General features: G+C 64.5%; 40 protein-coding genes and 1 pseudogene. 19 read left to right on the plus strand and 22 right to left on the minus strand.

All coding sequences use genetic code 11. From position 1 onward, the window contains the following. The coding region (locus tag H8A95_RS17835) for a PfkB family carbohydrate kinase (protein WP_229184299.1) at nucleotides 1-881 on the minus strand (881 nt) is incomplete at its 3' end. Between the two features lie 18 nt (nucleotides 882-899). Continuing rightward, complete coding sequence (rfaD, locus tag H8A95_RS17840; RefSeq protein WP_229184300.1) at nucleotides 900-1,880, minus strand: ADP-glyceromanno-heptose 6-epimerase; 981 nt, start codon at nucleotides 1,878-1,880, stop codon at nucleotides 900-902. A gap of 135 nt (nucleotides 1,881-2,015) precedes the next feature. On the opposite strand from rfaD, the gene waaF reads away from it, so the two are divergent. Next, on the plus strand, nucleotides 2,016-3,080 hold the full coding sequence (gene waaF / locus H8A95_RS17845) for a lipopolysaccharide heptosyltransferase II (protein ID WP_229184301.1): 1,065 nt from the start codon (nucleotides 2,016-2,018) through the stop codon (nucleotides 3,078-3,080). Here the strand turns inward: waaF and H8A95_RS17850 are convergent. Next, entirely contained in the window at nucleotides 3,062-4,102 is a 1,041-nt protein-coding gene (locus H8A95_RS17850) for a glycosyltransferase family 4 protein (RefSeq protein ID WP_229184335.1), read from the minus strand. The genes waaF and H8A95_RS17850 overlap by 19 nt on opposite strands. A gap of 137 nt (nucleotides 4,103-4,239) precedes the next feature. On the opposite strand from H8A95_RS17850, the gene galE reads away from it, so the two are divergent. After that, nucleotides 4,240-5,253, plus strand: a complete 1,014-nt coding sequence (galE, locus tag H8A95_RS17855) for a UDP-glucose 4-epimerase GalE (RefSeq protein WP_229184302.1) — start codon at nucleotides 4,240-4,242, stop codon at nucleotides 5,251-5,253. 108 nt (nucleotides 5,254-5,361) lie between these two features. Continuing rightward, nucleotides 5,362-7,173 (plus strand): ABC transporter ATP-binding protein, encoded by a 1,812-nt coding sequence (locus H8A95_RS17860; protein ID WP_229184303.1) that lies wholly within the window; start codon nucleotides 5,362-5,364, stop codon nucleotides 7,171-7,173. A 6-nt stretch (nucleotides 7,174-7,179) separates the two neighbouring features. Here H8A95_RS17860 and H8A95_RS17865 read toward each other — a convergent pair whose 3' ends face one another. Continuing rightward, on the minus strand, nucleotides 7,180-8,373 hold the full coding sequence (locus tag H8A95_RS17865; protein ID WP_229184304.1) for a dipeptidase: 1,194 nt from the start codon (nucleotides 8,371-8,373) through the stop codon (nucleotides 7,180-7,182). A 147-nt stretch (nucleotides 8,374-8,520) separates the two neighbouring features. Here H8A95_RS17865 and H8A95_RS17870 point away from each other — a divergent pair, with 147 nt between their 5' ends. Beyond that, a complete protein-coding gene (locus tag H8A95_RS17870) occupies nucleotides 8,521-9,222 on the plus strand; it encodes a fumarylacetoacetate hydrolase family protein (RefSeq protein WP_229184305.1) in 702 nt (233 codons plus the stop codon). Nucleotides 9,223-9,284: 62 nt separating this feature from the next. Here the strand turns inward: H8A95_RS17870 and H8A95_RS17875 are convergent, their stop codons facing one another. Beyond that, nucleotides 9,285-9,551, minus strand: a complete 267-nt coding sequence (locus tag H8A95_RS17875) for a hypothetical protein (RefSeq protein WP_229184306.1) — start codon at nucleotides 9,549-9,551, stop codon at nucleotides 9,285-9,287. Nucleotides 9,552-9,632: 81 nt separating this feature from the next. Between H8A95_RS17875 and H8A95_RS17880 the strand changes: the two genes are divergently transcribed. Next, nucleotides 9,633-9,857, plus strand: a complete 225-nt coding sequence (locus H8A95_RS17880; protein ID WP_229184307.1) for a hypothetical protein — start codon at nucleotides 9,633-9,635, stop codon at nucleotides 9,855-9,857. 306 nt (nucleotides 9,858-10,163) lie between these two features. Next, nucleotides 10,164-10,448, plus strand: a complete 285-nt coding sequence (locus H8A95_RS17885) for a hypothetical protein (protein WP_229184308.1) — start codon at nucleotides 10,164-10,166, stop codon at nucleotides 10,446-10,448. Between the two features lie 23 nt (nucleotides 10,449-10,471). Here H8A95_RS17885 and H8A95_RS17890 read toward each other — a convergent pair whose 3' ends face one another. The 3 genes from H8A95_RS17890 to pdxR all read right to left on the minus strand — a co-directional run bounded on the left by H8A95_RS17890 (nucleotide 10,472) and on the right by pdxR (nucleotide 13,798). Beyond that, nucleotides 10,472-10,852, minus strand: a complete 381-nt coding sequence (locus H8A95_RS17890; protein WP_229184309.1) for an SPW repeat protein — start codon at nucleotides 10,850-10,852, stop codon at nucleotides 10,472-10,474. A 25-nt stretch (nucleotides 10,853-10,877) separates the two neighbouring features. Continuing rightward, nucleotides 10,878-12,236 (minus strand): MFS transporter, encoded by a 1,359-nt coding sequence (locus H8A95_RS17895; protein ID WP_229184310.1) that lies wholly within the window; start codon nucleotides 12,234-12,236, stop codon nucleotides 10,878-10,880. Nucleotides 12,237-12,349: 113 nt separating this feature from the next. Continuing rightward, nucleotides 12,350-13,798 carry a MocR-like pyridoxine biosynthesis transcription factor PdxR gene (gene pdxR, locus H8A95_RS17900; protein WP_229184311.1) on the minus strand — a complete coding sequence of 483 codons (1,449 nt, stop codon included), beginning with the start codon at nucleotides 13,796-13,798 and terminating at the stop codon, nucleotides 12,350-12,352. A gap of 87 nt (nucleotides 13,799-13,885) precedes the next feature. On the opposite strand from pdxR, the gene H8A95_RS17905 reads away from it, so the two are divergent. Further along, on the plus strand, nucleotides 13,886-14,344 hold the full coding sequence (locus tag H8A95_RS17905) for a cupin domain-containing protein (protein ID WP_229184312.1): 459 nt from the start codon (nucleotides 13,886-13,888) through the stop codon (nucleotides 14,342-14,344). A gap of 64 nt (nucleotides 14,345-14,408) precedes the next feature. Here H8A95_RS17905 and H8A95_RS17910 read toward each other — a convergent pair whose 3' ends face one another. Next, nucleotides 14,409-16,112, minus strand: a complete 1,704-nt coding sequence (locus tag H8A95_RS17910) for an NAD-dependent malic enzyme (protein WP_229184313.1) — start codon at nucleotides 16,110-16,112, stop codon at nucleotides 14,409-14,411. 438 nt (nucleotides 16,113-16,550) lie between these two features. Here H8A95_RS17910 and H8A95_RS17915 point away from each other — a divergent pair, with 438 nt between their 5' ends. Continuing rightward, nucleotides 16,551-16,706, plus strand: coding sequence for a hypothetical protein (locus H8A95_RS17915; RefSeq protein WP_229184314.1), 156 nt, complete (start codon nucleotides 16,551-16,553; stop codon nucleotides 16,704-16,706). Between the two features lie 86 nt (nucleotides 16,707-16,792). Here the strand turns inward: H8A95_RS17915 and H8A95_RS17920 are convergent, their stop codons facing one another. Further along, on the minus strand, nucleotides 16,793-17,722 hold the full coding sequence (locus H8A95_RS17920; RefSeq protein ID WP_229184315.1) for an aspartyl/asparaginyl beta-hydroxylase domain-containing protein: 930 nt from the start codon (nucleotides 17,720-17,722) through the stop codon (nucleotides 16,793-16,795). Nucleotides 17,723-18,057: 335 nt separating this feature from the next. Here H8A95_RS17920 and H8A95_RS17925 point away from each other — a divergent pair, with 335 nt between their 5' ends. From H8A95_RS17925 to H8A95_RS17960, 8 genes are all read left to right on the plus strand, one after another. After that, nucleotides 18,058-19,257, plus strand: a complete 1,200-nt coding sequence (locus tag H8A95_RS17925) for an ABC transporter substrate-binding protein (protein WP_229184316.1) — start codon at nucleotides 18,058-18,060, stop codon at nucleotides 19,255-19,257. 10 nt (nucleotides 19,258-19,267) lie between these two features. Further along, nucleotides 19,268-20,986: an FAD-dependent oxidoreductase gene (locus H8A95_RS17930; protein ID WP_229184317.1), complete on the plus strand. Its 1,719-nt coding sequence runs from the start codon at nucleotides 19,268-19,270 to the stop codon at nucleotides 20,984-20,986. Beyond that, complete coding sequence (locus H8A95_RS17935) at nucleotides 20,983-21,747, plus strand: SDR family NAD(P)-dependent oxidoreductase (RefSeq protein WP_229184318.1); 765 nt, start codon at nucleotides 20,983-20,985, stop codon at nucleotides 21,745-21,747. The genes H8A95_RS17930 and H8A95_RS17935 overlap by 4 nt, the downstream gene beginning before the upstream one ends. 41 nt (nucleotides 21,748-21,788) lie before the next feature. Beyond that, a complete protein-coding gene (locus H8A95_RS17940; RefSeq protein ID WP_229184319.1) occupies nucleotides 21,789-22,589 on the plus strand; it encodes an IclR family transcriptional regulator in 801 nt (266 codons plus the stop codon). A gap of 40 nt (nucleotides 22,590-22,629) precedes the next feature. Further along, the gene (locus H8A95_RS17945; protein WP_229184320.1) at nucleotides 22,630-23,256 is read left to right on the plus strand and encodes a hypothetical protein; all 627 of its coding nucleotides are present in this window, start codon (nucleotides 22,630-22,632) and stop codon (nucleotides 23,254-23,256) included. A 407-nt stretch (nucleotides 23,257-23,663) separates the two neighbouring features. Continuing rightward, nucleotides 23,664-24,518 (plus strand): hypothetical protein, encoded by an 855-nt coding sequence (locus tag H8A95_RS17950; protein ID WP_229184321.1) that lies wholly within the window; start codon nucleotides 23,664-23,666, stop codon nucleotides 24,516-24,518. 384 nt (nucleotides 24,519-24,902) lie between these two features. Continuing rightward, nucleotides 24,903-27,005: a type I secretion system permease/ATPase gene (locus H8A95_RS17955; RefSeq protein ID WP_420839414.1), complete on the plus strand. Its 2,103-nt coding sequence runs from the start codon at nucleotides 24,903-24,905 to the stop codon at nucleotides 27,003-27,005. A gap of 5 nt (nucleotides 27,006-27,010) precedes the next feature. After that, nucleotides 27,011-28,480, plus strand: coding sequence for an HlyD family type I secretion periplasmic adaptor subunit (locus H8A95_RS17960; RefSeq protein WP_229184323.1), 1,470 nt, complete (start codon nucleotides 27,011-27,013; stop codon nucleotides 28,478-28,480). A gap of 78 nt (nucleotides 28,481-28,558) precedes the next feature. Here H8A95_RS17960 and ahcY read toward each other — a convergent pair whose 3' ends face one another. From ahcY to H8A95_RS17975, 3 genes are all read right to left on the minus strand, one after another. Further along, entirely contained in the window at nucleotides 28,559-29,986 is a 1,428-nt protein-coding gene (ahcY, locus tag H8A95_RS17965) for an adenosylhomocysteinase (RefSeq protein WP_229184324.1), read from the minus strand. Nucleotides 29,987-30,113: 127 nt separating this feature from the next. Next, nucleotides 30,114-31,310 carry a methionine adenosyltransferase gene (gene metK / locus H8A95_RS17970; RefSeq protein WP_229184325.1) on the minus strand — a complete coding sequence of 399 codons (1,197 nt, stop codon included), beginning with the start codon at nucleotides 31,308-31,310 and terminating at the stop codon, nucleotides 30,114-30,116. Nucleotides 31,311-31,370: 60 nt separating this feature from the next. Beyond that, nucleotides 31,371-32,726 (minus strand): hypothetical protein, encoded by a 1,356-nt coding sequence (locus tag H8A95_RS17975; RefSeq protein WP_229184326.1) that lies wholly within the window; start codon nucleotides 32,724-32,726, stop codon nucleotides 31,371-31,373. A 173-nt stretch (nucleotides 32,727-32,899) separates the two neighbouring features. Here H8A95_RS17975 and H8A95_RS17980 point away from each other — a divergent pair, with 173 nt between their 5' ends. After that, complete coding sequence (locus H8A95_RS17980) at nucleotides 32,900-34,630, plus strand: caspase family protein (protein ID WP_229184327.1); 1,731 nt, start codon at nucleotides 32,900-32,902, stop codon at nucleotides 34,628-34,630. Nucleotides 34,631-34,742: 112 nt separating this feature from the next. Here H8A95_RS17980 and H8A95_RS17985 read toward each other — a convergent pair. From H8A95_RS17985 to H8A95_RS18010, 6 genes and pseudogenes are all read right to left on the minus strand, one after another. After that, nucleotides 34,743-35,860, minus strand: a pseudogene (locus tag H8A95_RS17985) (cobalamin-independent methionine synthase II family protein). Between the two features lie 19 nt (nucleotides 35,861-35,879). Beyond that, nucleotides 35,880-36,596: an ABC transporter ATP-binding protein gene (locus tag H8A95_RS17990; RefSeq protein ID WP_229184328.1), complete on the minus strand. Its 717-nt coding sequence runs from the start codon at nucleotides 36,594-36,596 to the stop codon at nucleotides 35,880-35,882. After that, a complete protein-coding gene (locus H8A95_RS17995) occupies nucleotides 36,589-37,341 on the minus strand; it encodes an ABC transporter ATP-binding protein (RefSeq protein ID WP_229184329.1) in 753 nt (250 codons plus the stop codon). The genes H8A95_RS17990 and H8A95_RS17995 overlap by 8 nt, the downstream gene beginning before the upstream one ends. Beyond that, nucleotides 37,338-38,369, minus strand: a complete 1,032-nt coding sequence (locus H8A95_RS18000) for a branched-chain amino acid ABC transporter permease (RefSeq protein WP_229184330.1) — start codon at nucleotides 38,367-38,369, stop codon at nucleotides 37,338-37,340. The genes H8A95_RS17995 and H8A95_RS18000 overlap by 4 nt, the downstream gene beginning before the upstream one ends. A gap of 7 nt (nucleotides 38,370-38,376) precedes the next feature. Beyond that, a complete protein-coding gene (locus H8A95_RS18005; RefSeq protein ID WP_050630194.1) occupies nucleotides 38,377-39,246 on the minus strand; it encodes a branched-chain amino acid ABC transporter permease in 870 nt (289 codons plus the stop codon). Nucleotides 39,247-39,441: 195 nt separating this feature from the next. Next, nucleotides 39,442-40,623, minus strand: a complete 1,182-nt coding sequence (locus tag H8A95_RS18010; RefSeq protein ID WP_229184331.1) for an ABC transporter substrate-binding protein — start codon at nucleotides 40,621-40,623, stop codon at nucleotides 39,442-39,444. Between the two features lie 238 nt (nucleotides 40,624-40,861). Here H8A95_RS18010 and H8A95_RS18015 point away from each other — a divergent pair, with 238 nt between their 5' ends. Next, nucleotides 40,862-41,284: a hypothetical protein gene (locus tag H8A95_RS18015; RefSeq protein ID WP_420839413.1), complete on the plus strand. Its 423-nt coding sequence runs from the start codon at nucleotides 40,862-40,864 to the stop codon at nucleotides 41,282-41,284. Between the two features lie 4 nt (nucleotides 41,285-41,288). Here H8A95_RS18015 and H8A95_RS18020 read toward each other — a convergent pair whose 3' ends face one another. Then, entirely contained in the window at nucleotides 41,289-42,005 is a 717-nt protein-coding gene (locus H8A95_RS18020; RefSeq protein ID WP_229184337.1) for a metallophosphoesterase, read from the minus strand. 124 nt (nucleotides 42,006-42,129) lie between these two features. After that, the gene (purU, locus tag H8A95_RS18025; RefSeq protein ID WP_229184332.1) at nucleotides 42,130-42,993 is read right to left on the minus strand and encodes a formyltetrahydrofolate deformylase; all 864 of its coding nucleotides are present in this window, start codon (nucleotides 42,991-42,993) and stop codon (nucleotides 42,130-42,132) included. A 135-nt stretch (nucleotides 42,994-43,128) separates the two neighbouring features. Here purU and H8A95_RS18030 point away from each other — a divergent pair, with 135 nt between their 5' ends. Further along, a complete protein-coding gene (locus H8A95_RS18030; RefSeq protein ID WP_229184333.1) occupies nucleotides 43,129-43,971 on the plus strand; it encodes a uroporphyrinogen-III synthase in 843 nt (280 codons plus the stop codon). Nucleotides 43,972-44,114: 143 nt separating this feature from the next. Here H8A95_RS18030 and H8A95_RS18035 read toward each other — a convergent pair. Beyond that, nucleotides 44,115-45,003, minus strand: an 889-nt coding sequence (locus H8A95_RS18035) for a GDP-L-fucose synthase family protein (protein ID WP_229184334.1), incomplete at its 5' end; no start/stop codon positions are given.

Raw genomic sequence — 45,003 nt, forward strand, 5'->3', positions numbered from 1 at the left:
GCGCCTTCCCAGTCGGCACCGCCGGCCAGCGCCAGCGCCAGCGCCGCGGCAACGGTATCGCCGGCACCGGAGACGTCGCGCACCTTGACCGGCAGCGCCGGCACATGGATCGAGCCGCCGTCCCGCGTCACCAGCGTCATGCCGCGCTCGCCCTGCGTCACCAGCATCGCCTCGCAATCCGCGAGATACATCGCATCGGGTGCGGCCTGCGCAATGCTGTCCTGACTGTCGGCGCGGCTGCGGGTCGCTTCGGCGAATTCCTTGCGGTTCGGCGTCAACACGGTCGCGCCGCGATAGATCGCGAGATTGGCGCTCTTGGGATCGACGATCACGCGCTTGCCTGCCTGGCGCGCGGCGTCGATCACGTTGCGGATCACCCGCGCGGTGAGCACGCCCTTGGCGTAGTCCGACAACAGCACGATGTCGGCGTGCGCAAGACGCGGCAGAATGGCATCGATCAGCTGCTGCTCGACGGCGGCCGCAGCCGGCGCGGCAAGCTCCCAATCGGAGCGCAGCATGTGGGTCGAGAACTGTTCGGAGACGAAGCGCACCTTGCGCGTGGTCGGACGCGCGGCGTCGCGCACCAGCACGGTCTCGATGCCGGCCTCTTTCGCCAGCGCCTCGGTCAAAACAGTGCCGGCAGCATCCTCGCCGATCAAGCCGACGAAGATGCAGCGTCCGCCGAGCGAGGCGATATTGCGCGCGACGTTGCCGGCGCCGCCGATATTGATCTCGCTGCGCCTGACCGCGATCACCGGCGCCGGCGCCTCCGGCGAGATTCGCGACACTTCGCCATACACGAACTCGTCGAGCATGAGATCGCCGACGCAGAGCACGGTCTGGCCGGACATTGCACGCGAGATCGCTTCAAAATCGAACATCAGTCACCGTCATCCGCTCTAGCGATAGCGATCCGCGCGATCGAGGAAGCCCTTCACATAGGCCTCGACCGCGTCTTCCAGGCGGGTAAAGCCGCCATTGTATCCGGCGCGCGCGAGACGATCGACAACGCTCTCGGTGAAGTACTGGTAACTGCCGCGAATCTGCTCGGGCATGTCGACATACCGGATGTTCGGCTCCCGGCCGAGCGCACCATAAGCCGAGACGATCAGGTCCTTGAAGCTGCGCGCCTTGCCGGTGCCGACATTGAAGAGGCCGGATACCCGCGGCGTCGCGATCAGCCACATCATCACCCGCACGACGTCGTCGACATAGATGAAGTCGCGGCGCTGATCGCCATCGGCGATGCCCTCGCGATGCGACTTGAACAGCTGCACGACGCGGCCCGCTTTGATGTCGTCGAAGCGGCGCGCCAGCACGCTCATCATCGAGCCCTTGTGATATTCATTCGGGCCGAACACGTTGAAGAATTTCAGTCCCGCCCATTGCGGCGGCAGCCGCTCACCCCTCGCCGCACGCTCGGCGACCGCGAGATCGAACAGGTTCTTGCTCCAGCCATACAGGTTCATCGGCCGCAGGCGCTTCAACGCCTCCACCGAACCATCGTCGTCGAAGCCTTGATCGCCGTCGCCATAGGTCGCGGCCGACGAAGCATAGATGAACGGCGTGGCGTTCGCGGTGCACCAGTCGAGCAGCCGCATCGAGAGACGGAAATTGGTCTCGATCACCAGATCGCCGTCGGTCGCGGTGGTCTCGGAGATCGCGCCGAGATGGACGATAGCGTCCAGCCGTCGCCCCTTCAGCCAGTCGCCGAGCTCGGCCGGGGGAACCACGTCGGCAAGCTGGCGCTTGGTCAGGTTCCGCCACTTGCCGTCCTGCCCAAGGCTATCGCAGACCACAACGTCGCTGCGCCCGGCGTCATTCAACGCGGCCACGACGTTCGATCCGATAAAACCGGCGCCCCCGGTTACCAGAAACATGATGAAATCCCGCCAGATTCCTTTGCAGCCGCCAGCTTTGCCCCAGTCCAGCGCCACAGGCAACGACGGCTTTACCTCTTATCGCGAACCGGTTACCGACTTGGCGCGCCCGACCCGGCCTTGGCCTATTTAGAAATGAATATTGATTCAATACCTGATATCGAAACGCAGGGTACCGAGGATACCAGACCTATCCTCGTCGTGCCCTATGTTTGGATCGGCGATTTCGTGCGCGGCCACACCGTGGTCCGGGTGCTGCGCAAGCGCTGGCCCAACCGGCCGGTCGACCTTCTGACCACCCGCCAATGCGCCCCTCTGGTCGACTACATGCCCGGGGTCCGGGCCGGAATCGTGTCCGACCTGCCGCGCAGCCGGCTGGCACTCAGCCGGCAGCGCGCGCTCGCGGCGGAGCTTCGGGCGAGGGCCTACGCCACCGCGCTGGTACTGCCGCGCACCTGGAAGGCGGCCCTTGCGCCGGCGCTGGCAGGCATCCCCGAGCGGGTCGGCTTCTTCGGCGAAGCGCGGTTCGGCCTGATCAACGCGATGCGATGGGGTGAAAAACAGCAGCCGCGCTTCATCGACAAGAACGCCATCCTGGCGCTGCCTGACGGCGCCGCCCGCCCGCCGGAATGGCCGGTGCCGCAGCTTCGGGTTCCGGCAGACGAGATCGCGCGCTGGCGGCAGGCCAACGGCCTCGGCACAGGTCCTGCCATCGCGCTCGGCCCCGGCTCGGTCGGTGCCTCCAAACGCTGGACCTATTATCCGGAAGCCGCGCGATTGTTCGCCGAACGCGGATTCGACGTCTGGGTGGTCGGCGGCCCCGGCGAGAAGGCGCTAGCGCAGGAGATCACAGCAATCGGCGGCGCCCAGGTCCGTGATCTCACCGGCACCGATTTGCGCAACGGCGCGCTGGCGATGGCCGCGGCCAGCATCGCCATTACCAACGACTCCGGGCTAATGCATATCGCAGCCGCGATCGGTACCCCGACCATGGGCATCTTCGGCCCGACCGATCCCTATCTCTGGGCGCCCCTCAACGGCCTCGCCGCGACGGTGCGACAGACCAAGAGCAAGCTGTCGTGCCAGCCGTGCCAACGCACGGTCTGCACCATGAACGACCATCGCTGCATGCGCGACATCGCCCCCGAAGAGGTCGTGGAGATCGCGCAGCGCGTGCTGGCTCAGATCAACGCGCGATAGACCGCCGCGATCGCGTTGGCCTCGGCATCGAGGCTGAACTTATCCACAACTCGTTGCCGCGCCCGCGCCCCCATCAAGGAGGCCGATGCCGGATCGCGCATCAGCGGCTCGAGCGCGGCCGCCAGCGCGTCGGCGTCGCCGGGCGGCGTCAGCACGCCGGTGACACCGTCCTCGACGACGAACTCGGCCGCACCCGCGCGGGCCGCCACCAGCGCCGCGCCTGCCGACATCGCCTCGATCAGGGTCAGGCCAAAACCTTCGTTGCGCGAGGTGAAGGCATAGATCGTCAGCCGCTGGTACCAGCGCACGACATCCTCGATCGGCAATTCACCGGTGATGACAACGCGCGATTGCAGCCCGGCGGCCTCGATCTTCCGTTTCAGCTCGTTGGCAAAGGCCAGTTGCTCCGGCACCACGGCGCCGACAATGACGGCCGTGAAATCTGGATAGCGCGGCAACAACCTGCACATCGCCTCAACGAAGACGTCGCTGCCCTTCTGCGCACGCACCCGACCGAAGCAGCCGATCGCATAACGCCCCGGCAATCCGCTCCCGGCGAAGGCCGCGGCGCGGTCGGCCGGCGGCGCATAACGATCGGTGTCGACGCCATGCATCACGACCGTTGCCTCGCGCTTCAGATACGAGGCCGACAGCGGACTTGTCGCGATGATCGCATCCATGTTGCTGATCAGCCAGCGGGTCAGCCAGGTGTGATGGCGCTGCGCGGCTGAGGTGAAGAGCAGTTTCAACGGCCAGCCGAGCGCGCGCAGCAGAAGGCCCGCGATCATCTCGTCATTGCGACGCGCGTGCCAGATCACAGGCCGCGCGCGCCGCCACAGACGCATGAGGTCGGCAAATCCAAGCGCATCGATGCCGTCGGGCCGATGAGAGCCGAGCCAGCCTGCGCGAAACATTTTGGCAAGCTTCGGCGCGACCATGCGATTGGTCGCTGTGACACCCGAATAGCGTCGGTGCAGATTGGGCACGATGAGCTCAAGCTCACCGGCAGGTGTGTTCTCGATCGGCACGCAAGTCTCCGTTTCGCGCCAGTTCCTATACGCAACATTAAGCATAGTGGCCAGTTCGGCCGCGGCGAAACCCCCTCTTCACCGCACTCCCGCTAGCATCGCCAGTTAAAGATATCGGGAGAGCTCTCACCATGACCGTGCTCGTGACCGGCGGTGCCGGCTATATCGGAAGTCACATGGTTCATGCGCTGGTCGACGCCGGCGAGAGCGTCGTCGTGATCGATAATCTCTCCACCGGCTTCTCCGCGTTCCTGCCCGAAGGTGTTCCGCTGTTCATCGGCGATGCCGGCGACGAGAACCTCGTCGAGGGCGTGATCGCACAGCACGGTATCGACAGCATCATCCATTTCGCAGGTTCTGTCGTGGTGCCGGACTCGATGCGCGATCCGCTTGGCTACTACCGCAACAACACCATGACGACGCGCAGCCTGCTCAATGCTGCCGTGAAGGGCGGCATCAGCCGCTTCATCTTCTCCTCGACCGCGGCCGTCTACGGCAATCCGGACCAGGTGCCCGTGCCGGAGATCGCGCCGACGCGTCCGCTGTCGCCCTACGGCTCGTCGAAGCTGATGACCGAGATCATGCTGCACGACGTCGCCTCCGCTCATGGCATGAGCTACGTCGTGCTGCGCTACTTCAACGTCGCCGGCGCCGACCCGAAAGGCCGTGTCGGCCTTTCCACTATCGGCGCCACCCATCTGCTCAAGATCGCGGTCGAGGCCGCGACCGGCCAGCGCGCCAAGATCGACGTGTTCGGCACCGACTATCCGACCCAGGACGGCAGCTGCGTGCGCGACTTCATCCATGTCAGCGACCTGGTCGAGGCGCATCGCGCGGCGCTGTCCTATCTGCGTGCCGGCGGGCAATCGGTGACGATGAACTGCGGTTACGGCCGCGGCTATTCCGTGCTCGAGACGATCGAGGCAGTGCGCCGGGTCTCGATGCGCAATTTCGCAGTCGCCTACGCCGCGCGCCGGCCCGGCGACATCATGACCATGGTGGCCGATACCAGGCGGATCCGCTCGCTGCTCGACTGGACCCCGCGTTACGATGATCTCGAGACCATCGCGAGCCACGCGCTGGCCTGGGAGGAGAAGCTGTTCCGGGAGCGCGAGACTCCGGCGCGACAGGCAGAATCGGCCTAAAAATCAAGCCGTTATCACGCTGTTATTATACTTGAAAAAGCCCCGCCAAGCGGGCAAGGAGGTCCGCAACCCTGATGGCCGGCGCTGCCCGCCGTCAATGGAACGCGGATGGCTCAGTTTCCAAAGAAAATTACCGACGATCCCTATGGCGCGGCGATCCTGATTCGCCGCCTGGTCACGGAACAAGGGATCACCTATTGGCGGCGCTATCTGACGGCGTTCGCCCTGATGGCCGTTGCGGCCGGCTCGACGGCCGGCGCCACCTACGTGCTCGGCCAGGTGATCAACCAGGCCTATGTCGACAAGAACATCCCCGGCATCGCGGTGTTCGCCGGGATCACGGTCCTGCTGCTGTTCATCAAGGGCGTGGCGACCTACGGCCACATGGTGATCCTGTCGAAGATCAGCAACGCCATCCTGGCGCGGAACCAGCGGCAATTGTTCGCCAAGTTGATGAGCGAAAGCATCGGCTTCTTCTCGCAGCGGCACTCATCGGAATTCCTGGCGCGACTCACGGCCGGCGCCAAGTCGATCACCGACGTGCTCAATATGCTGGTCAACGCGATCGGCCGCGACTTCCTGATGCTGATCAGCATGGTCGCCGTGATGGTATGGCAGGACCCGCTGATGTCGTTCATCGGGCTCGTGGCGGTGCCGCCGGCGATGCTGGTGCTGCGCAAGCTGGTGAAGCGGATCAAGGGCCTCGCCTATAACCAGTTCACCGGCACCGCCGACATCATGGAGACGATGCAGGAATCGTTGCAGGGCATCCGCACCGTGAAGGCGTTCACGCTGGAAGACGCCATGCAGCAGCGGATCGACGAGAACATCGCGACCGTCGAGCGCAATGCCAACAAGATGGCGCATGTCGCCAACCGCTCCAACCCGCTGATGGAGATGCTCGGCGGCTTCGCGGTCGCCGGCTGCCTGCTCTATGGCGGCTACAGCGTGGTGGCGCTCGGTTCCACGCCGGGCCAGTTCTTCACGTTCCTGACCGCCTTCCTGATGGCGACCGAGCCGGCCAAGCGCCTGGCGCGGCTCAACATCGACCTCAACAGCCAGCTGGTCGGCGCGCGGATGCTGCTCGAGGTCGTCGACAGCCCGGCGAGCGAACAGGCCGACGACGACAAGCCGGCACTCAAGCTCTCCGACGCGCGGATCGAACTGCGCGACGTCAGCTTCGGCTATCGGCCCGGCGAGCCGGTGCTGGACCGCATGAGCTTCGTCGCCGAACCCGGCAAGGTGACCGCGCTGGTCGGCCCCTCCGGCGGCGGCAAGTCGACGGTGCTCGCCCTGCTGCTGCGCTTCTACGAAACGCGCGTGGGCGATATCCTGATCGACGGCCAGTCGATCCTGTCGGTTTCGCGCAAATCGCTGCGCCGGCAGACCGCCTATGTCGGCCAGGACGTCTATCTGTTCCGCGACACCATCCGCGCCAACATCGCCTTCGGCAAGCAAGGTGCCACCGAGGCCGAGATCATCGACGCCGCCAAGGCCGCCTGCGCGCACGACTTCATCATGAGCTTCCCGCTCGGCTATGACACGCCGGTCGGCGAGCACGGCACGCAACTGTCCGGCGGGCAGCGCCAGCGCATCGCGGTCGCCCGCGCGTTGATCAAGAACGCGCCGATCATCCTGCTCGACGAGGCCACTGCCGCGCTCGACTCGGAGTCCGAGAAGCAGGTGCAGGAAGCGATCGAGCATCTCTGCCAGGGCCGCACCACGATCGTGATCGCGCACCGCCTGCACACCATCATGCATGCCGATGCGATCCTGGTGGTCGAGGGCGGCGCCATCGTCGAGCGCGGGCGTCACGAGGAGCTGCTGCGCCGCGGCGGCCGCTATGCCTCGTTCTTCCGCCTGCAGCACCACCACGACCCGTCGCCGCTGGCGCTGGCGCCGATCAGCGCCACCGGCTGAGGCTCATCATCCCTTCTCGTCCTTGGCGGCAATGCCTGCGCGCAGCACGCGCAGGACGTTGCCGCCCATGACCTTGCGGATGTCGTCCTCGGAGAACCCGCTCGACATCAGCGCCTGGGTCACGGCGACGACGTCGCTCGCGTCGAAGCCCGTGGTGGTCGAGCCGTCGAAATCCGAGCCGAGGCCGACATGGTCGATCCCGACCAGGTCGCGGACATGCGCGATCGCCCGCGCGACATTGTTCGGATCGAGCGAGCAGACGGCGCCTTGCCAGAAACCGATGCCGACCACGCCGCCGGTCCGTGCGACACCCCTGACCTCGTCGTCGGTCAGGTTGCGGTTGACCTTGCAGGTCGCCTGAACGCCACCATGGCTCGAGACCACCGGACGCGTCGCCATCGCCAGCACGTCGGCGACCGCCGCGTGGCTCGCATGAGCAAGGTCGACGATGATCCCCATCGCTTCCGTCCGCTGCACGACCTGCCGGCCGAGCGGCGTCAGTCCGCCCTTTGCCACACCGTGCATCGAGCCTGCGATGTCGTTGTCGAAGAAGTGCGCGAGACCGGCCATTCTGAATCCGGCGGCATAGAGCACGTCGAGATTACCGATGTCGCCCTCGAGATCGTGCAGGCCCTCGATCGAAAGCATTCCGCCAACCACGGTGACGCCGTTCTTGCGATCGGCGAGCAGCCGATCGATGTCGGCCGGCGTCGTGATGACGCGAAGCCGTCCGGCGGACTTGTCGGCGAAGCTGCGCAATTTCTCGGCATGCCATAGCGAGCGCTGCAGCAACGAGAACCACGTCCGCATCGGCTGCAGATCGATGATGGCGAGGTTCGTGATCGTGTCGGTGTCGCCGGCATTGGCATCATAGTTCTGGCCCTCGGGCGACTTGGTGACCGAAGAAAACACCTGCAACGCGTAGCGGCCCTCGATCAGCCGCGGCAGGTCGATATGGCCGCGATCGGATCGCGCGATCAGGTCGCGCTTCCACAACAGGCTGTCCGCGTGCATGTCCGCCACATCGAGCGTCGCCTGCAGGGCCTGCGCGGCGGGCGTGCTATCGAGGGGCACGCGCTGCACCTTGTTCTGCCCCCGGTCGATCCGTTCCGGCGTGACCACGAAAAAGCGAACAGCGGAGGCGAACGAGACCGCGGCAATCAGCGCAATGCCGATCGAAAGCCATTTCCGCATCGGCATCACCGCTCTCGCAGGCCAAAGGCGGCTGCGCTCGGCGGAAAGCTGGCCTCACCTCTGCGCCGGGTGCAGCCGCAGCCCCTAGCCGCCAGCGCCGTAACCGCGTAAACACGGCCCGCGCTCCCTCCTTCAACCCTCCGGGACCCGTTCATGAACGCCGCCTCCACCGTCATTCCGCTTCCCCCGCAGCCCTCGCTTCCCGTCGTCGGCGAATTCGGCGCCTATCCGGTCCGCCGCATCTGGTGCGTCGGCCGCAACTATCTCGAGCATATCAGGGAGATGGGCAATGACGAGCGTGCGCCGCCGTTCTTCTTCGGCAAGCATGCCGACATGCTGGTGCCGGACGGAGCGACGATCCCCTATCCGCCGCTGACCAAGGACCTGCATCACGAGGTCGAGCTGGTGGTGGCGATGAAGAGCGGCGGGCTGAACATTCAGGCCGACAAGGCGCTGGAACATGTCTACGGCTATGCCGTCGGCATCGACCTGACCCGCCGCGACCTGCAGATCGCCTCGCGCAAGAAGGAGCGGCCCTGGGAGGTCGGCAAGTCGTTCGACTATTCCGCGCCCTGCTCCGCGATCCAGCCGGCCTCGAAGATCGGTCACCCGACCGCAGGCAAGATCTGGCTCACCGTCAACGGCAAGGAAGCGCAGAAGGGCGACCTCACCGAGCTGATCTGGAACGTGCCTGAAATCATCTGGCAGCTGTCGCAGCAGGTGAAGCTCGCCGCCGGCGACATCATCATGACCGGCACGCCCGCCGGCGTCTCGCAGCTGCAGCCCGGCGACAAGATCGAATGCGGTGTCGACGGCGTCGGCAAGCTCGCCGTCACGATCGGCAAGCCGGAATAGCCTCCGGATCCGATCCAGCAGCAGACCGCGGCCCCGAACCTGGTTCGGGGCCGTTTGCTTTTTCAGAATTGCTCGTGGCCGGGATGATTGGAATCGCCAAAATACCCGCCACCGCCGCTGCCACCGGCACTGTCGCCGCTGTAACCGCTTCCGAGGCCGGGCGACGGATCGACCGGCTGGCGATGCGGGCCGCCCGAACCGCCCGGGAGCAGTTTCGCGCCGACATTCTTCGGCGGCGCCATGTGAAGTCCGCCCGCCTGTGCGGAGCCCAGTGCAGTAACGCCGAACGCGACAACGGCAGCGAAAGCAACAAGCGATTTGCGTGTCATGCGACGTCTCCTTGAGCTCGGGCCGGGCACCATGCGCCGGCTCCGACGCCGCAGTCCTCGCACGATCACGCCGGCCTGCCTGTGACGCGGGTCACGCTCAATTCCGATCGCATCCCGACGACCCACATGCCCGGGAAACCCCGGACCCAAGATCCGGGGCTTTCCGCAGTGTGTGGTCAGCGCATCGTGCCGGGCATGCAGGGCGGTTCGGTGAATGGTGCGGTTGCGAACGATCCGACGTTCGGCGCGCGCACGCAATCGGTCGTCTTACTGCTGACCGGTGTCGTCGTCGTCATCGAAGCATGAGCGCGCCGCGCCGCAGCGTTGCTGCCGGCGGCAGACGCCTGAGCCGAATACGCAGCTGCAGCAACCAGCGCGAGCGCAGCGAAGGTCAATTTGGTCATAGGATTTCTCCGCACGATGGGCGAAGCCGACCAATTTCGGCTCCTGTGATCAAGGAGCGTCAACGCTGCAAAATTATTTCATCACGCACGATCACCGAACCGCGAGCGCTTCATCACATCAGGCGGATCGGGGAATACCGGGACGACCGAGGCACTCCATTTCATCAAGGCCGCGCGCAAACGCGGCGATGACGGCATGGAGATTCTCATGATCGATCTTCGACGAATGGGCCGACGACTCGGCAAAGGACTGAGCCTGGCTGCAATCCTGTCGGCGGCAATGGCGAGCTCTTGCTTCGCACAGCCGACAGTCCAGGAGCCCAACGCCTACGCATCGAACGAAACCGCGACGCGGCCGTGGTTGGCGCCGGTCGGCCATCGCCAACCGCGCGCCGCCGACATTCCGGCAGCGGCGGCGTCATCGCAGCAGATCATCGATCAGGAGGACGCGATCGTCGACCGCAAGATCAGGGGCATCTGCCGCGGCTGCTAGCATCCCCTCGCGGTCGGCAGGTCCTAATGCCTTTCGGCTGCCTGCGATGCAGCCAGCCCAAAATGCGCCTTCTCGTACTCGAGCCACAGCTCGAGCAGCGCCATGAATGCGACCACCGCACCCGCGGCGATGCTAAAATGCATCGCGCGGGTGTGCGTGAAGCCAAGCAGCCATGGTGAGGCGATCAGCCAGCATCCGACGAGCAGATTGATCCATTCCTCCCAGATCGAAAACGCAACGATTGCTGCGAGCGACATGATTGCGATCGCGGCACCGCTGATCCTCAGATCGATCGCCGCCGCCGCCGGGTTGGCATGCGCGAACAGCCACGGCGCGGCAAGCAGGAAGATCGCTGCGACGAGGTTGTAGAGATCCAGCGCGGATTCCTTCCGCCATTTCACCATCATCTCCTCCCTTGTTGTCTCAGACTCATCGCTGATGCGCGGCCGCGGCATTGATGTCCTTGCCGGTGTAGTCGGTCATCAGCGCAGTTGCGACCAGCGTGATGACGGCGCAGAGCGCGATGTAGATCGCGATCGCGGTCGACGAATGATAGGTCCCGAACAGCCACGCTGCGATCAGCGGTGCGGGACCGCCGGCGATGACAGATGCGAGCTGGTAGCCGAGCGAGGCCCCGCTGTAGCGCAGCCGTCCGGTGAAGCTCTCGGCAATCAGGGCGGCCTGCGGCCCGTACTGCATGTCGTGCGGAATCAGCGACAGGAAGATCGCGAGGAAGATGATCGCTTCCGATCCGGTGTTGAGCATCGCGAAGTAGATGAAGCCGAACACGCCGGTCACGGCAGCGCCGATCATGTACATGTTCTTGCGTCCGATCTGATCGGAGATATGCCCGCACAGCGGGATCGAGACGAACGACAGCACCGAGGCCGCGAGCACCGCGGTCAACAGGAAGTCGCGCGACATCTGCAGCGTACCGACGCCGTAGGAGAACACGAAGGCGGTGAAGATGTAGAACGGCGCCTGCTCGGACATCCGCGCGAAGGCGGACAGCAGGATCTCCTTCGGATGGTCGCGGATCACGGTCAGCATCGGCGTGGGATCGAGCCGACGTTCGGCCATCAGCCTGGTGAACACGGGCGTCTCCAGAATGCCGAGCCGGATGTAGAGGCCGACGCCGACCAGGATGATGCTGAGCGCGAACGGGACGCGCCAGCCCCATGCCAGGAACTGGTCGCCCGACATCTGGCTGAAAGCCAGCACCGCAAAATTGGCGAGGAACAGCCCGCAGGGCACGCCGAATTGCGGCCATGACGCGATCAACCCGCGCGAGCGATCGTTGCGGGCCCATTCCATCGACATCAGCACCGAGCCGCCCCATTCGCCGCCGACGCCGACACCCTGGATGAAGCGCAGCACGGTGAGGATCACCGCGCCCCAGATGCCGATGCTGGAATAGGTCGGCACCAATGCAACCGCCGCGGTCGCCAGGCCCATCAGAAGCAGGGTCGCGATCAGCGTCGACTTGCGACCGATGCGGTCGCCATAGTGGCCGAAGATCGCAGCGCCGATCGGCCGCGCGATGAAGCCGACCGCATAGATGGCGAAGGCTTCCAGCGTGCCGACCCAGGGGTCGGAATGCGGGAAGAACAGTTTTGCGAAAACCAGGCCCGTGACGGTGCTGTACAGGAAGAAGTCATACCATTCGATCGCGGTCCCGACCGTAGAGGCGACGACTGCGCGGCGCAGCTGGAGCTGATGCTCGGCTGGGGTGAGTTGGTTGGCGTCGAGGCCGGAGGCTGGACCAAGCGTTGGGCCGAGTGTCGTCATGGGAGCGTCTCCCTTGAAGCCCCCGGATGGATATTGACTGTTCGGGTCGTTTGAGTACGAACAACATCGCGGCGCCGAAGGTTCCAACAGAATGGAACGCGGAGCCTAGAACTTTAGTCGGTCCGCGCTCGCCGCTCGGTCACGGGCTCGATTGCACGCCTGAGCCGCTTCGCGATCGCAGGCGCATCGGCCTCGGCCACATTGGTAAAGCCGACCAGCAGGCCCTGCCCGCAGTCGTGCTGAACGCTGCGGTTGGACAGCGGCTCGGCGCCAAACCCATCGGCCCGGGCGAGCTGCGCGAGCCTTGCATCCTGCGTGCGGCCCGCGCATCGAAGCAGCAGGTGCATGCCGCCGGGCTGCAGCTCGATCCTGACGCGCTCGCCAAATTCGGTCTTCAGCGCACCAGCCAGCGCGGCACGGCGAGCGGCATAAAGCTTCCGCATCCGCTTCAGATGTCGCGCGAAGTGCCCTTCCGCCATGAAGCCCGCTACGACCCGCTGCGCGAAGGGATTGAGGCCGCTGCTATGGCCGGCGGTGACCTCGGTGAAGGTGTCGAGCAGGCGATCCGGCAGGACGAGATAGCCGAGCCGCAACCCCGGAAAAAGCGTCTTGCTGAACGTACCCGAATAGATCACGCGCTGGCCGCGATCGAGGCTCTTCAGCGCCGGCAGCGGTCGACCCACGAACCGGAACTCGCTGTCATAGTCGTCCTCGATGACATAGGCGTTCGCCAGGTTGGCCCATCGAAGAAGCTCCATTCGTCGCGGCAGCGAAAGCGATACGCCCAATGGGCTCTGATGCGAGGGCGTTACGACTGCGAGCCGTGCCCGCCGCGCTTGCCTGATCCCTTCGCCGACCCGCATTCCCTCGGAGTCGATGGGCACGGCGACCAGTTCGGCACGAGCCAGTTCGAGCGCTGCTCGCACCGGCGGAAAGCAAGGATCTTCGATCCACGCACGATCGCCGCGCCGAAGCAAGATACGGAGCGACAGGTCGAGGCCGCCCTGAAACCCATTGGTCACGAGCACCTGGCGCCAGTCGCAAGCGATGCCGCGGGAGGACGCGAGATAGGCCGCTATCGCCTGCCGCAACGGTCCGAAGCCGGCCGGATCCGGATACATCATGTCTGATGCGGGGCTGCGGCGCGCCTCTCTCGCGATCAAATGCGACCAAAGCTTGCGCGGGAAGAGATCGACGGCAGGCAGCCCCATCTGCAGGAGCAGAGGTTCGGCGCGCCCGCTCGGCCGGCCGGTGGACCGGGCACGAAGTGTCGCGACGTCCTCGAGCGCCTCAGCGTTGCGCAACTCCGGCGAAACGATGGTCCCCGCCTGTCCACGCGTAACGACGTAGCCCTCCCCGGCCAACATGCCATAGGCGGCATCGACCGTGCCCCGTGCCATTGCGAGCTCCTCGGCGAGACCGCGGATGGAAGGCAGCCGGTCGCCTGGCCGAAGCTGCCCGGTCGCGATCGCACTCCTGAAGCGCTCGTAAAGCTGGCGCGAGAGCGGAGTGCCGCCGCTTCGGACCAACCTTGCCGCTGGCTTATTCCGGCGTCGTGTCATGGCCCAGTCAATATGCAGGTTCTTGGCTCTTTTGAATAGGCCATACGATCGCTAGATCGGTGCCTCGAACAACCTCAGGAGTTCCACATGAAAGCCACCATCCTTCGACGGGATTTCAATCGGGCCGCGATCGCGGCGCTGTTCGCGGCCATTGCCGCTGCGCGGGGTACCGACGCCAGCGCGCAGCCGCAGCAAACTGCAGCGGGCGCAAAGCAGTCCGCCAGACGCGACGTGATCAGGCAGAGCCTGCCCGGCGATCCTGCGCGCGACATCACGCTCGTGGAGGTCACGTATCCTCCGGGAACGGGATCGCCCGTGCACGCCCATGCCAACGGAGTGATGGCCTACGTCGTTTCGGGAATGGTGGCCTCGCAGGTCGGCGACGGTCCCGAACGCACCTACAGCGCCGGCGAAGCCTGGTGGGAGCCGGTCGGCGCCGTTCATCGCGTTTCGCGCAACCCGAGCTCGACCGAGCCGGCGACCCTGCTCGCGATCTATATCGCGCCGCGCGAGGCGACCTCGGCGGATCTGATGAAGCCGCTGTAACGGCCGCCGGCACGTCAGGACGACGCGTCCGGTACCGGCCGCGGCGTCGCTTCGCAAGGCTCGATTAGGCGCGATCGCTGCGCCGATACGGCACGTAGCGCGGGGTCCAGATCTTGGCCTGGATGCGCGCCTCGACCTGGTCGATCGGAATATCCTTTGCCAGTCCTTCCTTGTGCGCCTGGAGCGCCACCGCCAGCGCAACCGTCAGCGCGACCTCGCGCAGCGCGCTGACCGGCGGCAGCAGATTGTGCTTCGGGTTGTTGCGCGCCGGCGAGACGCTGGCCAGCGCCTTGGCGGCGGCCATGAACATCCCGTCGCTGACGCGGCTCGCCCCCACCGCGAGCGCGCCGACGCCGACGCCGACGCCCGGGAAGATGTAGGAGTTGTTGGTCTGGTCCACCTTGAAGCGCGCGCCGTCGCGCGTGATCGGCGGAAACGGGCTGCCGACGCCGATCAGCGCCCGCCCTTCGGTCCACGCCTCGATATCGACCGGCGTCGCTTCCTCGCGCGAGGTCGGGTTGGACAGCGGGAAGATCACCGGCCGCTTGTTGCACTCGGCCATCGCGCGGACGATCGGCTCGGAGAATGCGCCGGCCTGACCGGAGACGCCGATCAGCACGGTCGGCTTGGCGTTGCGCACGACGTCGAGCAGCGCGATCTTGTCGGGATGGTTGAGCTGCCAGCCCGCGATTGCCTGCTTGCTCTGCACGAACGGAAGCTGGAACGGGGCGAGCCCGCTCATGCCCTCGAGCAGCAGCCCGTCGCGGTCGACCATGTAGAAGCGTTTCGCCGCCTCGCTCTCCGACACGCCGGCATCGACCATCGCAGCGCGGATCAGGCTCGCGATGCCGCAGCCGGCGGAGCCTGCCCCGAACACGGCGACGCGCTGTTCGGTCAGCGGCACGCCGGTGACGTTGATGGCCGAGAGCAAGGCGCCGGTTGCGACCGCCGCGGTGCCCTGAATGTCGTCGTTGAAGGTCAGGAGCCGGTCGCGATAGCGCTCGAGCATGCGCGTCGCGTTGCTCTTGGCGAAATCCTCCCATTGCAGCAGGACGCGCGGCCAGCGCTTCACCACCGCCGAGACGAAAGCCTCGATGAAGTCGTCATAGGCCTGGCCGCGGACGCGCTCGTTGCGCCAGCCGATATAGAGCGGATCGGCCAGGCAGTCCGGATTGTCGGTGCCAACGTCGAGCAGGATCGGCAGCGTCGTCGCCGGATGCAGGCCGCCGCAGCCGGTGTAGAGCGCGAGCTTGCCGATCGGGATGCCCATGCCGCCGGCGCCCTGGTCGCCAAGACCGAGGATGCGCTCGCCGTCGGTCACCACGATCGCCTCGACATGATCGAAGCGCGGATGGGCGAAAATGCGGTCGATCCGGTGCTGGTGCGGAATGCTGAGGAACAGCCCGCGCGGCTTGCGAAACAGCCGACTGAATTTCTGGCAGCCCTCGCCGACGGTCGGCGTGTAGACGATCGGCAACAGCTCTTCCAGGTTGCCGACCAGGAGCGCGTAGAACAGGGTCTCGTTGGTGTCCTGCAGTTCGCGCAGGAAGGCATAGCGCTCAATGTCGGTCTCGTAGCCGCGCAACGCCTCGAGGCGGCGCGAAACCTGCTCGTCCAGCGTCAAGATATTGGGCGGCAGCAGGCCATGCAGGTCGAACGCCTCGCGCTCGGCCTCGGAGAACGCCGTGCCCTTGTTCAACTGCGGATCAGCCAACAGCTCGTAACCGCTGAGCGCAGTCGTCGCAAAAGCTCCAGTAGTCTCCGACATGGCAAGATCCCCTTCAATGCGAAACGCCTGATCCGACTCTATCACGCCAGTGTAACGGATCGGAGCGCGAAGGCACCGCGCCGCGCAAAGTTGAACGGCACCGGCGTGGCGTGCATCAGCCCGGTGGAGTTTCGGCCAGGCGGCCATCAGCGCTCATCCGGACTGAGGCAACGCGCTCCCGCTGCGCCTCCGGACAGACATCAACATACCTTGGTATGGCCTCTCTGATTCCTTGTGATGCCCTGTACCTACGCTCGTACAGTTGAGCGATGGCGGGCGATTTTTATACTCGCGGCCACTCCAACGGGCGACCAACGACTGCGGGCGCAAAAAGTGTTCCGAAATCTGTGATCGGGATCACTGCACCGAGGCGTGAAGCGCAGGATTATCGCGAGTAGCAGGTGTCGACTGGAACGCGGGTTCTCGAGGAACACTCAAATGATCGTCAACATTCAGAAGCTGGATGGCCTGTGGCACCTCATCGTCGGGTCCTGCAAGATCCGAACTCCGTTCCTGGAGAGCCAGAACCGGGAGTGGGTCGTCGCGTACGCCAGGCGAGTCTATCCCGGCGCTAGGGTTTTCGAACGCGACTGACGCCGTTGCGCTTCACAGCTCACACCCAGCAAAAAGCCCCGGTTTGCTCCGGGGCTTTTGCGTTCAACGCGGCGCGGCCGCTGCCTTCACCGCAGCGCCGACACCACGATCAGGCCAAGGATCAGCGCGGTCACGGAATACTTCAGCGTGTAATACACGTTCCGATTCCACTCCTTGACCTTGCGGCTGGCGAGATGGACCTCGTAGAGCTTGCCGAACACCTTGTTCAGCGCGCCGACATGCTCGCCGTCGACGTTCTGGGTCGCCGACGCCTTGACGATGTTGTGGCTGACCCAGCGGTTCATCGCCGTCATGAAGCCGTACTTCATCGGGCGCTCGACATCGCAGAACAGGATGATGCGGTTGACGTCGGTCTTGTTCTCGGCGCTGTGGATGAAGGTCTCGTCGAACATGAAGGCCTCACCGTCGCGCCAGACGCATTCGACGCCGTCGACGAGAATGCGGCACTCATTCGAATTCGGCGTCACGAGGCCGAGGTGATAGCGCAGCGAGCCGGCAAAAGGATCGCGATGCGCCCCCAACTTGCCGCCGGGCGGCAGCATCGCGAACATCGCGCCATGCACGTTGGGAATCGAATTCAACAGCTCGACCGTCTTCGGGCACAGCGTGCGCGCCGACGGCAGGAAGTCGTCGTACCATTTCAGATAGAAGCGCTTCCAGCCGCTCTTGAAGAACGAATAGAAGCCCCAGTCATTGTTCTTGGCCGCGGCGCGGATGAAGCCTTCGTCGAACAGCCGCGTGGCCTCGTCGCGGATCGTCTCCCAATTGTCGGAAAGCTTCTTCAGCTCGGGGAATTGCTCGACCGGGATCACCGGCGTGTTTGATACCGCGGAGCCCGCATACATCAGCACATTGTAAGGCGCGAGATAGGTCGAGTGATCGCCGAGCTGGCGGGCGAAGCGCAGCCGCTGCTTGCCGCGGAAGTGCACGTAAAGTGTAGAAGCCACCAGCACGTAGAGAATGACGAGCTGCGGCGCGAAGAGCTGTCTCAACATGATCCGTCTATGATCGCAGCCCGCCGACGCTCTTGATGCACCGCCCCGCAGGAGCCAATACCCGAGACGGGTGGCTCAGCCCGGGCGGCGAAGTGCGTCGCCGTCCGCGAAAACTCCCCTGTTTCATAGCAATCTGGCGCTGCGGCGAGATCGCCGCGGTGCCGTCCCGGATGAGCCATGTAAGCGCTTACTCACCAAATGTGAAGCAGTGGGCCATTCGATGGCCAGCTTTGTGACATCATTCACACATCTAATTCGCGATTGACAAACTGATTAGATAATTACTAATCACGAGATAACCCGCCGAAGAACGCGGACATCCAGGAGGAGGAACGATGAGACATTTCTTGTCGGCAGCCATTCTCGCGGCAATGACGACGGCCGCGCACGCCCAGATTTCCGATGACGTCGTGCGCATCGGGGTGCTGACAGACCTGTCGAGCTGGGGGCGCGACAATTCCGGCCCAGGCTCGGTCGAGGCGGCCAAGATGGCGGTGGAGGAATTTGGTCCGACCGTGCTCGGCAAGCCGATCGAGATCATTTCGGCCGACCACCAGATGAAGACCGATGTCGGCGTGCAGATCGTGCGCGGCTGGTTCGACAACAACAAGGTCGACGCCGTCGTCGACATTCCCAACTCCGGCATCGCGATCGCCGTGCACAATATGGTGCGCGAGCGCAACAAGATCGCGCTGCTGTCCGGCCCCGGCGCAAGCTCGCTGACCGACGAGTTGTGCAGCCCCAACACCGTGCACTTCACCTACGACACCTACGCGCTGTCGAAGGTCACGGCGTCGGCGGTGATCGCGGAAGGCGGCAAGTCCTGGTACTTCATCACCGCGGATTACGCCTTCGGCCAGCAGCTCGAGAAGGACGCGACGCGCTTCATCAACGAGATGGGCGGCAAGGTGCTCGGCGGCGTCAAGCATCCGACCAACACCGCCGACTTCTCGTCCTTTGCGCTGCAGGCGCAGAGCTCGAAGGCCGACGTGGTGGCGTTCGCCAATGCCGGCCAGGACACCGACAATTCGATCAAGCAATCCGGCGAGTTCGGCCTCGTGCAGGGCGGCCAGAAGCTGGTCGGCCTGTTGATGTTCGACACCGACGTGCATGCGATCGGCCTCAATGCCGCGCAGGGCACCTATATGACGACGGCGTCGTACTGGAACATGGACGACAAGACGCGCGCCTGGTCGAAGAAGTTCTTCGCCCGCACCAACGTGATGCCGACCATGATCCAGACCGGCGTCTACGGCTCGGTGTTGCATTATCTGAAGGCGATCAAGGCCGCCGGCACCGACGATCCCAAGGCGGTGATGGCCAAGATGCGCGAGCTGCCGATCGAGGACACCTTCGTGCATGGCGGAAAACTGCGCGAGGACGGCCGCGTCATTCGCGACATGTATCTGGCGAAGGTGAAGAAGCCCTCGGAATCCAAGGAGCCGTGGGACTATCTCGACATCATCAAGACGGTGAAGGGCGAGGACGCCTATCGTCCGGTCTCCGAGTCGAAGTGCCCGCTGCTCAAGAAATAGGATCGATCGCGTGGCCAACCAAGAAACGTATGAATGCGATGCGCTGGTCGTCGGCTCCGGCTGCGCCGGGCTGTCGGCAGCGGTCACCGCCGGCCATCACGGCCTGAAGGTCCTGGTGGTCGAGAAGGAGCCGCGCTTCGGCGGCACCACCGCGCGCTCCGGCGGCTGGCTGTGGATTCCCGGTACCTCGCTGGCCAAGGCCTGGGGCATCGAGGAGAGCCCCGATCAGGCAAGAACCTATCTGCGCCATGAAGCCGGCAACAGCTTCGACGCGGCGCGCGTCGATGCGTTCCTGACCGAAGGGCCAAAGGCGGTCGACTTCTTCACGACCAGCACTGCGGTGCGCTTTGACATGCCGCTGACCTTTCCGGACTACCACGCGGAAGCGCCCGGCGGCGCGCAAGGCGGCCGTTCGATGGTGACGCGGCCGTTCGACGCCCATGAGCTCGGCGATGCCCTCAAGGATCTCGGCAGCCCCCTGCCCGAGCTCACGGTGTTCGGAATGATGCTCGGCTCCGGCAAGGAGATCGTGCATTTCATGCGCGCGACGCGGTCGCTGGCGTCGGCGGCCTATGTCGCCAAGCGGCTGTCGAAACACGCGCTAGACGTGATGCGCAACGGCCGCGGCATGACGCTGACCAACGGCAATGCGCTGGCGGGACGGCTGGCGAAATCCGCCTTCGACCTCAAGATCCCGCTCTGGCTCAATTCGCCGGTGCGCGAATTGATCGTCGAGAACGGCGTGGTGCGCGGCGCGGTCGTCGAGCACGAGGGACGTACCATCCGCGTCAACGCCAAACGCGGCGTGGTGCTCGCCTGCGGTGGCTTTCCGCATGACGTCGCGCGGCGGCAGAAGATGTTTCCGCATGCGCCCACTGGAAAAGAGCATTACTCGCCGGGCCCGACGGGCAACACCGGTGACGGCCTGCGGCTTGCGGAATCCGCCGGCGGCCGCGTCGACGACTCGCTGCCGAATGCGGCGGCCTGGGTGCCGGTCTCGGTCACCACGCGCAAGGACGGCTCAAAGGGCGTGATGCCGCATTTCATCGATCGCGCCAAACCCGGCGTGATCGCTGTCATGCGCGACGGCAAGCGCTTTGCCAATGAAGGCAATTCCTACCACGACTTCGTGCAGGCGATGATCAAGGCGGCGATGCCCGGCGAAGAGATCGCTGCGCACCTCATCTGCGATCACGAGACGCTGCGCAAATACGGTCTCGGCTGCGTGCCGCCGCGTCCGATGCCGCTCGGCCACCACCTGAAGACCGGCTATCTCAGGCGCGGCGCGACACTGTCGGAGCTTGCCGCCCAGGCCGGCATCGATGCCAGAGCGCTCGAGGCAACTGTCGCGGCGTTCAACACGACCGCGGCCGAGGGACGCGATCCTGCCTTTGGGAAGGGCTCGCGCGCCTACAACCGCTATCAGGGCGACGCGCTGCACGGGCCCAATCCCTGCATCGCACCGATCCAGCACGGGCCGTTCTACGCCATCAAGATGGTGATCGGCGATCTCGGCACCTATGCCGGCATCCGGACCGATGCCAACGCCCGCGCGCTCGATGCCGACGGCCAGCCGATTGCCGGCCTCTACGCCGCCGGCAACGACATGGCGAGCATCATGGGCGGCAACTATCCCGGCGCCGGCATCACACTCGGCCCTGCGCTGACCTTCGGCTATATCGCGGGCAAGCACATCGCCGGTGCCGCGGCAGAGAGAAGCGCGGCATGAACGCAACGGCGCACCTGCTTGCGGGCAAGCGCGCGCTCGTCACCGGCGCCGCACATGGCAACGGACGCGCCATCGCGCTCGGCCTCGCGGCGCATGGCGCCGATGTCGCGGTCGCAGACATCGATCTCGCCGGCGCCGAGCAGACCGCAGCCGACATTCGCCTGCGCGGTCGCGCCGCCTGGCCGTTCGCACTCGACGTCACCGATGCGGAGGCATGCTCCGCGCTGGCGCAAAAGATGGCGCGTGAGATCGGGCCGATCGCGATCCTGGTCAACAATGCCGGCATCATCATCCGTGAAGGCATCACTTCGCCGCGCGCCCACGACAATTGGCGACGGGTGCTCGACGTCAATTTGACCGGCAGCTTCAACGTCACCCACGCCTTCCTGCCGGCGCTGCGCGAGACGCGCGGCACGATCATCAATCTCGGCTCGATCGCCTCCTTCCTCGGGGTTGCCGATACGCTCGGCTATGCGCCGTCCAAGGGCGGCGTGAAGCTCTTCACCCAGGCGCTTGCCCGCGAGCTTGCCGCCGACGGCATTCGCGTCAATGCAATCGCGCCCGGCGTGATCGAAACGGCGATGACCGAGGAGACCCGCAACGACCCTGCCCGGCTCGCCGGATTTCTGGGCCGCACGCCGCTCGGCCGCGTCGGGCAACCGGAGGAGCTGGTCGGTCCGGTGGTGTTCCTGGCGTCGGAGCTGGCGTCTTATGTGAACGGCGTGACCATGCCCGTCGACGGAGGCTTTCTCGCCGTATAAGGACGTTGTCGAAAGAGCTGGCAAGATCACATGGCGAGCAGATGACGAGAGAAAGCCGCGGCATACAGTCGATCGAGGTCGGCGGGGAATTGCTCCGCGCGCTCGCCCGCAGCGGCGAACCGATGATGCTGCGCGATCTCGCGCGCGAAGCCGGCATGCCGCCGGCCAAGGCACATCCCTATCTCGTCAGCTTTTCCCGCATCGGCCTCATCGAGCAGGACGAGACCACCGGCCGCTACGAGATCGGCGCGCTGGCGCTCGAGCTCGGCCTGATCAGCCTGCGCCGGCTCTCCGCCGTGCGGATCGCGACGCCGCGGATCGCTACGCTCGCCGACAGCATCAATCACGCGGTGTCGCTGTCGGTCTGGGGCACCCATGGCGCGACCGTGGTGCGGCTCGAGGAGCCGAGCCATCCCGTGCATATCGCGATGCGCGTCGGATCGGTGGTGGCCCTGCTCGAGACCGCGACCGGCCGTGCCTTCGCCGCCTTCATGCCGCCGAACGCCGTCAGGACCGCGCTCGAAAGCGGCCTCGATCGCCTCGGCGTCGGCTACAATCCGAAGCGAGAGACAATCAATTCGAAGACCACCGAGATGCTTGCCGAGGTACGCAGCCACGGGCTCGCGCGCGCGATCGGCGATCCCCTACCCGGCGTCAACGCCTTCGCAGCGCCGGTGTTCGATCACGCCGGCCACGTCGCGCTGGTCATCACCGCGATGGGCCCGGAAGGTACCTTCGACGCCGGCTGGGACAGCGCTATCGCAACGGCGCTGCGCAATTGTGCAAACGACATCTCGCGGCAGCTTGGGCACGGCACGGCCTCGGCATCGATGCTACGGTGAGGTGAACCGGAGTTCAGGGCCTGGAGACATCAGATCAAAGATGAATAAGCGCACGACGTTTCCGTCCACCGCTATCCTCGGCCTGCTTGCCAGCCTGATGAGCAGCCCAATGCCCGCATTGGCGCAGGGCGTCAAAGCGCCGTCCCCCGATCCGGAGTTGCGTGGCGAGTGGCGCCGCGCCGGGCCCGGCTTTGCCTGCGAGGTGGTGACGGGCAACAAGCAGCAGCCGGACCCCGACCAGCTCATCATCGCCTGCCAGCGGCTGGGAGCGCTCAGCGTCGGCGTTCCCGAGTCCGCATTGATTGCGAGCTTCGGAGAGCCGCAACGCAAGCTCGATCAGCCCGACAACGCCGTTGGCTACGTGTACTTCCTCGGAAAGCCGCAGCAGTACCCCTATGTGGTCGGCACCGTGAAAGCGGGCCGCGTCATCGCGCTGCAGGCATCCGGGGAAGCGCCAGTCGCCGCGGCAAGCTTCAACCAGGTCAACCTCGGCGACTCCACCGACAAACTTCGGGCGCGGTTCGGCATTGCCTTCCATGTCGGACCGAGCGGGCTCGCCAACACCGATCTCTGGAGCTACGGCCAGTGGCCATTCTCCTTCGAGGTCCGGAATGAGCGGGTCACCTCGATCCGCATCACGGATCCGACCGCCAAGCCGACGCGCTGAGTCTCTGCACAAGGCGCGGCCGCGGGCTTAGGGCGGAACGAAGATCAGAGCTCGGCCACATCATGTCGCGACGCATCCTCGTCGCATTTGGTAGTTGCATTCAGCGAATTGGCGCCGTCATTTGTCTTTGCAACATGGCGTCGGCGCGACGACGAACGAGGAATGAGACCGACGGTTGTGTGACGTACGTCGCAAAGCTTGGCAGCACATCGCGGCGGCTATCGATGGGGCATTCCCGCGGGTTCCAGTATGGCCACCGCCGGTTCCTGATCTCAATGAATGAACCTTACGACAGAATCTCGTGACGTATTTTTCGTTGAAGCTTGGTCATTGTGATCGGCCAGCCGCAACAATCATCATTGTTCGTTTTCGAAATGGTCCTTTTCGGGCCGACAAGGAGAAGTGTGATGCCATTTGTGCCAACACCTTTGCAAAACAATGTTGTCATCCAGAACAATACCACCGGCGTAGTCGATTATCTGAAATACGAAGGCTCGACGCTGGTGTCGTCCGTTGCCCAGGACTACGGAATCGGCGCGGATTGGAAGGTCGTCGCCGACAATACGAGCACGCTGGTCATACAAAACGACAAGACGGGCTTCGTCGACTTTCTCGGGATCGGAGCCAGCGGCGCGCTGATGTCCTCCGCGATGAGCACGACAGCCCTGCCGCGCCTCTTCGGCTATTCGTCGGACACCGGCGAGTTTGGCTCGCAGCTCGCCGACGGCGAGATCGACATGTTGAAGTTCGATACGACGACCGGAGCCCTGACGGGCAGCAGCCTGGTCGCGGGAAGCGCTGGACTGCCGACCGCCGTCGGCATTTCAACCTGGAATCTGAACACGCCGGCATGGGCTGGAATCAGCAGCCCTGGCCTGAATGCCGACGTCATCGATACCCAAACGGCGAGCGGCCAGCTCGATGTCATCGGGTTGGGCGGCAACTTCATTGGCGGCCTCAACGTCCAGACGAGCTTCCTGGCCGCTGGCGGCGTTGGTAGTCCGGCGATCGGAGACGTCAATTCGGACTCCGCCAGTACGGGGTACAACTACCAGAACGGCGCCGGCAATCCGCAAGGTTTGGAAGCAACGACGATGACGGCGGGCGGGCAGATCGACCTGCTCTACTGGGACGTCGGCACGCCCGATACGGCCAACGCCGGCGTGCTCTATGCCAGCAATATGCTCACCGGCAGCTACGCCGGCTGGAGCGTCGTCGAAGGCGGCGCGATTGAGAGTGGGCACGTGTTCCCCGTGTCGTAAATTTTGCGGCACGAAGTCGTTCAGTTTGAACTGAGAGGATTGCAGCCGGACGTCGTCCGGCTGCAATCCTCCGCATCGGTCGGTGTGCTGAGAGCCACGCGGTCGAGACCCCAACTGTGTTCTCAATCACATAAATTGACGCAGCGAAGCAGTAACGTTCAGCTCGCTGACGAGCACATTCTGGAATTTCTCATTACTTGCATAGTTCCGTTGAACCTCGTGCGACGCCTGCGCACAAATTGAATATTTTGAAAACGAAGTCCGGCGCGGCTGTGATCGCTGCGGACACCTCCGAAGTTATGCGGCCGAAATATTGAGCCGCGACAATTATTGCAGAGGGCGACCCACATGATCGGTAGCCAGCAAATTGCAGCCGTGTCAGTGATGCAGGCTGATACTGGTCTCGGCAGCCTTGGGCTGGTGCTGGCCATGTTGGGCGAAGCGTTCGATATCGATCGAGCGCGACGTGAATACATATCCGATGGCCGTACAGCTGAGTGTGACGATCTCGTGCGCATCGCGCGCGGCGTCGGGCTGAAGGCGCAGGCCGTCCCAGCTTCCGTCGAGCGCCTCAAGGGGCTGTCGCTGCCGGTGATCGCGCGTTGCCAGGACGGCACCTTCTTTGTGATCGGGCGATGGGCCGAGGCCGACATCATGGTCGGGCTCGGTGGCGGGCCGCCTGTCCGCTGGACCATGGACGAACTGGAGCAGAAATGGACCGGCGAGATCGTGCTGTTCGCCAAGCGCGACCAGCTTCCCGGCGAAGTCACGCGCTTTGGGCTGCGCTGGTTCATTCCGGTGATCAAGCGCTTTTCCAGGATTCTCACCGAGGTGCTGGTGATTTCGGTGTTCATCCAGCTCGTCGCGCTGGCCTCGCCGCTGTTCTTCCAGGTCGTGATCGACAAGGTCCTGGTGCACCGCGGACTCACCACGCTCAACGTGCTGATCATCGGCCTTCTGGTCATCAACGTCGCCGACGCGCTGTTGAACTGGTTGCGCACCTACGCCTTTGCCCACACCACGAGCCGAATGGATGCCATTCTCGGCTCGCAGCTGTTCCGCCATCTCGTTGCGCTGCCAATCAGTTATTTCGAAAGCAGAGCCACCGGCCAGACTGTGGCGCGGGTACGGGAACTGGAGAATGTCCGGCAGTTCGTCACTTCCTCCGCGCTTACCCTGGTGGTCGACGTCGCGTTCAGCCTGCTCTTTCTGGCGGTGATGTTCTGGTACAGCGTGTCCCTGACACTCGTGGTGGTGATATCGATCCCGTTCTACGTCTTGATATCGCTGGTCATCACGCCGGTTCTGAAGGCACGGGTACAGGAGAAATTCCAGCGCGGCGCCGCAAATCAGTCGCTGCTGGTTGAGAGCCTCGCCGGCATTCAGACGCTGAAGGCCTGCGCAGTCGAACCGCAAATGCGGCGGCGCTGGGACGAGCAGCTTGCCGCCTACATCGGATCCTCGCTCCGGGTGGTGACGATGGGTGCTGCCGGCTCGCAGCTGGTCGGCCTTGTGAACAAGGTGACGAGCGCCGCGATCCTGTGGTTCGGCGCACAGGCCGTGATCGGCAATCAGCTCACCATCGGCGAGTTCGTCGCCTTCAACATGCTGGCAGGCCAGATCAGCGCGCCTGTGCTGCGGCTCGCGCAGCTGTGGCAGGACTTTCAACAGTTTCGTCTGTCGATCGAGCGGCTCGCTGACATCATCGATACGCCGACCGAGCCGAATGTCAGCTCCAGGCAGAACCTGCCGGCCATCAAGGGACATTTGCGGTTCGAGAACATCGCGTTCCGCTATCAGCCCGACAACCCGGAGGTGCTGCGCGAGCTCTCGTTCGAGATCGGCGCCGGCGAGGTGGTCGGCATTGTCGGCCGCTCCGGTTCCGGCAAGTCGACCCTGACGAAACTGCTGCAGCGGCTCTACACGCCCGAGCGCGGCCGCGTCATCGTCGACGGCTTCGACACCGCGCTGCTCGATCCGGCCTGGCTGCGACGCCAGATCGGCGTGGTGTTGCAGGAGAACGTGCTGTTCAACCGTTCGATCCGCGACAATATCGCGCTTGTCGAGCCCTCGATGCCGCTTGAGCGTGTCATGCAAGCTGCGCTGCTGGCGGGCGCGCACGAGTTCATTTGCGAACTTCCGCACGGCTACGACACCATTGTCGAAGAGCGCGGCGCCAATCTCTCCGGCGGCCAGCGCCAGCGCATTGCGATCGCCCGCGCGCTGGTCACCAATCCACGCATCCTGATTCTCGACGAGGCCACCTCGGCGCTCGATTATGAGAGCGAGCGGATCATCCAGAACAACATGCGTGCGATCTGCCGGGGCCGCACCGTGCTGATCGTGGCGCACCGGCTTTCCACCGTGCGCGCCGCGGACCGCATCCTGGTGATGGAGCGCGGGCAACTCGCCGAAGCAGGCACCCACGATGTGCTGGTGCATCACAACGGCCTTTACGCCAATCTCGTCCGTCAGGCAGCGGGGTGAACGTCATGGTACAGCCGATGCCGCTGCGTCCCGTCGATGCCTCACCGAAGCCGGCGCCGCCCCGTCCGGCGCCACCGCGCCTGGTCCCGGCCGCCCCGCGGCTCAACGCCGTGGAGCGTCAGTTTCTTCCCGCCACGATCGAGCTGATCGAAACGCCGTTGTCGCCGACGCTGCGCTTCACGGCGACGGCGCTGTGCGGCCTGCTCGCCGCAGCGTTGGTCTGGGCCGCGCTGGCACGCATCGACATGGTTGCGGTGGCCGACGGCAAGGTCGTGCCGCTTGGCCAGGTCAAGGTGGTGCAGCCGCTCGAAACCGCGATGATCCGCGCCATTCACGTCGATGAGGGTGATCATGTCAAAGCCGGCCAAGCGCTGGTCGATCTGGACCCGACCGAGGTGCATGCCGATCTGGAAGCGCTGATCTACAATCGCACCCAAGCGGAGCTCGATGCCGAAGTGGCGCGCGTGCTGCTCGGTCGCGACCCCGAAGGATCGTTTCACGGCCCCGCCGGCGCCGCCCCCGCGCTGGTTGAGCAGAGCCACAGCCAGGCCCGGCGGGAAATCGAAAAGCATCGCGCGATCGTTGCAGGTTTCACGGCTGAGATCGCGCAGAAGGACGTAGCGCTTGAATCCAACGACGCGCAGATCGAGCGTGCCAAGCTGATCCTTCCGTTGCTGGAGGAAAAGAACAAGACAGCGAAAGCTCTCTACGAAAAGGGCAACGGCACCCGGCCGCCGGTGCTCGATAGCGAGCAGCAGATCGTCGAGAAGCACGCCGACCTCAAGATTGCAGAACGCAACATCGACCAGATTCGGGCCGAACGCAGCTCAATCCAGGCCAAGCTCGCCGAGAGCGAAGCCGGCTACATGGCCGACAGCACCGACCGCCTTACCAAGGCCCTGACGAAGATTTCGCAATTTGACCAGGACATCACCAAGGCGCGGCAGAAGGAGAGCTATCGGCATTTGGTGGCGCCGGTCGACGGTACCGTCCAGGGGCTGAAGATCCACACGTCGGGTGCGGTGGTCACCACCGCGGACACCTTGATGACCATCGTACCAGACGGTGCCGGCATTGAGATCGATTGCATGGTGCTGAACAAGGATATCGGCTTTGTCAGCGAGGGACAGGATGTCGAGATCAAGCTCGAAGCCTTCCCCTTCTCACGCTATGGTCTGGTACCCGGCCGGGTGCGCAAACTCGGCCGTGACGCCGCCACATCCAATGCCGGCCCCAGCACCGCGGCGACAGCGCAGAATCCGATGGCCGGGATCGCAGGCGCCCAGCCGGCCGAGCTTGCCTATCCCGCGCGGGTGACGCTGTTGCGGGACTGGATCCTGGTCGACGGCCACCACGAAGCAATCCGCTCCGGCATGCGCGTCTCGGCCGAGATCAAGACCGGCGACCGCCGCGTGATCGAATACCTGCTATCGCCGGTGCTGCAGGCCGCGAAGGAAGCCGGCAGGGAGCGGTGAATCCGCGGTACGACGCTGCAGCAAAAAGCCCCGGACGATGCCGGGGCTTCTCGCTTGATCGATCGCAGCGACCGCGGATCAGTAGCGGTAGTGATCCGACTTGTACGGACCTTCCTGCTTCACGCCGATGTAATCGGCCTGGTCCTTGCGCAGCTCGGTCAGCTTGACGCCGATCTTGGCGAGGTGCAGGCGGGCGACCTTCTCGTCGAGCGTCTTCGGCAGCACGTAGACCTTCTTGGCGTACTTGCCGTCCTTATTGTTGGCCCAGAGTTCAATCTGCGCCAGCGTCTGGTTGGTGAACGAGGCCGACATCACGAAGGACGGATGGCCCATCGCATTGCCGAGGTTCACGAGACGGCCTTCCGACAGCATGATGATGCGGTGCTTGTCGGGGAATTCGATCTCGTCGACCTGCGGCTTGATGTTGGTCCACTTCAGATTGCGCAGGCTCGCGATCTGGATCTCGTTGTCGAAGTGGCCGATGTTGCAGACGATGGCACGATCCTTCATCGCGCGCATGTGCTCGATGGTGATGATGTCCTTGTTGCCGGTTGCGGTGACGAAGATGTCGGCGCGCGGCGCCGCGTCTTCCATCGTCACTACCTCATAGCCTTCCATCGCCGCCTGCAACGCGCAGATCGGGTCGACTTCGGAGACCATGACGCGGCAGCCGGCCTGGCGCAGCGAAGCGGCCGAGCCCTTGCCGACGTCGCCGAAGCCCGCGACCATCGCGACCTTGCCCGACAGCATCACGTCGGTGCCGCGGCGGATGCCGTCGACCAGCGACTCGCGGCAGCCATAGAGGTTATCGAACTTCGACTTGGTGACGCTGTCGTTGACGTTGATCGCCGGGAACAGCAGCGTGCCCTTGTTGGCCATCTCATACAGGCGATGCACGCCCGTGGTGGTCTCTTCCGAAACGCCCTTGATGTTCTTGGCGATCTCGGCGAACCAGCCCTTCGGCTTCTCCTTCAGGAGACGCTTCACCAGCGCGTAGAAGATCTCTTCTTCTTCCGAGCCCGGCTTGTCGAGGAACGCGGTGTCGCCCTGCTCGGCGCGCACGCCGGCATGCACCAGCATGGTGGCATCGCCGCCGTCATCGAGGATCATGTTCGGCGTGCCGCCGCCATGCCAGTCGAACAGCTTGGCGGTGTAGTCCCAGTACTCGGTCAGCGTCTCGCCCTTGATCGCGAACACCGGAATGCCGGCAGCGGCGATCGCAGCAGCCGCGTGATCCTGGGTCGAGTAGATGTTGCAGGAGACCCAGCGGATGTCGGCGCCGAGCGCGGCCAGCGTCTCGATCAGGACCGCGGTCTGGATCGTCATGTGCAGGGAGCCAGCGATGCGTGCACCCTTCAACGGCTGCTTGGGGCCATACTCCTCGCGGGTGGCCATCAGGCCCGGCATCTCGGTCTCGGCGAGCGAGATTTCCTTGCGGCCGAAATCGGCGAGCGCAATGTCCTTGACGATGTAGTCGGTGAAGCCGGGCTTCGTGGGGGCGTTCATTTGAGCGTCCTGTTGTTGAAACTGGTCATTCCGAGGCGCCTCGAAGAGGCGAACCCGGAATCTGGAATTGATGGAAGAAGATTCCGGGTTCGCTCGCTCTCGCGAGCGCCCCGGAATGACGCAAGTGTCAGAGCGCGCGCTTGAGCTGCTCGACGAGATCGGTCTTCTCCCAGGAGAAGCCGCCCTCATTGTCGGGCGTGCGGCCGAAATGACCGTAGGCCGAGGTGCGCGCGTAGATCGGGCGGTTGAGATCGAGATGGGTGCGGATGCCGCGCGGCGTCAGATCCATCGCCTTGGCTGCTGCCTTCTCGAGTTGATCCTCCGACACCTTACCGGTGCCGTGGGTGTCGATATAGATCGACAGCGGACGCGCCACGCCGATCGCGTAGGCGAGCTGCAGCGTGCAGCGATCGGCGAGACCGGCCGCGACGATGTTCTTGGCGACGTAGCGCGCGGCATAGGCCGCCGAGCGGTCGACCTTGGTCGGATCCTTGCCGGAGAACGCGCCGCCGCCATGCGGAGCCGCACCACCGTAGGTGTCGACGATGATCTTGCGGCCGGTCAGGCCGGAGTCGCCATCGGGACCGCCGATGAAGAACTTGCCGGTCGGATTGATGTGCCAGATCGTCTTGCCGTTGATCCATTCCTTCGGCAGCGCCTCGCGGACATAGGGCTCGACGATGTCGCGGATCTGGCTCGAGGTGAGGTCCTCGACCAGATGCTGATGCGAAACCACGATCTCGCGGACGCCGACCGGCTTGCCGTTCTCGTACTGCACGGTGACCTGGCTCTTGGAGTCCGGACCGAGCACCTTCTCCTTGCCGGAGTGGCGCGCCTCGGAGATCAGCCGCAGGATCTTGTGGGCGTAGAAGATCGGCGCCGGCATCAGGTCCGGCGTCTCGTTGGTGGCGTAACCGAACATGATGCCCTGGTCGCCGGCACCCTCTTCCTTGACCTCGCCCGGCTGCAGCGCGTCGACGCCCTGCGCGATGTCGGCCGACTGCGGATGCAGCAGGATCTCGATGTCGCAGGTCTTCCAGTGGAAGCCGTCCTGCTCGTAGCCGATGTCCTTGATCGCACCGCGAACCACGCTCTCGATCTGGTCGTTGGTGACCGAGCTGGGCCCGCGCGTTTCGCCGGCGATCACCACCTTGTTGGTGGTCGCGAGCGTTTCGCACGCCGCACGGATCTGCCACGGGTCGATGCCCGCTTTCGGTCCCTCGCGGTAGAACAGATCGACGATCTCATCCGAGATACGATCGCAGACCTTGTCCGGATGGCCTTCCGAGACCGACTCGCTGGTGAAGAGATAAGACGCGCGCATCAAGCAAACCCCTTGTTTCGTCGAAGTCCGACGTTGGTTGGTGAATATGTCCCCGGAATGTCAGTCTCGTCGCCGCGAGATGACGTAGGATTCGTCGTAGAACCACAGCCCGTTGTGTTTGCGGAGAACTTCGCGCGTGGCCTCGAGAGCTCGTCCGTTTTCGGTCGTTTCGATCAACCGCTCATCTTCGATCTGCGCGACATACACCGCGGCATTCCACGCTGCAAAGGCCGTCGAGGTTCCGATCGCACCGGTCACCTCATTGGGCAGCGCTTCCATATCATATCGGAAGATCGAGCGGTTATCGGCGTAGGCGTTGAAGTTCAACTCACGCCCGGCCGACCCCAACTCGTATTTCACCGCGCGCAGTATCTCATGACGGCTGACGGCGAAAGGATTTTCTCCGGGCCAGACGGCTTGAATCATTTCAAGCCCGGGATCGCTTCCGTGGGAGTGGATTCCTATCAACCGCCCTCCGCCGCGCAGCGCCCGGGCGAGCGGCGCGATGATCCGCTTGGCGCGGAAGTTCACCGAGGATTTGGCGCGGTAAGGCTGCGAGGCGATCACGAGATCGAAATTGGCTTCGGTCCGGCCCGCCCGGGGAATGATGGAATCGAGCAGGAAGCGGTGATCGTCCCGATACAGCACCAGCGCCACCGGCCGCTCATAGATCGGCATCGCGTTTCCCGGGCTGAGATTGGCCCGCCAGTTTTGTTCCAGGAACGGGCCGAGCTCGGCGATCTGGGCCTCGAAGTCACCCGAGGAGGCTCCACGCAGCGCCACTTCATGCCAGATCATGCTGGCAGCCGCCGCGGAGTTCTTCGGCGTCAGCCAGGGCGCCTCGGCGTAATACATGTTGGTGAACACGAAGACGCTGGCCGGGTGCTCGAACAGTCGGTCGGGGACCTTGTCGAGGGTGAGGCGGACGTCCTCCAGGCTCAGTTCCTTGCCGGCGACGTAGAACGGCATATGTGGGAAGCGGCCATGCATGGCGCGCAGGACCCGCGCCAGCACGGTGCCGTCGCCCATCCCGGCATCGAACACCCGCAACGCCGGCGGCCGCGGGTGGATGGCGGCCAGTTCCAGCGCCACCCGGTCGGCAATCACCCGCTTCTCGCTGCAGGTGTGCACGAACAGCAGATAGCGCTGGCGATTCTCGAAAAAGCGGAAATTACCCCTCGGATCGCGCTTTTCCGGCGGAACCACGAGGCCGCGGGGCGGTGCCACGCCGCCTGGCGTCGAGGTCGCGATGAAGCCATTGATGCGATCGAGGGTGTCGATGGTGATGCGCTTGCCTTCGCGCAGCCGGTGCACCAGCTTGCCGTCGTTGACGGCACGGCGACCGAACGTCGTCTCCGCTATATCGGAACGGCGGCAGAAATCCGTGATCTGGCTAAGGATTTCGTCGTTCTTCATGGCGCCTGTAGTGGGCAGCGGCGAGTGGGACAAAAGTGGGCAGAAGTTGTGTGCAGCGGCGTCTTACCATCATTTTCCCACCAGTTGAACCCCCTCTGCGGCCCGATCACCAAACAGTCATGGATTTCCCCCTGGACCCTCTCTTGGACCGCCCCGCACCCCCTGGATGACCGATGCGCCGCCTGCTCCTGATCCCCTGCCTGCTTGCCGCCATCCTGTGGTCGGCGCCCTGCCTCGCCCAGACGCGTTCGCAGCTCGGCCCGCTCTGCACGACCGACACCACACCCGCCGATCAGATGATCGACGCCTGCACCAAGATCATCGCGCTGAAGGTGTTTTCCGGCGAGAAGCTCGCGACGATCCATTTCTGGCGCGCGGTCGGCTGGAACAAGAAGGGCAACTACGCGCAGGTGATCGCTGACGCCACAGAAGCGCTGCGTCTGAAGCCCAGCACCGCCGTCTACAATTTGCGCGGCTCGGCCTATTACGACAAAGGCGAGTACGACATCGCAATCGCCGACTTCAACGATGCGCTGCGCATGGGGCCGCCGAGCGGCATCATCTTTCACAACCGCGGCAACGCCTATCGCGGCAAGGGCGACTACGCCAAGGCGATTGCCGATTACGACGCTGCGATCAAGGCCGGTCCGAAGTCGGCCTTCTCCTACCAGAACCGCGGTGCGTCGAAGCAGGCGCTCGGCGATCTCGACGGCGCGCTCGCCGACATCAACGAGGCCGTCAGGATCGACCCGTCGCTGCCACAGCCGCTGATCAGCCGCGCCGTGATCTGGCGCGCCAAGGGCGACATCGCGCGCGCGATCGCGGACACGACGGAAGCAATCCGGCTCGCGAAGGCGAAAGCACCCGCCAACATCATGACGCCGCCGGGCAGCGTGCTGATCTCGGCCTATACCCAGCGCGGCCTCGCCTATGAAGCGAAAGGCGATGCTGCGCACGCCAAGGAAGATTACGCCTCGGTGCTTGAGGGCGTCGCCTCCGACGCCGGCAGCAAGGCCAACCAGGCCACCGCGAAGGTGCGGCTCGCGCTGCTCAAGGAGGCCGATGCCACACCGCGCAAAACCGCGGCGGCGCCCGCTGCCGAGAGCAGCTCTGCTCCTGCACCACCGGCGCCCGCCGCAGCAACACCGGCCGCCCCCGCGGCACGCGTGCAGGCCGCAGCAACCGGCCGGCGCGTCGCGCTGGTGATCGGCAACGGCGCCTATGCGCATGTGAAGGCGCTGCCCAATCCGCCGAACGACGCCCGCGCCATCGCCAGGAGCCTGCGCGACATCGGCTTCACCGTCTCGGAAGGTCTCGATCTCGATCGCGGCGCGATGCAGACGACCATCCACGATTTCCTGCGCGAGGCGGCGCGGTCGCAGATCGCGGTGGTCTACTACGCAGGTCACGGCGTGCAGATCGATGGCCGCAACTACCTCGTGCCTGTTGATATCGAGTTCAAGGCGGGCGGACGCATGACGGACGCGATGGTCGATATGGATACGATCATGGCCGGCCTCGACGACCAGATCCGCACCAACATCCTCATCCTCGATGCCTGCCGCAACAATCCGATGGCGCCGCAGGTGGCCTCCGCGGGCCCGAGCCGCGGCATCGAGGCCGGCTCCGGCCTTGCCGCGCCCACCTCGCTCGGATCAGGCTCGACGCTCGGCGCCGGCACGCTGATCGCATTCGCCACTGCACCTGGCCAGGTCGCGCTCGACGGCGAAGGCGCCAACAGCCCGTTCTCCGCTGCACTGTCGCGTCATGTCGGTACGCCCAGGCTCGAGGTGCAGCAGATGCTGACGCGGGTCCGCGCCGAGGTTGTTGCCGCGACCAAGGGCAAGCAGGTGCCGTGGTCGAATTCCTCGCTGCTCGGCGAGGTCTATCTGGCGGAGCAGTGACGCGCAGCTCTCTCCACGTCATTGCGAGCGCAGCGAAGCAATCCATGCCTCCAAGCAGGGAAAGATGGATTGCTTCGTCGCTTCGCTCCTCGCAATGACGGAGGAAGCCGTCCTATTTTCCCCACACCTCGTTGGCGACCTCGACGGCGAGCCGCAGCTTGGCCCACTGCTCTTCCTCGGAGAGGATGTTGCCCTCCTCGGTCGAGGCAAAGCCGCATTGCGGCGACAGCGCGAGCTGCTCAAGCGGGGCGAACTTCGCCGCCTCCTCCAGCCGCCGCTTGATCGCATCCTTGCTCTCGAGCTCGCCGAACTTCGAGGTGATGACGCCGACCACCACGACCTTGTTGCCCTTGGGCAGGAAGCGCAGCGGCTCGAAGCCGCCTGCACGGTCGGAATCATATTCGAGGAAGTAGCCGTCGTAATTCGTGCCGGCCAGCATGGTCTCGGCGACCGGCTCGTAACCGCCCGAGGAAATCCAGGTCGAGCGGAAATTGCCGCGGCAGACATGGGTGGAGATCACCATGTCGGATGGACGATCCGCGATCGCGTAATTGATGACGCGGGCATAGATCTCTTGCAGGCCATCGGGGTTGTCGCCGCGCTCGCGCGCCTTCTGCAACTCCTCCTGCGAGCACAGATAGGCCCACACCGTGTCATCGAATTGCAGGTAACGGCAGCCGGCGTCGTAGAACGCCTTCACCGCCTTGCGGTAGGTCTTGCCGAGATCCTGGAAGAACTCCTCGAGGTCGGGATACACCTCCTTCGAGATCAGCTTGCGGCCGCCACGGAAATGCAGCACGGCCGGCGACGGAATCGTCATCTTCGGCGTGACATGGGCCTGGTCGGCATATTTCTTCAGGAACCTGAAGTGATCGAGCATCGGGTGATGATCGGAGAAATCCAGCTTGCCGATCACCCTGATGGCGTCGTGCCGGGTCTGCACGCCCGCGAACTGGATGCCCATGTCCGGGTGGAACAGCTCGCAGCCGGTCAGATGGCTGAGGAAATCGAAGTGCCACCAGGAGCGGCGGAACTCGCCGTCAGTCGCAAGCTTCAGGCCGACCGAGGCCTGCTTGTGCACGACCTTCTCGATCTCCATGTCTTCGACCTTGCGCAGTTCGTCGGCCGAGATCTCGCCCTTCTCCAGCCTGGCGCGCGCTCCTTGATCTTCGGCGGCCGCAACAGGCTGCCGACCTCGTCGGCGCGGAACGGAGGCTTGGTTCGCTGCATGGTCAACTCCCTGAGGTCGTCAGTGTTTTTTGGCCCCGGAGACGCCGAGATGGCGCTCGAGGACGGAGGGATCGGATTTCAGCGCGCTGCTCGCGGCGTCGTGCACGATCATGCCGCGCTCCAATATCACAACGCGGTCGGCGAGCCCCAGAATCTTTTGCGCGTTCTGCTCGACGATGATCGAGCAGATGCCACCGGCCCGCGTGATGGTTCCGATCGCCCTTAACAGTTCTTCAACGATGATCGGCGCGAGGCCTTCGGTCGGCTCGTCAAGCAGCAGCACTTTCGGGTTCAATGTCAGCGCGCGGCCGATCGCCAGCATCTGCTGCTCGCCGCCGGACAGCTGGTTGCCGAAATTGCCGCGCCGCTCCTTCAGCCGCGGAAACATCTCGTACACCCGCTCGACCGTCCACGGCCCGGGCTGCGCCACCGCGGTCATGTTCTCTTCCACCGTCAGCGAGCGGAAGATGTTGCGCTCCTGCGGCACCCAACCGATCCCGGCGCGGGCGCGCTGATCCGGCCGCATCGCCGTGATGTCGCGGCCCGCGAGTGCGATGCTGCCGCCGAACCTTCTGATGATACCGACGATCGAGTTGATCAGCGTGGTCTTGCCGGTGCCGTTGCGGCCGAGCAGCGCGAGCACCTGGCCCTCGGCAAGCGCCAGCGACATATCCGGCAGCACCACCGCCTCACCGTAGCCCGCACGCAGGCCCTTGATGGAGAGGAGATCAGGCATCGGCCGCCTCGCCGAGATAGACCGCCCTCACCTGCGCATCGCGCGCGACGTCGTCGGGCGCGCCCTCCGTGAGCAGGCCGCCATTGACCAGCACCGAGATGCGATCGGCAAACGAGAACACGAGGTCCATGTCGTGCTCGATCAAGAGCACGGTGACGTCGCGCGGCAATGCCGCGACCGCCGCCAGGATATCGTGGCGCTCGCTCTCGGGTACGCCGGCGGCGGGCTCGTCGAGCAGCAGCACGCGCGGCTTGGCGGCGATCGCCACCGCGATCTCGAGCAGCCGCTGCTTGCCGTAGGGCAATGTCGAGGTGAGCTCGGTCATCACGTCGAGCAGATGGAAGCGCGACAGGATCTCGGCGATCTCGGCATTGACGTCATCACGCGTTCCCATCCGCCGCCACCAGTCGCCGCCGCGACCCATCCGTTCGGAGACCGCAAGCCCGATGGTTTCGAGCGGGGTCAAATCGGCATAGAGCTGGTTGATCTGGAAAGTGCGCGACAGCCCGCGCAGCACCCGTCTGTGCACGGAGAGGCCGGTGATGTCGTGGCCTTCGAGCAGGATGCGCCCGCTGTTCGGTGTCAGCACGCCGGTGAGCTGATTGATGACGGTGGTCTTGCCCGCGCCGTTCGGCCCGATCAGCGCATGGCGGGCGCCCTGCATCACCTTCAGCGAGAGATCGCGGGTGACGCGAAGGCCGCCGAAGGATTTTTCGAGATTGCGGGTTTCCAGCGCGATCGTCATGACGCGTCGCTCTCCGGTACGGCGACAGCAGCCTTGCGGCCGGCGAGCTGGCGGATGATCAGGTTCGGCACGAACAACACAAAGCGATGGATGCGCGCACGGCCGACCATCACGATCACGACCAGCACGAGGCCGATCCAGAACAGCCAGTATTGCGGGGTGATGCTCTGAAACAGCTCCTGCAGCATCTTGAACACGACCGCGCCGATCAGGCCGCCATAGAGATAGCCGGTACCGCCGATCACGAGCACCAGCATCAGGTCGGCGGAGCGCTCGAATGAGAACACGTCGAGCGAGGCCAGTGCCGTGGTCTGGGTGAACAGCGCGCCGGCGATCCCGGCATAGAATGCAGCAAGCGTATAGATCGCGATCAGCCGGCGGTTGACCGGCACGCCGATCGCGGCCGCGCGCAGCGGATTGTTTTTGATTGCGCGCAGCGACAGGCCGAACGGCGAATGCACGACGCGTCGCGCAAGCAGAAACAGAATGAACAGCACGACCAGCGAGTAGAACAACCCTGTCCTGCCGAACATGTCGAAGGCGAACAGCCCGAGGATCGGCTGCATCTCGATGCCCTGCAGGCCGTCGGTGCCGCCGGTGATATCAGAGAAACGTTCGGCGAGCGCTTCCAGCAGCAACGCGATGCCGAGCGTCACCATCAGCCGCGTCAGATCGACGCCGCGGATGACCAGGAAGCTGGTCAGGAAGCCGAGCACGGCCGCGACGAGACCGGCGGCGACCAGCGCGATGACGGGCTCGTTGATGATGCCATGCAGCGCCAGCAGCCCGGCCGAATAGGCGCCGACGCCGAAGAACGCCGCATGGCCGAGCGAGACGATACCGGCATAGCCGAGGATCAGGTCGAGCGACAGCGCGAACAGGCCGAGCCGCACGATGTCGGTCATGATCAGATAGCGCGACGGGAACAGGAACGCACAGGCGAGCGCCAGCACCCAGAACGCAACTTCGCTGATCCGCCAGCGCGCAATGGCCATCGCATGAGTGGAGACGTCGGACAGCGCGGTCATATCAGCCTCACCGCGCCGCGGTACGGCCGAACAGGCCGTTGGGACGCCAGAGCAGGATCACGATCATGACCGTGTAGATCACGAAGGGGCCGACCTTCGGCACGTAATATTTGCCGGCGACGTCGGCGATGCCGAGCAGCAGCGATGCGAGGAACGGGCCGGTGATCGAGGAAGAGCCGCCGACGGTGACCACGATCAGGAAGTAGATCATGAACTTCAGCGGAAAATACGGATCGAGCCCAAGGATCTCCGCACTCAGCGCGCCGCCGAGACCGGCGAGACCGCAACCGAAGGCAAAGGTGAAGGCGAACACCTGCGGCACGTTGATGCCGAGCCCGATCGCCGCGCGCGGATCGTCCACGGCGGCGCGCAGGCGGCTGCCGAACCGCGTTTTCGCCAGGATCAGTTGCAGCGCCAGCGTCAGCAGGCCACAGATCACGACGATCATCAGCCGGTAACGCCCGATGCCGACGCCGAACAGGTCGATCTGCCCCTCCAGCGCTGCCGGCAGCTTGATGAAGACCCGCGACGATCCCATGATGTAGTCGACCGCCGCGACTGACATGAACACCAAACCGATCGAGAACAGCACCTGATCGAGATGGCTGCGGCTATAGAGGTGGCGATACAGCGTGCGCTCCAGCGCGATGCCGATCACCGCACTCCCGACAAAAGCGAGCGGCAGCGCAGCGAAGAACGGCCAACCGGAATTGTTGACCAGCACGGCGCAGATATAGCCGCCGGCCATCGCGAAGGCGCCGTGCGCGAGATTGACGAAGTTCATCAGCCCGAGCGTCACCGCAAGCCCGCAGGCCAGCACGAACAGCAGCATGCCGTAGGCGACACCGTCGAACAGGTTGGTGAGGATAGAGGCCATCGGGGTCAGTTTAGCCTTGAGGACGCAGCAAGAACTACACCGCGATTGTCAAAAATTCATCGTCATGGCCGGGCTTGTCCCGGCCATCCACGTCCTCCAGTTCGCCGGAAGAAAGACGTGGATGCCCGGCACGAGGCCGGGCATGACGTGGTGAGACCGGGGCGCACGCCGCGGAACGACGTCGCTGACGACACGCTATTTCTTGGTTTTGCCGGAATCCTTGACGGCCTCGAAGGTTGCGAACTCGACATTGTAGAGCTCGCCGTCGACCTTCTCGACCTTGCGGATATAGATGTTCTGCACGATGTCGCGGGTTTCCGGATCGATCGAGATCGGGCCGCGCGGGCTCTCCCACTTCATGCCCTTCATCGCCTCGATCAGCTTGTCGCCATCGGTCGCGCCGCCCGTCTTCTTCAGCGCCTCGTAGATCAGATGGATGCCGTCATAGCCGCTGACCGCCATGAAGCCGGGGCGGTTGCCGAACGCCTTCTTGTAGGCAGCGACGAAATCCTTGTTCACCTGCGACGGATGCGCCGCGGAATAGAGATGCGCGGTCACCGCACCGAGCGCGGCCTCGCCCATGTTGTTGAGCAGATCGTCGTCCATGACGTCGCCGGGCCCGATCACCTTCATGCCGCTCTTGTCGAGCCCGCGTTCGGCAAATTGCTTCATGAAGTTGCCGCCCTGCCCCGCCGGCACGAACACGAACATCGCGTCGGGCTTGGCATCCTTCATGCGCTGCAGGAACGGTGCGAAGTCGGGATTGGCGAGCGGGACCTTGACCTCTTCCACGATCTCGCCGCCGCCGGCGGTGAAATGCTGCTTGAAGAAGGTCAGCGCGTCATTGCCCGGCGCGTAGTCGGAGGTCAGCGTCGCGACCTTCTTGATGCCGTTCTTGACCGCCCAGTCGCCGATGATGGTGGAGGACTGCGCCAACGTGAAACTGGTGCGCACAATGTAGGGCGAGCGCTCGGTGATGATCGAGGTGCCGGCCGCCATCACGACTTCCGGGATCTTCGCCTCGGTGGCGAGCTTCGCGGCCGCAAGCGCGGCCGGCGTCACGCCGAAGCCGGCGATGAAATTGACCTTGTCGTTGACGATCAGTTCCTGCGCGAGCCGCTTGGTGTTGTCGGGCACCGCGGCGTCGTCCTTCAGGATGATCTCGATCTTCTTGCCGGCGACGGTGTCGCCCTTCTGCTGCATATAGAGCTTGATGGCATTATCGATCTGCTTGCCGGTCGACGCCTGGCCGCCGGTCATCGGCAGGATCAGGCCGATCTTGACGGCGTCTTCCGCCCGCGCCGGCATACTGGCGCACAATCCCGGAAGCACGGCCGAAGCGGCGCCCCACAGCAACATCTTGCGACGATTGAACATCGACATCCCCTCCCCCTTCCAATCTTCTGCGTCGAGCCGAGTCCCCCGGCCCTTGCCTAACCCTAACCCAAGCATGTCGCGGCCAAGCCGCAACGCGACAAGGCGTCTCCCCGTGCCCGCTGTCAATCGGACGATGGACGTGTGTCGCGCGCGACGCGATCGGGCCCAGCTGAAGAAACAGTATCAGGATACCAAGATCGCTCCGCGAAATTCAATGCCCACCGCGAGAGCCGGTCACGTGCACGCCAATGTCTTCGCGGGCTCAATTCAATTGTACGATCGTACAAAGAAAGCCGCGATGTCAACAAACAAGCACAATTGCAGCCGAACGGTCGCGCCCGCGATCATCATCCATAAAGACCAGGGCTGTATCCTGTTTCCCATGCCGATCTTCCCGCGCCCCATCCCTGTCCTGACTGCCCTCGCGCTCGCGGCCTGCGCGCTCGGGGGATGCAGTTCCGTGAACCAGAAGCTCTCGGCCGGGATGGCCGACACCATTCCAGCCTGGGCCGGCGGCCTGCCCGCAGACGCGCCGCCGCGGGCGGGTACTCCCGAATACGACAAGTTCATGCAGGAGCGGGAACGCAAGCGTTTGATGCCTGCGGCGGAGCGTGGTGATGACGGCAAGCCGGCGGCGCCGGCGCAGAACGCTGCCCACTGACAGCCTAGCCGGGCGAATCCTCGCTGAGGATTTCGCCGCGGTAGCCGAACTCCACCATGTGCACGGTGACGTAGTCATCGCCGATGAACGCCACGCCGTAGGACTCCGGCAGATCGGCGACGGTCAGCACTTCAGCGAACACGGGATAGCTGGCATGGTTCGTTCCTCGCAGCGAGGTCGTGGGGACGCCCGCAACCGAACCGCTCAGCACCATGTGGCAGTGACCGAAGAAGATGTGTCGGATCTTGCTCCGGTGCCTCGCGACGATCGACCGGAACGCGGCGTCATCGAGCAAGCCAATCCGGTCCACGGGGGCGATATGCGTCGGGAATGGATTGTGGTGCATGAACAGGAAGAACGGGCCTTCATGCTCCGATAGCTGCCGCTCCAGCCAGGCCTGCCGCGTCCGGCAGAAGCTGCCGGCGGCCATCTGCGGCTCGTAAGTGTCGAGGAGCAGGCAGCGGCCGAACGAGGTGTCGTGAACGCCCTGCGCGAACCCGTCCGCGTCGGCGCATTCGGGAAATGCGCTGAGAAACGTCTCGCGATGGTCATGGTTGCCGATGCAGAGCCGCACCGGGATCGGAAATCCGTTCAGGCGTTCGCGCAGCAGATGATAGTCCGCGAGGTCACCGAGATCGGAAAGATCACCCGAGATCACCATCAGCTCGGCGTCGCGATGATCGGCACGCACCTGATCGAGCGCGCGCTCGCAGGGGATCACGACCAAAGATCTCCCTCCCGGCCGTCGTCAGATGGATGTCGCTCATGTGGATGAGTTTCATGCAGCACCTCGATGCAAGGCGACACCATAGTCGCCGAAGCGCAACAGCCGGGTGAACCGCGGATCAGTCCACGAACACCACGGTCTTGCGCCCGTTGAGGATGACACGGTCGGCGAGATGGTAGCGGATCGCGCGCGCCAATACGCGACGCTCGATATCGCGGCCCTTGCGCACGAGATCGTCGGGCGTATCGCGATGGCTGATGCGCTCGACGTCCTGGTCGATGATCGGTCCTTCATCGAGATCGCTGGTGACGTAATGCGCGGTGGCGCCGATCAGCTTGACGCCGCGCTCATGGGCCTGGTGATAGGGCTTGGCGCCCTTGAAGCCCGGCAGGAAGGAATGATGGATGTTGATGCAGCGACCGGACAGCCGCGCCGACATCTCGTCCGACAGGATTTGCATGTAGCGGGCCAGCACGACGAGGTCGGTCTTTGTGTCCTGTGCCAGCTTCCACACCGCGTCTTCCTGCTGCCGCTTGGTCTCCTTCGTGACCGGCAGATGATGGAACGGGATGTCACCGAAATCGAGCGAGCCGTAGGTCTCGCGTGTATGGTTGGAAACGATCGCGGTCGGGATCATCTCGAGCTCGCCGGTGCGCCAGCGATAGAGAATGTCGACCAGGCAGTGATCGGACTTCGACACCAGCAGCATCACCCGGCGGCGGCTGGCGCGGTCGCGCATCTGCCAATCCATGCCAAAGCGCTCGGCGATCGCGGCAAACCCGGTCTGCAGCGCGGGCAGCCCGACCGCGAGGTCGGCCGCGGTGAACACCACACGCATGAAGAATTTGCCAGTCTCGACATCATTGAATTGCTGGGCGTCCAGAATGTTCTGGCCGTTATGCGCGAGGAAGGTCGAAACCGCCGAGACGATCCCCGGCCGGTCAGGACAGGACAGGGTCAGAACGAATTGATGGTCGGGCATGCCAATTGACCAAAGCTTGAGCAGAAACGTGGAACAGTCATTTTCGGCCCTCGTCTACACCGCAGGCGGCCTTGCGCCAATCCCGCCGGAGGGTTCAAATCGAACAAATGACGGCAATATGAATTAAGGACCACCATGGCTGACCGGTTGAACGGCTACCGCATCCTGATCCTCGAAACGCGCGAGGAAGCGCAGTTTTCCCGCCTGCTCGCCGAGCAGGGCGCCGAGGTGCTGCAATGCCCGATGTTCACGATCCATGATGCGCCGGATCCGGCACCAATCGAGGCCTGGATTCACCGCGCCATCGAGCGGCCGCTCGACGACCTCGTGCTGATGACGGGTGAAGGCCTGCGCCGGCTGATGAAGGCTGTGCGACGGATCGGGGTCGAGGCGGAGTTTGTCACGAGCCTCGGCAAGACGCGCAAATTCGCCCGCGGACCGAAGCCCGGCCGGGCGCTGCGCGAGATCGCCCTGGAGCCGCAGGTAACGACCGAGAAGCCGACCACGGAAGGCGTCGCCGAGATGCTGTCGAAGCTCGACCTGAGCGGCCATCGGCTGGGCTTGCAACTCTATCCGGACAAGGATCACACCACCCTGATCGGCGCGATCAAGGCGCAGGGCGCGGAGGTCGATTCGGTGCTGCCCTATGTCTATGACGCGCAGGCTGCCGATGCCAACATCGTCACCGCGATCGAGGAGATGGCGCGTGGCCGTATCGACGCCATCGCATTGACGAGCTCCGGCCAGGTTCGCCGCCTGCTCGAGGTGGCCGAGAAGCATCGATGCGCGGCGGAATTGCGCGAGGGCTTGCAGCAGACCCCGATTGCCTCCGTCGGGCCTGTGGTGTCGGACGAGTTGAAGGCCTACGGCCTGCGCGCCGACATCTACCCGGCGAACGATGCCTTCTTCATGAAGCCGCTGATCTCGGCGATGGCGACTGCGCTGTCGAAGGCGCCGCCGCGCGCGGCAGCGCGCTAACATCCACCACCGTCATTGCGAGCGCAGCGAAGCAATCCATCTCACCGCTTGTGGACAAAATGGATTGCTTCGTCGCTTCAGCGCAAAATTGCTTTGCAATTTTGTCGCGAGCTCCTCGCAATGACGATTGAGAGAGCTGCGCCCTACTCCGCTGCCTGCTTGGTCTCGTTCAGATAGGCCCGGTACGCGAGGGCGATCCCATCCTCGAGCGAGGTGGTGGCACGCCAGCCGAGCTTGGCCAGCCGGCCGACGTCGAGCAGCTTGCGCGGCGTGCCGTCCGGGCGCGAGGTGTCGAAGCTGATCTCACCGAGATAACCGACAGTAGCGGCAACGACGCGGGCGAATTCGGCGATGGTGATATCCTCACCGGTACCGATGTTGACCAATTCGGGCGAGGAATAGGTCTTCATCAGATGAATGCAGGCGTCGGCGAGATCGTCGACATAGAGGAATTCGCGGCGCGGCGTGCCGGTGCCCCACACCACGACATTGCCGGTGCCCGAGACCTTCGCCTCGTGAAAGCGGCGGATCAGAGCCGCGACGACGTGGCTGTATTCGGGATGATAATTGTCGCCGGGACCGTAGAGATTGGTCGGCATCACGCTGATGAAATCGGCGCCATACTGGCTGCGATAGGCCTCGGCCATCTTGATGCCGGCGATCTTGGCGATGGCATAGGGCTCGTTGGTCGGCTCCAGCGGGCCGGTCAGCATCGAATCCTCGCGCAGCGGCTGCGGCGCCAGGCGCGGATAGATGCAGGACGAGCCGAAGAACATCAGCTTCTCGCAACCATTGGCGTGCGCCGCCTGGATCACATTGGTCGAGATCGCCAGATTGTCGTAGAGGAATTCCGCCCGCAGCGTGTTGTTGGCGACGATGCCGCCGACCTTGGCCGCAGCGAGGAACACGGCCTGCGGCCGCTTCGCGGCAAACCAGGCGTTGACCGCGGCCTGGTCGCGCAGATCGACCTCGCTCCGCGACACCGTCAGCAGATCGGCCTGTTCGCGTGCCAGCCGGCGCACCAGCGCCGAG

Source organism: Bradyrhizobium oropedii (assembly GCF_020889685.1).
Lineage (GTDB): Bacteria > Pseudomonadota > Alphaproteobacteria > Rhizobiales > Xanthobacteraceae > Bradyrhizobium > Bradyrhizobium oropedii.

What these genes read in the sequence shown, in the direction of transcription:
- rfaD (WP_229184300.1), bottom strand. Translation starts at nt 1,880, where the DNA reads ATGTTTCTGGTAACCGGGGGCGCCGGTTTTATCGGATCGAACGTCGTG.
- waaF (WP_229184301.1), top strand. Translation starts at nt 2,016, where the DNA reads ATGAATATTGATTCAATACCTGATATCGAAACGCAGGGTACCGAGGAT.
- galE (WP_229184302.1), top strand. Translation starts at nt 4,240, where the DNA reads ATGACCGTGCTCGTGACCGGCGGTGCCGGCTATATCGGAAGTCACATG.
- H8A95_RS17860 (WP_229184303.1), top strand. Translation starts at nt 5,362, where the DNA reads ATGGCTCAGTTTCCAAAGAAAATTACCGACGATCCCTATGGCGCGGCG.
- H8A95_RS17865 (WP_229184304.1), bottom strand. Translation starts at nt 8,373, where the DNA reads ATGCCGATGCGGAAATGGCTTTCGATCGGCATTGCGCTGATTGCCGCG.
- H8A95_RS17870 (WP_229184305.1), top strand. Translation starts at nt 8,521, where the DNA reads ATGAACGCCGCCTCCACCGTCATTCCGCTTCCCCCGCAGCCCTCGCTT.
- H8A95_RS17875 (WP_229184306.1), bottom strand. Translation starts at nt 9,551, where the DNA reads ATGACACGCAAATCGCTTGTTGCTTTCGCTGCCGTTGTCGCGTTCGGC.
- H8A95_RS17885 (WP_229184308.1), top strand. Translation starts at nt 10,164, where the DNA reads ATGATCGATCTTCGACGAATGGGCCGACGACTCGGCAAAGGACTGAGC.
- H8A95_RS17890 (WP_229184309.1), bottom strand. Translation starts at nt 10,852, where the DNA reads ATGGTGAAATGGCGGAAGGAATCCGCGCTGGATCTCTACAACCTCGTC.
- H8A95_RS17895 (WP_229184310.1), bottom strand. Translation starts at nt 12,236, where the DNA reads ATGACGACACTCGGCCCAACGCTTGGTCCAGCCTCCGGCCTCGACGCC.
- pdxR (WP_229184311.1), bottom strand. Translation starts at nt 13,798, where the DNA reads ATGACACGACGCCGGAATAAGCCAGCGGCAAGGTTGGTCCGAAGCGGC.
- H8A95_RS17905 (WP_229184312.1), top strand. Translation starts at nt 13,886, where the DNA reads ATGAAAGCCACCATCCTTCGACGGGATTTCAATCGGGCCGCGATCGCG.
- H8A95_RS17910 (WP_229184313.1), bottom strand. Translation starts at nt 16,112, where the DNA reads ATGTCGGAGACTACTGGAGCTTTTGCGACGACTGCGCTCAGCGGTTAC.
- H8A95_RS17915 (WP_229184314.1), top strand. Translation starts at nt 16,551, where the DNA reads ATGATCGTCAACATTCAGAAGCTGGATGGCCTGTGGCACCTCATCGTC.
- H8A95_RS17920 (WP_229184315.1), bottom strand. Translation starts at nt 17,722, where the DNA reads ATGTTGAGACAGCTCTTCGCGCCGCAGCTCGTCATTCTCTACGTGCTG.
- H8A95_RS17925 (WP_229184316.1), top strand. Translation starts at nt 18,058, where the DNA reads ATGAGACATTTCTTGTCGGCAGCCATTCTCGCGGCAATGACGACGGCC.
- H8A95_RS17935 (WP_229184318.1), top strand. Translation starts at nt 20,983, where the DNA reads ATGAACGCAACGGCGCACCTGCTTGCGGGCAAGCGCGCGCTCGTCACC.
- H8A95_RS17940 (WP_229184319.1), top strand. Translation starts at nt 21,789, where the DNA reads ATGACGAGAGAAAGCCGCGGCATACAGTCGATCGAGGTCGGCGGGGAA.
- H8A95_RS17945 (WP_229184320.1), top strand. Translation starts at nt 22,630, where the DNA reads ATGAATAAGCGCACGACGTTTCCGTCCACCGCTATCCTCGGCCTGCTT.
- H8A95_RS17950 (WP_229184321.1), top strand. Translation starts at nt 23,664, where the DNA reads ATGCCATTTGTGCCAACACCTTTGCAAAACAATGTTGTCATCCAGAAC.
- H8A95_RS17955 (WP_420839414.1), top strand. Translation starts at nt 24,903, where the DNA reads ATGCAGGCTGATACTGGTCTCGGCAGCCTTGGGCTGGTGCTGGCCATG.
- H8A95_RS17960 (WP_229184323.1), top strand. Translation starts at nt 27,011, where the DNA reads ATGGTACAGCCGATGCCGCTGCGTCCCGTCGATGCCTCACCGAAGCCG.
- ahcY (WP_229184324.1), bottom strand. Translation starts at nt 29,986, where the DNA reads ATGAACGCCCCCACGAAGCCCGGCTTCACCGACTACATCGTCAAGGAC.
- metK (WP_229184325.1), bottom strand. Translation starts at nt 31,310, where the DNA reads ATGCGCGCGTCTTATCTCTTCACCAGCGAGTCGGTCTCGGAAGGCCAT.
- H8A95_RS17975 (WP_229184326.1), bottom strand. Translation starts at nt 32,726, where the DNA reads ATGAAGAACGACGAAATCCTTAGCCAGATCACGGATTTCTGCCGCCGT.
- H8A95_RS17980 (WP_229184327.1), top strand. Translation starts at nt 32,900, where the DNA reads ATGCGCCGCCTGCTCCTGATCCCCTGCCTGCTTGCCGCCATCCTGTGG.
- H8A95_RS17990 (WP_229184328.1), bottom strand. Translation starts at nt 36,596, where the DNA reads ATGCCTGATCTCCTCTCCATCAAGGGCCTGCGTGCGGGCTACGGTGAG.
- H8A95_RS17995 (WP_229184329.1), bottom strand. Translation starts at nt 37,341, where the DNA reads ATGACGATCGCGCTGGAAACCCGCAATCTCGAAAAATCCTTCGGCGGC.
- H8A95_RS18000 (WP_229184330.1), bottom strand. Translation starts at nt 38,369, where the DNA reads ATGACCGCGCTGTCCGACGTCTCCACTCATGCGATGGCCATTGCGCGC.
- H8A95_RS18005 (WP_050630194.1), bottom strand. Translation starts at nt 39,246, where the DNA reads ATGGCCTCTATCCTCACCAACCTGTTCGACGGTGTCGCCTACGGCATG.
- H8A95_RS18010 (WP_229184331.1), bottom strand. Translation starts at nt 40,623, where the DNA reads ATGTTCAATCGTCGCAAGATGTTGCTGTGGGGCGCCGCTTCGGCCGTG.
- purU (WP_229184332.1), bottom strand. Translation starts at nt 42,993, where the DNA reads ATGCCCGACCATCAATTCGTTCTGACCCTGTCCTGTCCTGACCGGCCG.
- H8A95_RS18030 (WP_229184333.1), top strand. Translation starts at nt 43,129, where the DNA reads ATGGCTGACCGGTTGAACGGCTACCGCATCCTGATCCTCGAAACGCGC.